Below are 57671 nucleotides of genomic sequence, written 5' to 3'. Positions count from 1 at the left end.
AATTTTTGTAAAAATTTATCCAATATATTTACTGATTTTTCATCTTTTATGGCTTTTATGAATTTATGAAAAAGAGCCTTTGGTTCTTCCTGAGATTCCGACATTCCATTCCTCTCCTAAATTTTTTGTTAGGTCGTATTTTAAATCATAAATACTAAAAATTAGCTTGTCCGTTTCATTGCAAGAATATCTTATTGTATCCTAAGCTAAGGGCACACATTAGTTGCTTCCCATATTTGATTATACTGTGTAAATTTACACAGACACTCTCGAAAATTTTATACAAAATTCACGCATGACTCGTGTAGAATTTCATAGAATTTGCGCGTCTAGCTCTCCTTCAAAAGCTTAGTTAGCGCCGTGCCGCTTTCGTCGTGTTTGCGGATATTTTTATAAATTTTATTGAAATAAATTTCTAAAAATTCCTGATCGTCGATTTTCTCTTCGCCCTTTTTCGGCACGATCTTTCGGTACTCGCCGCTGCTTTGCAGCTCGAATGCGAGCTCATTGTCGCTTAGCTGAAGCTTTAAAATTTCTTTGAGCTTATTTTGCAAATTTTCGTTGTAGATCGGGCTCATCAGCTCCAGCCTGCGTTCTAAATTTCGCGGCATCCAATCCGCGCTCGCGATGTATAGGCTGGGCTGCGCGTGCGCGAAGTAAAAAATTCTAGCGTGCTCCAGGTATTTGCCGACGATCGAGATCACGCGGATGTTTTCGCTAACGCCCTTAAGCGCCGGACGCAAGCAGCAGATGCCGCGCACGATGAGATCGATCTTTACGCCCGCGGCGCTTGCTTTATACAGCGCCTTGATCATATCGCCGTCAACAAGAGCGTTCATCTTGGCGATGATCCTGCCGGCAGAGCCTTTTTTCTCCTCGTTTTTTATCATCGCCAGGAGTCGCTCTTTGATCTGCATCGGCGACATAGCGAGGTTGTCAAGTTTGCGGTTTTTGTTGTAGCCCGAGAGGATGTGGAAGAAATTCGTCGTGTCCTTATCGAAGCGGTCGCCGCAGGTAAAAAAGCTCACATCGGTGTAAATTTTAGCGCTAGAGCCGTTGTAGTTGCCCGTGCCTAAGTGGATATAAAATTTTAACTTGCCTTCCTCTTTTTTGATGATCTGAGTTACCTTGGCGTGGACTTTAAAGCCCGTGATACCGTAGATGACGTGCGCGCCGGCGTCTTCGAGCGCCTTCGCCCAGTGCAGGTTATTTTCTTCATCAAACCTCGCCTTAAGCTCGACCATCACCGTCACCTGCTTGCCGTCGCTTGCGGCCTCGATCAGGCTCTGGACGATTGGGGAGTTTTTCTCCACGCGATACAGCGTCATACGGATCGAGATGACTTTCGGATCCTTTGCGGCCTCTTTGATGAGCTTTTGTACGGGATCAAAGCTCTCGTAAGGATGGATCAGCAGGATATCCTCCTTCTCCATCGCGCTCATAACGGAGGTGTTTTCGTTAAAGGGGGGCAGCGTCTTTGGCAGATACTGAGGATGGGCTAGAAAGGAAAAATCCTTATTGGAAGCGATCTCCCAAAGCCCGTCCAGCGTAAGCGGCACGGCGCATTCATATATATCTTTGTAAAAAATTTTAAGATGAGAATTTAGAAATTCCAGCAGTTCGGCATCGGCGTCCTTTTCGATCTGAAGCCGTACGAAAGCCCCCTTGCGGCGCAGCTTAAGCCCCGCTTCCAGGATCATCATAAAATCGTCCGCTTCCTCCTCCTCGATCACGATATCTGCGTTTCGCGTGACGCGGAAAGCTGCGGAGCTGATGAGCTTGTAGCCGGGGAAAATTTCCTCCGCGTGGCGCTTTACGATGGTGCCGATCGGCACGTAGGTATTTTGCGCCACCTGCACGAAGCGCGGGATCACGCGTGGAATTCTAATCATCCCGAAATGCACCGACTCGGGCGCGCCCTCGTCGCAGAGCTTGACTGCGAGGGAGAAGCTGAGATTGTTTAGATGTGGGAAAGGATGGGTCGCATCCACTGCGATCGGGACGATTACTGGCATTATCTGCGAGAAGAAAAACTCGTCCGCCACCGGCTTTAGCTCGGGCTGCAACTCGTCGTAGCTTTTGATAAAAAGCCCGTTTTTGCAAAGCTCTTTTTGGATGCCGAAATACTGCTGCTCAAGCTCGGTTTGTTCGTTTCTTAGATAGGAGCGGATTGCACGCAGCTGCTCAAGAGGCGTCATCTCATCGTCCCCGCTGGTTATAACGCCGGCAGTAAAAAGCTGCTTCAAGCCCGCCACGCGGATCATATAAAACTCGTCTAAATTAGTGCTGTAAATCGCTAGAAATTTTAATTTTTCAATTAGCGGAATATCCTTTTTGCATTGTTCTAGCACGCGTGTATTGAAGCGTAGCCAGCTTAGCTCGCGGTTTATAAAATTATTTTGTGTTTGCATAAAAACTCCTTTTTGAATATTAATTCTAAGATTATAGCCCAATTAAGATTAAATTTTAAAGTCCGAATTTCATGAGCTTGCAAGTGGGGTAATTTAGTATTTAAAATTCTGCCCTAATTCCCTATTTTTCCTAAATCCTTGCACATTTGCGTGTCACCATCCTCGCAACCTAGCTTTAAATATCGCCTCAAATATAAAATTTGCTCTTCCTCCTCCTCGCTCATATCGAGTACCCATTTGCACGCCTCCTTTACATTACCCCTGTCGCAAGCCTTCTTGCAAAAATTTTTGCCTTTATTTTTATCTACTTTAGCCCACAACAGCAGCCCGTAAGCGTAGCACGAAGGGTAATACTCTCCGTTGCAGCCGATTTCATAAAATTTCATAACCTCGTTTATATCTTTGTCCTCTTTGTTTAACGATGTGGCAAAGTGCCCGCATCCTGCGGGATTTCCTGCATCGCAGGATTTTTTAAAATACTCTTTTGCCGCAAGCTCATCCTTTTTTACGCCCTCGCCGTAAAAATATAAAAGCCCGTAATCGTCGCAAAATTTCGCGTCTAGCTCGCAAGCTCTTTCGTAATATGTCTTGATTTTCGCGTGTTTTTCGTCCAAAGAAGTAAGCGAATACGCTTGTCCCATAAAAATGCAGCCTTTGGCATATCCCAAACTGCATGATTTTTCAAAAAATTCCAATGCCAAACCATCGTTTTTTCGTGCGCAAGATCTATTATTTAGAATTAAAGCCGCCAAATAGCATGCTTCGCCGTCGCCGCTACTGCATTTCTTAAAATTTAAATCGTAAGTATCGCATGCAGGCACCCCTAGAGAATAAATTTCGCTTACGCTCTCAGCCTTTAAAAACAGAACCGACGCGAGTATAAAAAATAGCGCTTTCATGTTCGCTCCTACATACGATATAAATTTAAATCAGAAAGCGACGTAAATTTTATCTCTTTGCTAGCGGCTGCACTTTGATTACGCTCTGCCGCGGTTTGCGTTATTAAAGGCGCCAAAATTGCGGGATAAAATTCTTTCATTATCGCTCTTTGCACCTCTTTGGATTTGCCATCTTTTACTCCTTAGTTGAATTTGCGTCGTATTTATCGCTTATTTCCCAAAAGGCTTTTTTCGCGCACTTTACAGGATCGTGTTCCTCCTCATCTCGTAAGCAGTTTTCCAAAGCCACCTTCAGCGCGCAAGATTTTAGTTTAAATATTCTTTCTTTTTCTAGATGCTCTGAATATTTTTCGCAAGCTATAGCGTAGTTATGTGCCGCTCTTTTGACATTGCCTCTTATTGCAATATCATGTATACCGAGGTTAAAACAAGAGGCTGCAATACCTGCCTTACAAGATTTTTCTAAAGGCACAAAAGCCGCTTCACGCATACCGAGCTCTAAACCCATAACATAGCCCAAATCATCGCATTTTTCCATATTACCGCTATCGCATTTTTTAGATAAAATTTCTATTAGCTTAGTGCATGAGCTATATTTGCCGTTTCCTTTATTGCATTCATTATAAAGATTTTGTTCCTCTGCCGTAGATTTGGCTGATAATGGATACGACAATATCATAATCAATAAGAATAAAATACCGATACTTCTCATTTCAGCTCCTCTACAGTTCTTTTTAAAAGAGCCTTGCCCTTTATTATCGGATTGCATTCTTTATCTTCTAGGCAGCCCTTTAATTCCTCATTCATTCTACAAAAAAGCTCACTATTCTTCAGCTTGCTATCGCATACTTTTTCAAAACTCCTAATTGCTCTTTGTATATTGCCGTTAAATTCTATATCTTCCCAACCTAGCCCCATACAATATTCGATAAGGTTAGCATCGCACAGCTTAATCAGATATTTCATAGCTTCCTCTTCCCTAAACAAAGATTGTAAAAAATCACTCTGTATAGTACATGAGCGCATATCGCCGTTCTCGCACTCTTTAGATAAAATTTCAACGAGTTTATTACACGAACCGTATTTTCCGTCACCGTAATCGCAGGATTTAAAAAGCGTCCTTTGCTCTTCGTTATTAAAATCCTCTAACTTTATCAAGCTTGTCAAATGCGATTTTGCCGCAGCAGGGATGGCTGTTAATGCCGCTATAAACGTAAATAACGAAATTTTAAGATAGAATTTTTTCATTAGCACTCCTTATTTTAAGCGACGATTATATTTAAAAATTTTTAGCTGCTTCTTAAAATTTAAGAGGCGCGGCGGTGTGATAAGTGTGTCGTAATCCCACCGCCTGCACTTGGATTAAATTTTAAAATTCCGCCGTACGCTGCGCATATAAATTACGCAATCTGCTGCCAAATTTTACTCGCAACCGATTTAAATCGCGCAGGTGCGGCAAAGCAAGCAAAGCGGAATAGAATTTTATAAAATTCCTCACTCGCGGCGCTGTTTATTGCGCATCTGCTACGCTATTCGTTTTGTGTCGCTTCTTTTTATTGCCGCTAGTTTCGCTGCTGTTTCGCATCTGCCGAACTGCCTACCGAACCACCCATTTTGATGCACGACACTCGCGCCCTACTTCCCGTCTAAATTTAAAATTTCACTCGAAATTTCATCTATCGTCGCGTTGAAATCCTGCGCCAGCGCGCGCTTTAGTTCCTCTTTCGCCGCCATCATATCGCGCACGATCGCAGCTTCAAACTCCTCTCGGTTCAGCGCCTCGTCGCCCTTGGCAAACGCAAAATCCAGCCCAAACCACGTAGCCACGGCAAACGCAGGCACGCACACCACCGCGCCCGGACCGCACACGAGCCCCGCACTACCGCTTGTCGCGCTGGCGCCCGCCTTGGTAATGGTCTTCGCGCCCGTCTTGGCCGCAGTTTTAGCGAGGCTCTTGCTTATCAGCTTTGCGCCCAGCACGCCGCCCAGCGCCCCTAGCCCCGTCCCGCTCGCGCGATACGCCTTGCTTTTTAGGCTGAAGCTCTGCGTAACGTTGAGATCGACTTTCGCGCCGTATTTTTTGAGCGTAAAATTTAGCGAACTCTCATAATTCTTGACGTTTGCCGCAGCGATTCTAGCGATATTTTCGCCAAAATCTTTCGGGAAGCTTTCGCTCACGAAGAGCGCAAATTTCTCATTCAGATACGCCCCCGCGTCATCGTCCCACACGCCGTGCCACAGCACCAGATAATCGCTCAAAAACGAGTAATTGAAATCCGCCATTTTCTGCGCGCTAAGCCTCGCGCCCTCGTCGTAAACGGCGTCGATGTAGCTATTTAGCGCGGATGCGGCGTTTGCTTCCGCGGCGAAGCGCGTGGCGTTCAGCTCGCCTCTTAGAACGTCCGCCTCGCGCGCGCTTAAGATCAGCCGCTCGCCGCTTTGCAGCACGATCTGCACGCTCGTCTCAACCGCGCTTTTAGGATGTGCGCCCTCCGCTCCGCCGCCTGCCGCGCGCGTTTGCGCAGCGCAGATCAAACACAGCGTGATGTATGCAAGCGCAAATATCGTGCCGCTAAAGCGCCCTATTTTGGGCGCGGACGTGGCTCGCGGCATAAAAAGCACGAAGGCGCAAAGATGCAAAATCGCGCAGTAAAAGAGGAAATCTCCCGCGCAGATCAGAAACAAAAGAGCGATTTTTAGCGAGCTAGGGCTCTGCGACAGCGCCAGATCAAACAGCGCGTTTTTGTAAAATTTCAAAGCGTAAATTTCATTTAGCAGAGCGGATCTGAAGTGCGCTTGCGGCGCGGTAGATTTTAAAATTTCAAAAATTTCGGCTACCGATGCGGGGCTTGCCGCGGAATTTTTGACTGAACTGTCTGCGGCTATACTCGGCGCAGAGGGATTTTGGGCTAAATTTTGCGCTGCGATGGGGCTAGCCGTAGAATTTTTAGCGTTGATTTGCGATATAGCGACGGGAACTGCCTTAGAATTTTCAGCCGAGGCATGCACTGCTCTGACGGAGCCCGCTTTAAAATTTGCGGCCGAAGCGGTAGGATTTTTGGCAGCGCCCGGCGCGGGCTTGACGGTATTATCCGTCTCGGAATTTCGCACAACTATAGCGGCGTTGTTCGCAGCGGAATTTTTAGCGGATTTGGCGGCATTATCTGTTGCAAAATTTCCGACGGGCGCGGAAGCGTCGTTTGTCGCGAAATTTCCCATGGATGCGGCGGTGCTGGTGGGCGGAGTAAAATTTATCGCGGAATTTTTAGAGCGCGCGGTAGTATCTGCGCCGTCTGCAAACCGCAAATAGGCTAAATTTATAGCGAAATTTACCGCTACGGCGAGCGCGGCGAGCAGCAAAATGCTAAGTTTGAGCGATAAAATTCTGGGATTTTTAATCTCTTTTAGACTGAGCTTCAACACCGCCAGGCGCATCAGAGCAAGAGCTGCAGGCAGTGCCGCGAGCGTCACGAATAGCTCCGCGCCGCGCAGATCCGCTAGACCTAGCGCCAAAGTGGCGCTTAAAAGGATCGCGCCCGCGCAGGCAAAAACCCCGCTTATCAGCCTGCCTCTAAAAATTTTAATCAAAGTCCCGCCGCTGCGAAATAGCGCCGCGTTGGCGCGCTGCTTCGCCTCGTAAAAAAAGCTAAATAGCACCCGAAATAGCGCATAAGCCCAAAACGCCGCCAGCGCGCAAAAGCCCGCATCACTGAAATCCTGCGCGTAAAGCGCAAAGCAAAAAACGCTAACGATCAGCGCTAGCCTAAGCGCTATTTCACAGATCCAGCGGCGCGTCGTCGTCATCGAGCCTGTTTGCCTCATTGATCTTTGGAATGCCCATCTCTTCGATATTTAAAGGCGGCGCGGGTTTAAATTTCGCCTCGTCCTCTTCTTGCGCTTCAAAAGGCAGTTCATCGCCCTCGCCTCTTTCAAAATTTGGAACATCCATTCGCTGCGCACTCCCCGCGCTTTGCGATACGCCTTTTGCATCTTGCCGCGCGCCTTTTGTGCCCCGCGATGTGTCTTTTACGCCTCGTGGAGTACCCGCTAAATTTTTATGCGCATTTGTTTCGGGCGCGACGATGCCAGCTATTGCATCATCTAAATTTTGCTCCCCAAATTCTTGCTTCTGTGATACGTGCTGCGCCTCTGCCAGGTCATGCCCTGCGCTAAATTTAGACTCGCCGTCTATCTCCTCGCCGTCCTGCCCTCTGCTTTGGCCGAAGCTAGGCATCTCGTCAAAATCGATATTTACCCTGGAATTTCGAGCACCAGCAGAGCTTTCATTTAAGCTTACGCCACTATTTTGCGCTTCGTTAAAACTCTCCGCGCCGTTAAAGCTTTGCGCTAAATTCTGTTGCAAATTCTGCGCCGCATCGGGATGCTGCCCAACAAGCTCCTCAAAGCCCTGATCTTGCAGCTGCGAGACGTAGTCGAGATTGTCGTTTTCATTAAAGATCGCGCTCTCGCTAGGCTCGCCGCCGAAGCTCGTATCGACAAAGCGGGTAAATCTGCCCTGAAAGCCCACCTCGATCGTCCTGCCCGCCTCGCCCGAGCGGTTTTTGCCGACGATGATTTCGGCTTTTTCCTGATAGTCGTTGCGCCTAAACACGGGCTCGCCCGCGTCCTTGCCCTCGGCCTCCAGCCGCGAAATACGCTCGCGCTCCATCTGCTCTTTATAAACCTCGTCGCGATAGACGAAAAGTATGATGTCGGCGTCCTGCTCGATCGCGCCGCTTTCGCGCAGATCGCTTAACATCGGGCGTTTGTTCGAGCGCGCCTCAAGCGAGCGGTTTAGCTGCGATAGCGCGATGATCGGGATGTTTAGCTCGCGCGCCAAAAGCTTGAGCCCGCGCGAAATTTCGGCGATTTGCAGATGGCGCTCGGAGTAGTTGCTCGTGCTTGTCATAAGTCCGATATAATCGATCACGCAGAGCTCGATGTTGGCGTCTATGGATTTGAGTTTACGCAGCTGGGTGCGGACTTGGTGGATGTTCACGTAGCCGCTGTCATAGACGAAAAGCGGCATATTCAGCACCGCGTCGCAAGCGTCGTTGAAACGCGTCCAGTCGTCGTCGCTGAGCTTGGCGCTCATTATGTCGCTTAGTGGGATCGAGCTAAGAGCGCTTAGTATGCGATACATCAGCTGCACGGAGGGCATCTCGAGCGAGAAAAATACGACGCCCTTACCGCTTTGCAGCGTTTTCATCATCAAATTTAGCGCAAAAGCAGTCTTTCCCATACCGGGGCGGGCGGCAATGATGATAAGCTCGCCGGGCTTCAGCCCCTTCGTGCAGTCGTTTAGGAAGCGAAAGCCGGTATCCAGCCCCACGAGCTCCGAGCCAGCGAGCGCCTTTTGGCGTTTCAGCTCCTCTACCACGTCAGCGATGATCTCGTGCGATTTTTTGATGCCGCCGTGGCGCTCCTCGTCGATGAGCTCGTAAATTTTGGAGCTGATTTTATCGGCGGTGTCCTTGCTACGCACGGCTTCGTTTACCATCGAAGGGATCTCGTGCGCGACCTTGATTAGCGAGCGTTTGATCGATTTTTCGCGCAGCTCGAGCGCGTATTTTGGGGCATCGACCACGCCGCTGGTGGCTACAACCTCGGTAAATGCGCCATCGTCGTAGCGCTCGGCTAGCCATTTTTTAACGAAGCTCGGCGCGATCGGCTCGTTGTGCGAGGAGCATTTGACGATCGCCTCATAGATGTCGGCGTGCGGCTTATAGAAAAAATCGCCGACCGAAATTATCTCGCTCAGCTCGCCGTATGCGTCCTCGTTTTGCAAAAGCGAGCTTAAAATCGCGCGCTCCATATCCAGATCGTATAAATTTGCAGGCACATTCTGCTTCGTTGCCATCGCTTCCCCTCGTTTCGCGCGCTTTTGCGCGTCTAAATTTTAAGCTCTATAAAATCGTAAATTTAATCCGTAGCCCCGGTTCGGCGCTTTTGAAAACCGATGCGACTTTAAACGCTCGTCGCGATCTTGGAACTATCGCGGCTTTGAGCGCTTAGTGCTTCCGCAAAGCTTGCGAAGCTCGGAGCCTTGCAACCCAAAACCTCGCTAGATCAAACAGCTTGCGATCTTGAAAGCTCGAACGCTTTTGAAACTTAACGCTACCAAAAGCCGCGCAATTTTAAGCCGCTACGCTCTTATGCCGCATATACCGCGGCGACTTTAAGGCTACACCAAAGGCTACGGCAGCGGATTTAAAATTTTGAAATTTCATAGAGCTTGAAATTTCGCTAGGGCTTAGAATTTTTTAAAATTTTAAGCCCGCCCATTAAAATTTGGCGCCTCGAGCTCGGGCGCCAAATTTCATGCCCGCTCCGTAGCGAGTGAATGTTGCCAAATTTAAACCGAACATCGCGACTTGAAATTTCTCAAGCGCCTTAGATAACGAGCCGAAGCCGCGGCATCTAAATTTAACATTCGCCCGCTGTTTGCCTTGGAAGGACGTTTATCACGGCGGTCGAAAGCATTTGAATTTAACATTCGCCTGCTGTTTCGCAAAACAGCACGTCTATCGCGCTAAATCGCGCCGAATTTACGCGGCTCGTCTAAGCGCAGGAGCCCGCACGGTTGTCGTGAGCGTGAGCGCATTAAATTAACGCGGCTGGTCTTGAACGTAGAATTTTAAAATTCTACGCAGCCGAGCCCTACGGTTTAAAATTTTGCGCCTTAAAATTTCACACTGCAAATTCTGCGCTATAAAATTTCACTTCAAATCGCGAGATTGAAATTTTAAAACGAAATTTCAAGGCAAAATTTTGGAGCCGAAATTTTAGCCCAAATTTCAAAGCAAAACTTTAACTAAAAAATTCGCACGAAATTTCAGGGCTAAAATCTTAAATCCGAAATTTCAAATCAAAATTCCAAAGCGCATTTTCCAAAGACCAAAATTTAAAAACACCGCCTAAGGATGAAATTTTAAAATTTCAAGGCGCCGCCTCAAAGCGCAAATTTCAAAATCTCACACTAAAACGAGCCGCACCGATGAGCCCAAGCGCGCCTTAAAACGCCGAGCAAACTACAACTAACCCAAGCGCGCCAAAATTCAGAGCCGAGCCGCCCAAGAGCCACGAATCATAGCGACATTTAAGCTGCTAAGCGCCCCATAGCTCTCACGCTCCTTCGCGAGCCCGCACCTCGTCCTCGACCTCTTGCAAAAACCGCTCCACGAGCTTGCTCTCCTCGAGTTTGGCGACCACTTCGCCGTGGCGCATCACGATGCCGCGCCCGTTACCGAACGCGATCGCCACGTCCGCGCCCTTCGCCTCGCCGATCGCATTTACGACGCAGCCCATGACGCTGATATTTAGCGGCGTTTTGATATGCGCGGTTTTTTCTTCGACGATTTTGATCGCGCTTAGCAGATCGCTTTGCAAACGCCCGCAGGTAGGGCAAGAGATGATATTGACGCCGCTTTTTTGCACGCCCGCGTCCTGCAGGATCGCGCGCGCGACGCGGATCTCCTCCTCAAGCTCGCCCGTGATGCTCACGCGCATCGTATCGCCGATCCCCTCCATCAGAAGCGTACCAAGCGCGATCGCGCTCTTGATGCTCGCGTGAAATTTCGTCCCCGCCTCAGTCACGCCCAGATGAAAAGGATACTCGCATAGCGGGCGCAGCGCGCGATACGCAGCCACAGTACTCGGCGCGTCCGAAGTCTTAAGCGAGATCGCAATGTCGCTAAAGTCCTCATCTTCAAGCAGCGCGGCGTTATACAGCGCGCTTTGTACCATCGCCTCCACGCTGCGGCCGTATTTTTGCTCAAACTGCTCCTCCAAAGAGCCCAAATTTACGCCGATGCGGATAGGTAGGCTGCGAGCTTTACACGCGCGCACGACCTCTTTGATACGGTCCCTGCCGCCGATATTGCCGGGATTGATGCGGATAGCATCGACAAACTCCGCAACCTGTAGCGCTAAGCGAAAATTAAAATGAATGTCCGCTACGATGGGAAGCGGCGAGCTTCTTTTGATACGTGCGAGCGCATCCGCGTCCTGCTTATCGAGCACGGCACAGCGCACGATGTCGCAGCCGGCGAAATACAGGCGGTTAATCTGCTCTAGCGTGCCCTCCACGTCCTTGGTCTTAGAAAAGCTCATCGACTGCACGGAGATGGGCGCGCCGCCGCCGATTTTGACGGAGCCGACGGAGATTTGGCGGGTCGGATAGCGATTTTTCAAATTTAAGCCTTTAGAATTTTTTGCGCTATTTTATTCAAAACGGGGTTAAAATTTAATAATTCGCACTCGCCACCCGCCGTATAATTTCACCCGCTAAATTTTGCTTTCGCGCTTGCAAAAAATTTCATTTCGTCGCGAAATTTGAGCGAATAGAGTACTATAAAATTCCGCCATCCAATAAAATTCTAAAAATTCCTACGACAAATGAAACTCTACAAAATTTGATGGCAAGTAAAATTTAATAAACCACACAGCCAAGCAAAATGCCGCAAACTTGGCAGGCAAGCGAAGTCCTACAATGTAAAATTACGAAATTAAGCTTTTGAAATTTCGGCGAAATTTTAACCGCAGTATCGTCGCAGTGCCCGCTCGCGCAAAACTAGTGCAGTCTGGTTTATCCTAGCAGCGTGGCATGCAGCCGTGAAATTTCAAAGCGCATGGATGAAATATGAAAATTTTATTTTTAATTGCAGCAGTAGGGCATTTTTCGCACGGCGGCAAAGCTGAAAAAACGTCAGCCGTTCTTGTTTTTTGCAATGCAAGCGCCGTTCTTACAGAGGCAGCAAAATTAACCCGCCTACGCATATAAATTGCGCCGGCGTGCCGCCTAGGCTAGCGCACTAGCTCCATATTCACCTTGACCCTGCTCATCTTGTCCTGCAGCATATCCATCACCGACTCATTGCGCGACGAAGCGTCATCCGTCGGGGCTTCGTGCTGCTGCCACTTGCTTTTCGGCGCGGCGGGGCCCCACTGCGACGAAAATATTAGTCCGTGCTTTTTCTCAGTCTCAGGCGCAGGCTCATAAGGCTGTGGAGCGGGCTTCGCCCAACGCTCATCATAACGCATCGCAGCACCTTGTCCTAGCGCATTACTCCGCTCCGGCGAAGACATCTTACCAAGCGCGCTACCGCCAGAGCGCCCTATCACACGGCTAGAGCGAGCAGATGTGGGAAGATAGGGCACGCGGGCATTTTGACGAGCCGTATACTTCGTGGCGCTCGAATGAGATGCAGCTGTATGCCCCATAGCGCCAGAACGAGTTGCACTATAGACGCGGAGAGCTTGCGGCTGTGCAATTCGAGCCGTCGTTAATTTGCGAGCTCGTGCGTCTACGGTTTTGCCGGTCTGCTCATCCGCGCCTCCGTGAGTTTGCGCGCTTACGCTTCTCCGCATATCTGCGCCTCTGTAAGTTTGCTCCGTATCGCGGGCGTTTGGCACCTCATCCTCATAGATGCGGGTCTTTGGCAAACGCATCAGCGTCGCGACTAGGCTCTTGCTAGCTCCATTCTGACTGCCTGATTGACTAGCCGGGCGCCTAGGTGCTTTATTTCTCGCAGAATGCGATGCAAAATTTTGCCCGGGATTTTTAGTAAAATTTTTCGCACTTTTTTGCGTTAAATTTTTAGCGAAATTCCTAGACGCACGCGTATTTTTTGTGAGCTTGGAATTTGAAAGACTTTTAGCATTTGCAGGTTTTTTAGCATGCGGCTCGGTAGAGGATCTTGCCGCTATATTTTTACTCGAATGATCTTTGGCTCGCAAATTTTGAGATGAAATTTTAGATTTACGGTTTTGCAACGCGGCGGGCGATTTATGGTTTTGCTGCGCAGCAAAAACGCTAGAGAAGCTCGTCAAAATGAACGCAATTAAAAAAATACGAGCTAAATTTTTCATCGTTTTCCTTTCCATGGATTTTAGGCGAAATTTAGCAAAGCTTAGATTAAGCCGCGTTAAATTTAATGAGTGAGGCTATGAAATTTCAGCTCTAATTCCAAGCCGTATCGTCAAACAAAAAGCTAAGCTTTAAAAATTCCGCAGCTAGGATTCTGTTTGGCAATAGAATTTTATCACACTAAAAATATGACGCCACGAAAAAATTTTATCTTGTAAGCGTTTAGGTGAGATAGCTGAAAATTTTAAAGTTTTAGAATTCTGCGCTTAAATTTTGAGTGGCAAGTCAGAATTTAAGGAAAAAAGCAAGCTCAAATAAAGTTTTTAAATTTAAAGGATAATGCGGCAAAACCGTAAATTTGCGGTGAGATACGAAATTTATAAGATCATGCAGTGACTAAAAATCACACCGCTTAATCGCTAATTCATAATAAATCGCCGCGCCTTAGACATATCCAAAACGCGGCACATCTCATTTTACGGCGCATAGCAAAAATATCGCCGCGCATAAAGCATTTCGCGGCACTGTAAAAATCTCGCAGCGCCGTTTCAATGGCATGGGAGCGCCGAATGACGCTCCTATGGGGCTACATCATTCCGCCCATGCCGCCCATGCCGCCCATATCAGGCATTGGAGGCATTGCAGGTTTTTCCTCTTTGATCTCGCTAACGGTCGCTTCGGTCGTTAGAAGCAGGCTTGCGACGGAGACCGCGTTTTGAAGCGCAATACGCTCAACCTTGACTGGATCGATGATACCTGCCTCAAACATATTGACGTACTCGCCGTTTGCGGCGTTGAAGCCAAATTTTTTGTCTGAGCCCTGCTCGACCTTATTTGCTACGACACCCGCGTCAAATCCCGCATTCTCTGCGATCTGGCGAAGTGGAGCGAAAAGCGCGCGCTTAACGATGTCCGCACCGATAAGCTCGTCGCCGCTTAGAGCTAGCTTTACGCTAAGTCCAGCTCTGATTAGCGCAGCGCCGCCGCCGATTACGATACCCTCGTCTACGGCTGCTTTAGTTGCGTTTAGAGCGTCGTCCACGCGGTCTTTTTTCTCTTTCATCTCGGTTTCGGTCGCAGCGCCCACCTTGATAACCGCAACGCCACCGCTAAGCTTAGCCATGCGCTCTTGAAGCTTCTCTTTGTCGTAATCGCTCGTAGTCTCTGCAATTTGAGCTTTGATCTGCAAAACGCGCGCGTCGATATCTTTTTTCTTGCCTGCGCCGCCTACGATAGTGGTGTTATCTTTATCGATCACGATGCGCTCGGCTTGTCCGAGATCGGCCATAGAAGCGCTTTCTAGCGTTCTGCCAAGCTCCTCGCTGATAACGGTGCCGCCCGTTAAAATCGCGATATCTTCAAGCATCGCCTTTCTACGATCGCCAAATCCAGGGGCTTTGACCGCGGAGATGTTTAGCACGCCGCGAAGTTTATTTACGACTAAAGTCGCAAGCGCCTCGCCCTCGATATCCTCGGCGATGATTAGAAGCGGTTTGCCGCTTTTTTGAACCTGCTCCAAAACCGGAAGTAGGTCTTTTAAATTTGTAATTTTTTTGTCAAATAGAAGCACTAGCGGCGAGCTTAGCTCGACTAACATTTTCTCGGCATTTGTAATGAAATATGGGCTTAGATAGCCGCGGTCAAACTGCATTCCCTCGACTACGTTTAACTCATCGTTAATAGATTTTGCCTCTTCTACCGTGATAACGCCGTCCTTGCCGACTCTTTCCATAGCGTCTGCGATCAGATCGCCCACCGCGCTGTCGTTATTAGCAGAGATCGTAGCAACCTGAGCGATCTCTTTTTTGCCACTTACTTTTTTAGAGGATTTTTTTAGCTCCTCAATAACCGCAGCGCTAAATTTATCCATACCGCGCTTAACTTCGATCGGATTTGCGCCCGCAGTTACGTTGCGTAGGCCTTCTTTAAAGATCGCGTGAGCTAGCACGGTTGCTGTAGTAGTGCCGTCGCCTGCTTGATCGTTGGTTTTACTCGCTACTTCGCGCACCAAAGAAGCGCCCATATTCTCTAGCGTATCTTTTAGCTCAATCTCTTTAGCGACGGTTACGCCGTCTTTTGTGATCGCCGGAGCGCCGAAGCTCTTTTGGATTAAGACATTGCGACCGCGAGGTCCCATCGTAACTTTTACAGCGTCGTTTAACTTCCTAACGCCCGCGTAAAGCTTGTTTCTTGCGTCGTCTGAAAAAATAATCTCTTTTGCCATTTTCAATCCTTTTTATTTAATTATGCCTAAAACGTCTTCTAAATTTAAGATAAGAAATTTCTTATCATCTAAGCTAATCTCGCTGCCTGCGTATTTTGCAAACGCTACGGTATCGCCATTTTTGACACCTTCACATTCGCTGCCGACGGCTACGATTTTGCCGGTCGAAGGCTTCTCTTTTGAAGCATTGTCGGGGATGATGATGCCCGAAGCGGTCTTTTTTGTTTCCTCCTCGCGCTCTATTAGAACGCGCTTGCCAAGTGGTTGAAATTTCATTTCAGTCCTTTCTTTGATTTGTGATTTCTAAAATTGGCACTCAATGTGTTTGAGTGCTAAGATTATATGCAAAATTTAAAATCTTGTCAATAGTTTATGAAAAATTTTTATAAAACTTTAGTGATTTAAACTCAAGTATTGAGATTTCAAACGTTAAATTTTAAGGGCTATAATACCCTCAAATTTTAAATTTTTAAGGGGACGAAATGAAAATTTTCGGCATAATCGCAGGAATTTTAATCCTGCTTATAGTAGGCGCAGGCTGCCTATTTTTCAGCGATTTTGGCAACAATCTCACCAAGCCTTACGTAGAAAATTTGATCAAAGAAAAAAGCGGACTTGACGTGAAACTTGAGAAATTCGATCTAAATTTCGGCGATCTGGACATCAGCGCCAACGTAAATGACGCTGCGAGCGTAAACGTAAAGGGCAAATACTCGCTTTTTGCGCGCTCTTTCGATCTTAGCTACGACGCAAACGCGCACGATTTAGCCAAGCTCGGCATAAAAACGAGCGAAGGGCTGAGCCTTAAGGGGCAAATTTTGGGTGATCTTGACAAATTCGGCATCAACGGCAGCGGGCGGATTTTTGATAGCAACGTAAAATTTTTAGCAAATTTAAAAGACCTTAGTCCGCTTGATCTGCAAATCGACGCTAAAGCTCTAAACGTCGAAAAAGCCCTTGCCGTGGCCTCTCTGCCGATCTACGCTAAAGGAAATATCGACATTCTCTCGGACATCAAGGCCGGAAGCGGCGGCGCAGAGGGCAACGCGAGCGTCAAGAGTTCAAATTTGATCCTAAACGAATCTGCGTTTAAAGATATGAATATCTCCATCCCAAAGGGCGTGCAGATCACGCTAAACTCGGACATCACGGCGCAAAGTGATATCCTGCGAGCAGCAAGCAAGATCGATTCGACGCTAGGCAAGATCAGCGCCGAAAAGTCGGAATTTGATCTGAAAAACAAAACTTTAAATTCCGATTTTAATCTAAATTTACCCGATCTAGCGAAGCTCGAAAGCCTTATTGGGCGTAAAATTTCAGGCGACGTTAAAGCAAATGGAAATTTAAAGACCGATTTTTCTACGCTTGAGCTTTCAAACTCGCAAATTTCAGCGTTTAAAGACGCGCTTAAAGCGGATGCGGAGGCCAAATTTGACCTGAAAAACAAAAACGGCGAGCTGTCCGCAAAGCTAAACGCAAACGATCTGGCTGCGCTGCAAAACGTCCTGGGAGTGAAGCTGCAGGGCAAGGCAAACGGCGAGCTTAGCGCGGCTCTAGCGCAGAACGAACTTAAAAATCTAAGCTTAAATCTAAACGCGATGGGCGGCAACCTGAATGCGAGCGGAAATTTGAGCGATCTAAAGCTTAAGGCGAGTAATCTAAATCTAGCCGTCCTTTCGGCTCTGTTTTACGGCAACGCGATCGGAGAGGGCACGATAAACGGCGATGCGAAGTTAAGCTTAAAGGACGGCATTAACGGCACGGCGCAAATTTCGCTTGCTAACGGCGTGATTTTTAAGAAATTTTTAGACGGCGTGACGGGCAAGAACTTCCCGAACGATCTAAAAGCGGACGCGCAGGCGCAGACAAATATCAAAAACTCAGTCGCGACCTTTAGCGCAAGCGCAAACTCCGATCTGGCGCAGCTTCAGAGCTTAAACGGCACCTACGAGCTCAAAAACAAAGCGCTTAAGGCAAACTACGCGCTGCTGATCCCGAGTCTGCAGCGACTAGAATTTTTCTTAAATCGCAGACTAAACGGCAAGATTGCCGCGACCGGCGAGCTTTCGCATGACGGCAAGAGCCTGTTTGCGACCATAAATTCCAAAGTCGCGGGCGGCGAGCTAAACGGACAGATCGCGGGCGATGAAGCGAACTTCAAACTTCAAAATTTTATCGTAAAAGAGCTTACGACGCTTCTAAATATCGATCACGTTTACGACGGCACGGGTAATGCAAATCTTACGTATAATACAAACTCGCACAGCGGAAAATTCGACGCGATCATCAATAACGGTCGCCTTCCTAGCGGCGGATTGATCGATAAAATCGGCAAAATTTTAGGCCGCGATCTAGGCGGTGAGGTCTATAACGACGCCAAAGTAAACGGCACGATCAAGCAAAATTTGATAAATTTTAACGCCGATATGAGCGCGCAAAAAAGTAAGCTAAACGTAACGGGCGGCACGCTGGATAGCAAAACGGGCGCGATTTCGGTACCGGTTAAGGCAAACATCGAAAAAACCGATCTTGAAATAAACATCACCGGCACGATCAAAAATCCAAAATACGACGTGCGGTCGGACTACCTCAAGGGCAAGCTCGACAAGCAGATCGGCAAGGGTATCGACAAGCTTTTCGGCGTGAAAAAGGACGATAATAGCAGCAAAAACGACGCGAAAAAGGAAAAATCTGACGCGATTAAAGGGCTGATAAATGGGCTATTTTAGCCCATCCGCTCCCATTTGGCGCTTAAAATTTATGGATACTGCTAAACGAGCGCGAAATTTAAAATTTTAAAATTTTGAAACCTCGAGCAGTTTAAATTTTAAAATTTAGCGCTAGCCGGCGCAGACAAAGCTGCAAAATTTCAAAACTCGGCGCACGCTATTTATTTAAATTTTAAATCTCGTTTCGGTCTGTATTTTAATGACGCTCTGAATTTATCGCCGTAAGCCCCTATCCTGCTTGCGCCGCTGCTATCCGCAATGAAATGCACGCCGCAAGCCTAGCGCCTTTTAAAATGCTTCGTATCGATACTGCGCGCCGTGTTTTCAGGCTATCCGATGCTAATTAAAATTTCGCGGCGCAATGTTTATTGCAGTTGGCGCCATGCTTGATAAAATTTGCCCGCCATTATCGCAAGAAAAATGAGCGTCAAAGCTCCAAATATCGTAGCTGTAAATTTATCATCCGTCGTAGCGTATTTGTCATATCTGAATTTCATCAGATACTCGCGCTGCGGCGGGTCGACGCTCGCATTATAATCCAAAAATAAAACCTGATACGCCGTGCCGCGACCCTGAAACGGAAACGGACGGCTTTGATACCAAGCTTTAACTCGCTTGCCTTCCAGCCATTCGTATGCGATTAGCGAGATAGAAGGCTTGATATTTACGCCTTGCCACTCGTCCGCTCCTGAGCGCTTAAAATTAGCTTCAACAATTGCCGCATTGAGCAAAATTTTATTTTTATAAAAAGAGGTTAAGTTATCCGTATCGCCATTTAAAAAGACTTTGATAAATTTGCGCTCATCCGTAAAAATCTGCATATATTCGCGCCCATCATCGCTTCCGACATCCATGATTATTCCATTCGCGATTTTCAGATCATCTAAGCTTTTAGGATTCAAGCTAAAAAGAAATCCGTACCACATCGCCGCCAAATAAAATGCGATCATAAATAGATCGAACTTGCGATCTAAGTTATACCAAATTTCGCCGAGCTTCATCGATCATTACATTGTAAGTTTCGCTGCAAGATACGGAATTTCACGGCTTTTATGATCGCGAGCTATGCTGCATCGCAAGCGCCTCCATCGCCCCGACGGGCAGAAATAGCACTACGCCCACGATTACCACTGGTATAGCCACGATGATGCCTAGCGTATCCAACAGGGCGTTGCCCTCGCAGCGTTCGGGCCTAACCTCGATGTTTGCGGCTATCGGGGAGCGTAGCCTATCGCTTGGCTTCATTATTTCGCTCAGATTTTTGATTTGCACTACTCGCGCATCAAAGTTAAAAATAACCTCGATCTCGCCTTTTTTCTCATCGATTTCGATGCGATTTGCTAGAGCTTTGATTTTGGCGACATCTGCACCAGCTGCGGAATTCAAAAATGCGCTGAAGCTACCGCGCGCCTCGCCGTTTTTCGCATCCATCACTTCGATCCGCACAAACTCGCGCTTAAGCCCTTTGGCGTATCCGCCATCGTAAAATTCCGAGATATTCTTAAGCGACGAGCCGTTCGTTAGGACATAGCTGAGTTTCTCGCCTACGATGTATTCCTTGCCATCGTTTATGAAAAATGCCGTAATCTTTTCGGGCGTTTCGTTAGCCCCAGGCACTACGTTTTGTTTGCACTGGCATCCCACAAGCAGGACGGCTAGTAAAACAGCGATAAATTTTTTCATGATGATCCTTTAAAATTTTAAATTAGCGTATGAATTCCGCAGCCAAAGCTCTATCTTAAAAAATTTCAGCAGCGAAATTTTGCGCCGATACGATTTAGCCGTAGCCGGACTTAAATTTAGCCTCAAACGGGCTACTTCAGTGCCGCTTTGACCGCCTCGCTTAGCCGCTTGCCGTCCACGCTTGAGCCAAGCGCTTCCTTGGCAGTTTTCATCACGCGCCCCATATCCTTTGCGCCGCTCGCGCCGAGCTGCGCGATTAGCGAGCTAACTTGGGTTGCAAGCTCGGCATCGCTTAGCTGCGCGGGCAGATAGGACGCGATAATCTCGATCTCGCCCTGCTCTTTTTGCACCAGATCGTCGCGACCGCCCGCACGGTACTGCTCCACAGAGTCGTTTCGGCGCTTGATCTCGCTTTGAAGTATGCTAAAGACGCGCTCGTCGCTAAGGCTGATGCGCTCGTCCACCTCGACCTGCTTAAGCGCGGCGTTAAGCATCCTAAGGCTGTCTCTGCGGAAGTGATCGCCGCTTTTCATCGCCGTTTTAATGTCTTCTAAAATTTGCTCTCGCACACCCATTTTTCACTCCTTTAGATTGAAATTTCGGCGGTAATTGTAGCAAATTTAAAATTTGGCTCGGGTAAATTTAAGAGGATGAAATTTTAAAATTTTAAAGATTTAGCGCAATTTGCGGCTAAACTTAAAGCTCGCGCGGCTACCCTTTGCGGCAAAAAGCTCACGCATAAAAGGCTCTTGCAAAGCCTAGTAAAATTTAAAAGGCCCCGCGAGAAATAAAATTCCCGCGAGGCAAAGCAGGCGATAAAAGTTCGCGAAAACTCTATTTAGTGCGTGAGAATATCATTCGCACGATTTGAATCAAGAAGCACACGCTTCCAACCAAAAAGATCGTATCGCCGATGATGCGCGCCCAGCGGAGCCCATAGAGGCTATCTTTTTGCAAGAATTCCGCACTTCTTGCGTACCACATACCCACGTCGATCGCCGCAAACGCCTGCAAAATTCCAACCGGCAGAAGCGAAATCAGCACCATTAGAAGCAAACCTGCGTTAAGCGCCCAAAAGCCGATCTTCATAAGCGTATCGTCGAAGCTTTTTTGCCTGTAGATATACAGCGCCACGAGCCACACGAAGCCGAGCGCCAAAAAGCCGTATACGCCAAATAGCGCCGTATGAGCGTGCACTGCAGTGGTGTTTAAGCCCTGGATGTAAAATAGCGCAAGCGGCGGATTAATTAAAAAGCCGAAAACGCCCGCGCCCAGCATATTCCAAAATGCCACGGCGATGAAGCAGTAAAGCGGCCATTTTAAACGCTTAGCCCAATCCTGCGCGAATTGAAGCTTGTAATAATGAAACGCCTCCGAGCCCAAAAGTACCAAAGGCACGACCTCAAGCGCCGAGAAGCTCGCACCCACAGCCATTATCGGCGTAGTGGTACCCGCAAAATAGAGGTGGTGGAAGGTGCCAGGAATTCCGCCAATTAGGAAAATCGACGCGCTAGCAATCGAGGTGTAGGTGGCAAATTTCTTGCTTACTAAGCCCAAGGACGCGAACACGAACGCCAAAGACGCCGTCGCGAAAACCTCGAAAAATCCCTCGACCCAAAGGTGCACGACCCACCAGCGCCAATACTCCATCACAGGGATAGGCGAGCGCTGTCCGTAAAATAGTCCCGCACCGTAAAAAAGCCCCACGGCGATGACCGAAGCGGTAAAAATCGCCAATAAATTCTTATCGCCCTCGGCTCTAAAGCCCGCGATAAAGCCGCGAAGCACGAGTACCATCCAGATCACAAGACCCACGAACAGTATCAGCTGCCAAATTCTACCGAGGTCTAAATACTCGTATCCTTGATGTCCGATCCAGAAGCTGCTGCTTGGATCCATCTTGCCCGCAATCGCCATGTATTCGCCCGCGAAGCTGCCGACGACCAAGAAAAGAAGCGCGTAGAAAAGCACGTCCACGCCGAGCTTTTGAAATTTAGGATCCTTGCCGCCGTTGATGATCGGCGCTAGAAACAATCCTGCCGCCAAAAAGCCGGTAGCGATCCAGAAAATGGACGCCTGCACGTGCCAGGTGCGCGCTAGCGAGTAAGGGATATATTGCGAAATATCAAGCCCGAAAAAGGACTGACCCTCGATCGTATAGTGCGCAACAAAGCCGCCGATGAAGGCTTGAAATGCAAACAATGCAACCGCTACAAAAAGATACTTGCCGAGCGCCTTTTGCGACGGCGTAAGCGCTAAAGCGGCGATCGGATCGGCGTTTAGCTTTGCAGGAGCCTCGAAATCCTCGTCCTTTTTGCCGTAGAAATTTCCAAACCATACTAAAAGACCGATGCCGGTAAGCAAAATAACGAGGCTTGCGATCGTCCAAACGACGTTTTCCGTGGTAGGGACATTGTCTATCAGCGGCTCGTGCGGCCAGTTATTGGTATAGGTCGCCTCTCCGCTCGGACGATCCGTAGAAACGGCCCAAGCAGTCCAAAATATGAAATCCATAAGCTCGGCGCGATGCTGCTCATTTGCGAGCGTGTTTTCCTTCATCGCATAATCCTCGCGAAGCTTTTTAAAGCGCGGATCGTTTCCGAAAACGCCCATGTACTCGTCTTTTACGACCGCCATAGCTTTCAAGCGATCATTGCTTAGCTTGACAGTGCCGTCTTTTACGGTGTTGGTGCGATACTCAGCCTTGGTAAGAGCCTTGATCTGAGCCTTTTGCTCGTCGCTCAAAGCGTCAAATTTCGCTCCGAAGCGCTCCTGCGCCTTGATATCCATAAACGCAACCAGCTCCTTATGTAGCCAATCTGCGCTCCAATCGGGCGCCTGATACGCGCCGTGACCCCAGATTGAGCCTACCTGCATACCGCCGATGCTCTGCCAGGCCTCCTGCCCGCGGTAAATGCGCTCGGTGCTGATTAGCTCGTTGCCGCTAGCATCGGTAAATTTTACCACCGGCGGAGACTGCCTATACACCTCGCCGCCGTAAAAACCCAAGAAACTAAAGCCCACGATGAGTACCGCTACAAGTGTCATCCAGAGCTTTTTATATTCTGCCATTTTCACTCCTTTAACTGAAATTAGGAGTGAATTCTACCCATTTAAATTTCTATAAGCATTGAGGCTCGTCAATAAAAAGATAAAATTTATCTGCTTAAGCTGGAATTTATTAAAATATACTTGGAAGGAGTACGAAACGATTGAGAAAATATACGCATAAATGGCGTAAAGATACGGTAATTAAATAGCGCCGAATTAGTTGGTTTTAAATTTAAATAATCAAGCAGCATGGTAGCACGATGTGCGTGCAACTTAGAGGCAGAAAAAGATATGTAGCAGATAAATGAGAGGCGAGGAATTTTCCTCGCCTAATTTACTTAATTACTCCAGCCGCTTGCGTAAATCTGTGCGATCTGCTCATTAGAGCGAAATTTATCCTCACCGAAATTTACAAATCCTTTATCGCTCGCATAAGAATTTAGATCCTCGATGATCTTTGAAATTTTATCGCTAGTGATGTAATCTCCATCGCCAAGCTCTATTCTCTCTACCGCAGATTTAGAGCTGAACTGGTTTTCTATGGTTAGGCTTTTGCCTGCGTAACGCAATACTAAATCCTTGCCGAAAACCCCGCTTCTGCTAAATGAAATTTCATCCTTGCGAGCACCTTGTAGTTTTAGTACATCTCTGCCGCCGTCTTTTAAGCTTAAATACTCTTTATCTCTAATCACGACGCCGTCTAAACTCGCAGATACGATGTATGTATCATCGCCGTCCGAACCGATAAGCGTAGCGCGATTTGCAGTGGCTATCAGCGTATCGTTTCCCCTCTCACCGTTTGCTATATCGCCCTCCGCCGCAAAGATTACATCGTCACCCTTACCTGCATTGATATGGTTAAATTTACCAAGGCTAATGATGGTATCGTTTTGCTTCGAGCCGTTTAGGATGTTTTTATCACCGGATGAGACGATGGTGCCTGCCGTTTTCAAAGTAGCCGTCTTTTTGAACTGATACCATTTCTTGCTTGGAAGCGTCAGGTTAGAATTTGAGATATTTATCTCAGTGCCGCCGTCAAGAAGAATTTTTCTAAGTTTCATATCTTTTGAGACGAAATAATCCTTAAGCGTCGTGTTCGATCTACCGCCATTAATGATCAGATCATTACCCGATCTTGCAAATTTAAGATCCGCCGCCCTGCTTGTAGTCAAATTTAGCGTATCACTTGCCTTACCGTCGATTACTATATTTTCGCTTCCGTCATTTATATAGCCGAGGTTTTTAAATTTAAGCGTTTTGGTAACCGAGATGCTACCGTCGCTAACTTCGATTTTAAATTCCTCTTCGCCTGCGGATTTTGAATTATAAAGATAACTTCCGTCGGAATTTAGCTTTAAATTTTTACCGCCGCTAATAAGCTTAAATCGAAGCACATCGCCGTCTACATCGCTGGCTACGATCTTATCCGCGTAGCTGAAAGTATTTTTAAGAGTGACGATTTCATTAGGATCTTCTACGATAGGTGCATCATTTACCGGGTTAATTTTTAGAGCAATCTCTTTTTCGCAGCTTAGCCCAAATTCGTTCGTAACTCTGATTTTAAGACTTTGCTCGCCGTTAAAATTTAGCGCAGGTTTTACATGCAACATTCCATCATCGCCCAGCTCGGTGCTTAAATTCTCATTTGTAGTTAAAATTTCAAATTTTAACGCGCCGCCTATTTTGTTTTCCACTTCGAGCGCCTCAGCTAGGCTCGTATCCTCATCAAAGATAAATTTTTCGCTTTTTATGTCGGGAGCCGAAACTTTCACGTTAAATTTAATCTCGCTTTCATCAAAGCTACCCCGACCGTCGCTCACTCTAATTTTGACGCTATCCTCGCCGATAAATTTATCGTTTGGGGTGTATTCGTAGCTTCCGTATGCATTTATGCGGAATTTTCCGTTTTCTGCGTCTTTTAAAATTTCATAGCTAAGCTTATCGCCGTCAGGATCAATGGCTTCTAAAGCGGATACAAACTGTCTAACGTCGTTTAACTCGGCATTTACGAGCTTATCTTTAAATTTTACAGGATTATTTTGCGGAGGTTCCGCTTCGGATATCTCTTTAATAAACTTATCAAAATCATAAACCTTGCCGTCAAAATAAAATTTTTCTATCTTGCCTTCGGTGTAACCTTTTTTTATAGTTATGCCGCCTATAATTTCGGTTTTATTATATGGATTGTAGACCGAAATTTTCATATCGTCGCCCTCGCGCCTAAACTTTAGATCCTCAGGGCTTAAAAAGGCAAATCTTAACGCATCCGCTCCGCCGTCATCGTAGATGATGTCCTCACCATCGCCTAAATAGTATTCGTAGATATTCCTATCCTTCGATCCAATTAGCAGATCATTGCCGGCTCCGCCGTTAAGAATGTCTATACCGTTGCCGCTCATCAAGATGTCATTTCCTGCGCCGCCATAAATCTCGTCGTTAAAATCCGAACCCGCTACGAGGTCGTTGCCCTCTTTTGACGAGACGATAACACCCGAACGCTCTTTGCTATAATCAAAGGTCTCGCTAGTTTTATCGCCAAATACATGCTTGCCGATAACGCCCGTGATTTCGTTACCCGAAAGGCTAAATTTTATACCGGTTTTAGCCAGAAGTGACGAAATTTTATCATCGCTTAAATAACTCTTATTGAGCTTAAAAAGCGCGTAATTATAGTCTCTTTTTAACACCGATGCTAGCAGATTGATCGACAGAGCCGTTTCACTTGCATTCGCTTCACCGCTAATTATGCGAGCTAACTTTAAATTTAGAGCGTTAAACATAAGTGCGCAGCTTTTCGCATCCTCGCCAAAAAGTTTATTTGCTAAAATTTTACTGATAGAATCAAATTTTATATTCTCGTATTCTTTAAGCACCGCGGTAATTATATACGGATTCGCCCTTTGTTCTGCGCTAAGCCTTGCACCGCGGAAAGCCTCCACAACGGAGATTTTCTTTTCGGTTTCGTCGTCTAGATCGCTAAGGGCGATGCTTTGCTTTTTGCTCGTCTCAAACCACACGTCGCGTACTATGCCGCTACTGCCGTCGGTTCTTCTAAATTCCCCGCTTGCGGTTATTTTATTGCCGTTTTCGGTTTGAGTATCCTCCGTAGATTTTAAAGATATCGATGAAATTCCAAGCTCTTTTAGACCTTTTACTTCATCTTTCTCGCATTTGCCGTCTCCGTTGTCCTGCCAAAGAAGCAATTCGCCGAATCTCTCGTCTCTTTCGTCGATCACGCCGTTATTATCGCTATCGAAATCCTTTAGAGCCTGCACGCCGTCCTTTGCGTAAGTGCCGTTTTCAAGCTTGGAATTTGATCCGAAAAGCTCGAAAGAGTTATTGATAATCCCGTCTTTGTTGATATCTACGGCTAAAATTCCATCACCCTTTTCTATCCATGCGGTTTTATTTCTCCTGCCGTCATTTATATAATCAAAATATGCCTGCGAATTATCTAGCGGCGTAGATGTGATGCCATTGCCGTTAAGATCAAGCGCAACCGGCGGCAGCGATAAGTCCTGCGAGCCGAAATTATCGTTTAAAGCCCATTTGTCTAAAATTTTATCCATATCCGAGCTTAGCTCATCAAACGCTTTATCTACCACGCCCGCTCTGTACTCTTGCACGCTTTGTTTCAAACCATCATCGCCCGCCATAGCGTCGTTTAGCGATCTGACTTTACCGCTTCCCGCGAGGCTTGAAAGATCTCCCCCTTGCTCTGCGTCTTTTCTTTCGTAGATCGTATCCAAAGTATCCGATTTAAACCATCTGTTTTCAAAGCTAAGCTCACCATCGTTAGCACCTATTTTAGCTCCTCCCGAGCCTGTATAGCCGCTGCGTATATCAATGCGCTCGATGCCTGCATTAGATAGTGACTTTATGCCATTTTTAGGGGTTGGATTAGGAACGACCGGACCCGAGTGATCTTCATTGCCATGATCCGGCAAAATTTCGTTTTCTCCTATTTGTCTAAAGCATAGTCTTTTGAATCCTTTAGTTTCTCCATCTTGAGAAAAGGGGATAGCATTGCCAATAATTATATTATCATTTTCATGCCATATATCCTCTTTAGGATCTTGTACAGATATGCTGTCTATGCCTAATTCTTTTAATGTTTTTAATTCACTTCTTTGGCTTATTCCGTCGCCGTTATCCTGCCAAACTAGAATTTCATTAAATTTATCGTCCTTTTCATCCAAAATTCCGTTATTATCACTATCGAATTTCTTTAACACCGCAAGACCTCTATTTATATAATCATTATTTCCCCATCCTTCAAATTTTTCGCCTATTAGTTCAGTGGTAGGATCAATGTATCCATCTCTATTTAGATCCATAGCAAGTAGCCCGTCACCTCGCTCTATCCAACCGCTCCTTTTAATCTCGCCATTTATATTAAATTTAGGCGAGGAATCGTCGCTTGGCGAAATAGAAGTGATACCATTATTATTTAGATCAAGCACAAAGGCATTTAAGGAGTTATGAATTACCTTATTTTCTTGGGCGCGATTATATATTTCTTTGTCATCCCAATCGGTACCATCTTGGAATATAAGTTGTAATCTTGAACCTCCCTTGATATATATCTTATCACTTAGCTCATCAAAACTCTTACCTTCCTCTTTTAGCGCTATCTCATACGATATCCAATCAAATAAATCATGATTCTTTCTAATAATAATGTCATCAGTAGTAATGCCTTCTTTAAATTCTATACTTGTATAAGCATAACCACGCCAAGATCTCCATACCTTATGACCGATTATGATATCTTTTCCATCCCCTCTACCAAATTTGAAGACATTAAAGCTACTACTTCTAGAGTCACTTTTAAAATAATCGTCTCCCTTGCCTGCGTCTATAATATTATATCCGCTACCTACTGATATCATATCATCTCCATCTCCGGCACCAATTTCATAATCGCCGTCTCCACAAACTATAATATCATTACCATCTCCGGCGTTAATTTTGCGACTATCGTCTCCACAAACTATAAGATCACTTTTATCGGTACCGTTATATAAAAAATCGAGATTTAATCTATTGCCGTCAGATAAAACAATATTTTCTACAATACCCGTAGTTTGAGCTGGCTCAGAAATAGCTCGCTTACGTCTAGAATTGGTACCCGCGGATAGATAAGCCGCATTATTAGCGATATTATTGTTTTCGGAAGCAATTGCCTCTGATGTCGCTACCGGTGCATCGCCAGCAACGGCATAATCGACTCCAAAGTTTATAGTAATTACGTCCGTTATTTTACTTAAATCCTCATCCTTGGTAGCGATACCGTTTTTGACGTAAATTTTAATAGATTCATTCGTCTTTTCGATGATTAAATTCTCTCTACTGATTCCCTCGCCAAATTTTAAGGTATCTATGCCATTCCAATCATATATGTTGACCTTACCGCTTCCTCTTTCATAGGTATAAAGAGTGTTGCCTAGGGTATCGTATTCACTCTCTTTTAGATTCACCTCGCTCGAATATCTTATTCCATTCAAATCCCAAGGCGCAGCATCGGAAACCAAATTAATCGACCTAGGATCGCTATATTCGGGCTTTTGCTTATCTAAATTTAGCTCCTTTATATCCTTATAAAAGATAACCTCTTTTACTCTTTTTAGCCCTTGGTCTGTTTGCAGAGTAAGGTCTTTTGTTTTATCTCCCAAGAATGCTCTTGCCCTGTCGTCTCCATAGATGTATAAATTTATAGAGTTATCGTCATTATTTTTAACGTAGATGTAATCATAAATTTTGTCGCTTTTATCGATCTTCATATCATGATTTCTATCATATCCGCTAAGAAGGGTGTCGAGATAATTAAGAGATATGGATTTGATCGGGGAGTTGGCGTCGTTTATAGAGATCAGCTCGCCCTCATCTGTTTTAGCATTACGATTTTTATCTATCCAGATGCTTAGGCTGGAGTTGTCCTTGCTATCTATCACTCCATCTTTATTAGTATCAAAATCTCTAAGCAGAGATAAAGTATCCAGGGTGGTTTCCCCTTTGGAGTTTAAATATCTGTTGCCTATGATCTCACTGCCGTTATCAACTATGCCGTTACGATTTGTATCGTTTACCAGCACCCCCTCGTCTTGTCCGAACCAATCAAGCATCCTCTCTTTAAATCCGTCGGAATTCATATCGAAATAGAGTTTATTGCCGGATTTATCAGTATCGGTAGTACCCGATAAATTTAACGCAGCTCCGCTCTGCTTGGAATTTGCATTATTCGCATTTGAAGCAAAGCCCGCCTTGTTTTTGTCTTTATCACCGGAGCCTGAATTCTGCTCGGAGCGGTTAGGTACACACATACCGTCGGAGCAAGAGCCTGAATTATCATTTTCGTTCGCGGCTTGGGAATTTAATGGGTTAGAATTTGCGGGGGCGGTATTGTTTGCCGCCTGCGGTATTTTTGCTATCAGCATAGAGTTAAACTCCGGCTCGTCAGGGCACTCTACATAAGGGATGTCCGGGCTCGGCTGTTTGGAAGGAATCGAGATGCTAGGAACCGAGCCTATGCTCCAAGACGCACCTCCGCCGGCTCCACCTCCGCCGCCTCCACCAAATCCTCCACCTTCGCCGTATGAGGTAGAGCTAGGTAGATTAAAGCTTAGATCGAAATTCTTGTGAGTTGGTTGAGGGCATTTATCTTCTGGAAAGTCAATGATGGTACCTAAACCAGCAGCGAATTTAGTCACGTTTTCTACATCATATCCACTATAATATAAACTTTCTGCAACTAACAAAAATACTTCCTTGCCTTCTGTTTTACCGTCCCTTACAATTTTTACCTTTTGAGTGATGGAGGTAACCCCTGCGGATATTTTCGCAAAAATATAATTTTTCTTTTCTTCGCCTATTCTGCCATAGTCTTTCTCTTCTAATGCGCTTCCCTCTACAGTAAATAATCTTAAATTCAAATCCTTTTCCAATGCCTTGTCTATACTTACAGTAAATATAGCTTCTCCATCATTTTCTATAATACGCAAATTTGAAACGGTAAGATTTACCTTGTTAGGATCTTGTAAATAAGTTTGGACTTCATCGGAATGCAAATATTTAGCGTATTCAAGAAATTGAGCTTCTCTTACTTTCTGTTTATAGTCTTCATATGTTTCCATTCTGTCCAATTTCCAAGCTATAAGCGTTAAGATCATCCCTCCTATCGCGCAACCTACTCCCAAAGGAGTTGGAAGCACCCCTATTGCCAGTAATGCATCTGCGGCAGTAGCTGCCATAGATGAGGGGCGAACTGAACCATACTTTTTTATATCATCCTGCATTGTTTTGACATCCAGATCAAAACTAGCTGGGAGCGTAGCTAAACCGGCTCCCTTTACCTTTAATCCAGTAAAAAACGAAGTAATATCAATAACGGCCTTCTCTGCATTTGATTTGCTTCCATTATTTTCATCAAAATATTTTTCAGCATTTTTTACTGCGTCATAAAGAGTGCTTCCACCACCAACATATGAACCTACAGCGGGAGTATTCAAAATATCCTTTATTATATCTAATCCCACTGATGGATTAATGCTTGCCATAATTTTCTCCTTTAAATTTTGATATGGTATCTAGAATTATAAAAATTAAAACCATATGAGACATTGCTAGCATAAACCATTTCTTCGGTGTAATATAATATCCTCTATCCGCAAATCTCATAAAATATCTATTCCCTTTTATGCTTTCTCGTTCGCCTAAATTATCGTCTAAAATAAGAATTTGATAAGCCGTTTTCGTTTTAAACGGAAAGGGGAATTCAGAATACCAAATCCTAACTTTGCGATCTTGCAAAAGATCAAAACGTAGTATATTTCTTTGTTTGTCATATATATAAAATTCATCTATCCCTTTATAATTTAGTCCCAAGGAAACCTTCTCTACGGCTTTTCTTTCGCTATCATAAAATTGCAATAACCACCAGCTTCCTCCCCTTAACGCGGAATCGCTAGTAAAACCTGTTACTATGCCATCTGTGATTTTGAGATCACTTAAATTTTTTGGATTAGACAAAGCGACTATATAATACCATGCGTAAGCGACAAACATTAGGCAAAAGTAAATTTTTATCTTATTCCAAATGCTTAGCCATTCGTAAAAATTTTTAATTGTCCTCACATTAGTCTCTTTGTTTAAATATTTTTTATTTTACCGCTATATGACTTAAAAAGCATACAAAAATAAATTTTATTTAAGCCATTTAATTCAACTTCCGCTAATTTATATTCTATACTCCAAAACACTATAAAAAATTAATTCAAATTTAAAATGATCCGTCGCTGCTACTTTCGCGAGGTTTAGGAAGCGGCGAAATTTTAGTGTAATACTCGTCTTTGCCGTTATACTGGCGGCTAAAAACGCCGTCCGGGACGGTGAAGTTGCGCCTGGTTTGCGGATATTCTTTTAAATAGGCATCTAAAAATTTTGCAAACACCGGTGCTGCGGTACGTCCGCCGCCCTCGACCTTTCGCATAGGTTTATAATCGTCGTTGCCATACCAGATGATGATCTGCAAATCCGGCGTAAAGCCGCAAAACCATGCATCTATGCTATCATTTGAGGTGCCTGTTTTGCCCGCTATGTCGATGCCCTGCACGCGCGCGCGAGTACCGGTGCCACGCTGCACGATATTTTTTAATAGCGTAGTCATCAGATATGCCTGTTCAGGGCGCAGCACGCGGCGGCGCTCAGGCTCTATAAAGCGAGTTTTGCCGTCCTTATCGGTAATCGAAACGATAAATTTTGATTTTGCAGTAATCCCAAGCCCCGGGAACATCGAATACATCGTAGAGTATTCAAGCGGCGAAATTCCGTAGCTGCCGATAGCCACCGATAGAGCGGGCGGGACGTTTTTAAAGCCGAACTCGCCAAGCTTTTTTACCGCGCGATCAACGCCGATAGATTGCATCAGATTGATCGAGGCAAGGTTGCGCGAGCGAGTTAAAGCTTCTTTGATCGTGATGTAGCCGCTGTAAGTCTTGTCGTAATTTTTCGGCTTCCACGTTTTATCGCTGCCATCGTCGAATTCTCTAGCTATATCGGGAACTTCGGTCATCGTCGAGTAGCCCATATCAAGGGCGATTTGATAGACGAAAGGCTTGAAGCTGGAGCCGGTTTGGCGCTGGGATTGGCTAGCGCGATTGAAATTTGATTTCGCGTAATCCACGCCGCCTACTAAGGCTAAAATTTCGCCGTTTTGCGGATGCGTGACGACCATAGCGCCGTTTACGTTGCTTGCATTGGCGTCTTTGTTTCGCTTTAAAATTTCATTGTAGCCGAAAACTAATGCCTCTTGCGCCATCGCTTGCGCCTTTAGATCAAGGCTCGTATCTATGCGGTATCCGCCCGTGCGGACGTCCGGTAGAATTTTTTCCGCTTCTTTTATGATCTCATCTACGGCATACGGTGCTACGTTTTGCGTGAGCGTTTCGTTGTAGATCGTAGGCTGTTCGTTCATCGCAAGCTCATATTCGGTCTTATTTATCCAGCCGAGCTCATGCATCCTATAAATCACATTATTGGCGCGCGAAAGCGACAAATCAAGGTGCTTAGTAGGATCAAAGCTGCTAGGAGCTTTCGGCAAGCCCACTAAAATCGCGATCTCTTTAAGGCTTAAATCTTGCAAATCTTTTTTGAAATATCCCAAAGCCGCCGTGCGAATGCCGTAATATCCGTGCCCGAAATACACTTCGTTAAAGTAACGCTCTAGAATTTGTTCCTTGCTTAGGGCGTTTTCTATTTTAAGCGATAGGATCGCTTCTTTGATCTTGCGATCAAGCTTCTTTTCGCTCGAAAGAACTAAATTTCGCGTGATCTGCTGCGTAATCGTGGAAGCCCCTTCGACGAATTTCATCGCTTTGACGTCTTTAATAATCGCCCTAAAAATCGCCTCGACATTCACACCGCCGTGTTCGAAAAACGCCGTATCCTCGATAGCTACGAGCGCCTCGATCACGCGGCCTGGAATCTCGTCGAATTTTACGTAAATTCTATTTTGTTCATTGAAAACGTTGGCTATCAAATTACCGTTGCGATCATAAATTTTAGTCGTAAGCTCAGGATGATAATCGATGATCGAGTCCGATTCCAAGCGGATTTGCGAGTAAAAATACAAAAAAATTCCGCCTGCGGCAAACGCACAAACCGTAATAAAACTAAATAAAACTCTTACCATACAAACCTCTTTAAAATTTCCAGATCAAGCCCCATCGCCGTGAATTTTGACCCACGCGAGCTTTTAATATATTTTTCGTTAAAGCCTTCGATACTCATCGCACCCGCCTTGCCGCGCCAATCGCCGCTAGCGATATAGTCTTTCAAATCCGCTTCATTAAATTCCGCAAATTCAAAGCTTGCGACGCTAAGTGCCGAAAACTCTAGCGCCTTACTGCAAAAAATCATCGCAGTATAAACGGCGCAGCTGGCACCGCTTTGAGCTCGCAGCATTCTTAATGCGTCCGCTTCATCCCGCGCCTTGCCTAAAATTTTACCGCCAACAAGCACGGAGCTATCGGCAAACAGCACTCTATCATAATTTTTATAAATTTTAAAAAACTGCGTTTTCTTGGCTACAGCAACGCGGTAAGCATAGGTGTGTGCATCGTCCTTACTAATGCCGCTTTCGTCGAAATTAAAAGGAATTTGCGTAAATTCTACGCCGTTATCCTTTAGAATTTGCGCTCTAGTAGGCGAACTGGAAGCTAAATAAATCATCAAAACTCGCCCACCGTCACGCCTAGATAAACGCAAATCAGCGTAACTACGATATTTAACGGGATGAAATATTTAACGACGATGATTAAATGCTCATTCGCCTCAAGCTCATCGCCCTCATCCAAAGCTCGCTTCAAAGATGAAATTTTATAATGCATGTAGATAAAATTTAGTAGTATAAAGCTGGCGCCAGCCCACAACGTGGCAATCGCACCTTTTACCATAGGATCTGAAAATTTAAAACTTCCGCCGTCCGCAAGAAAAAATCCACTTACGCAAACGATCATCAAAAATAGCGCAAAGAACTGCTCATAGCGTTTCATATATCGCAAAATTTCTGTAAATTTTACATCCTTCGCATCTGCTTGGCTTTTACTGCTTAAATTCATAAAAATCCGCGCGATCAAAAATACGCAGATCTGCGCGCAGATCAAAAAAATCACGCTTAAAATGTGAATCAGCGGCAAAATTTGCGAGGCTTTGATGAAGCCGGTATCTATTTCGTTCAAATTTTACCTTTTGCGTAAGAGATCGCCTCTTTGATCGCTTCTTCGATTTTTAGCACGTCCTTGCCGCCTGCGGTAGCAAAATCATCGCGTCCGCCGCCGCCGCCACCTAAAATTTGCGCCGCGAGCTTAACCCACTCGCCCGCTTTAATAGGCGCGTTTTTAACGCCTGCTGCGATTGAAATTTTGCCGTCGGTGCCCACTTGCATCAGCATTATCGCCGCCTTTTCGTGGCTATTTTTAAACTCATCTATCATAGTTTTTATATCACCGCTTTCGACCGAGGATACGCAAAGTTTAGTATCACCGACATTTAGAAAAGCCAGTGCATGAGAACTGCTTGCATGCTTAATCTGATCTTTTAGCGATCTGATCTCATCTTTTAATTTCTCAATCGCGCGGAGAGGCTCAATCCCTTTTAGCTCCGCAGAAATTTCAGCAAGCTTAGCGCGATTTTGAAGCGCCAAATTTAAAGCGGCGCGCGAACAAACTGCCTCGATACGCCTAACACCCGCACTTACGCCGCTTTCTTTAACTATAAAAAACGGTCCTATCTCGCTTAAATTACTCACGTGAATTCCACCGCAAAGCTCCTTACTAATCTCTCCAAAGCTCACAACGCGCACTTTTGAGCCGTATTTTTCGCCAAAAAGCGCGATTGCACCGCTGTTTTTAGCGTCATCTATATCCATAATCTCAGTTTTTGCCGCACAGCCCTTGCAAACGGCGTTATTTACAAATTCCTCGATTTTAGCTAGCTCCTCGTCGCTAAGTGCCTTAGGATGCGAGAAGTCAAATCTTAAGCGGTCCGCTTCAACCAAGCTTCCTGCTTGAGCGATATGAGCCCCTAGCACCGCACGAAGCGCCGCGTGCAAAAGGTGCGTCGCGCTGTGATGACGTGCAATCTGTTCACGCTCCTCAGAAACCTTAAGCCCGACTATATCGCCGATTTTTAGGTTACGATTAAGGCGCAAGTGGGATAAATTTAGCCCATAAAATTTCTGCGTATCAAACACATCGGCTATGGACTCCACTTCGCCGCTATCGCCCGTTTGACCGCCGCTTTGTGCATAAAACGGAGTGACATCAAACATCGCCCAGCCGATATCGCCGGCTTTGAGCTCATCCACTTCCGCAAAATCCTCGTTAAGTAGTGCTAAAACCTTGCTCGTGCGGCTAAGCTCTTCGTAACCGCTAAATTTATTCTCGCCGAATTTCTCTAGCAGCGCCTTGAAATCGCCACGGACGTTTTTATCGCCGCTACCCTTCCATGCGGCTTTAGCTATCTGCCTTTGCTCGCTCATAAGCGCGTCAAATTTAGCCTCATCCACGCGCAAATTTTTCTCGCGCAGCATATCAGCGGTCAGATCGAGTGGAAAGCCGTAGGTATCGTATAGTTTAAACGCGACCTCGCCGCTAAAAATTTCTTTAGTGCGCGCAAGCTCCTCGTTAAAAAGCTCGATGCCGTTTGCCAAAGTGGCGAAAAACCGCTCCTCTTCGAGTTTAATCTGCTCCTTTACGGCTTGCTTTTTCTCGTTCAGATAGGCATAGTGCCCGCCCATCAGCTCGCATACTTTATCCACGAGGCGATACATAAAGGGCTCTTTTATACCTAGCAAATAGCCGTGGCGAACGGCACGGCGCAGAATTCTACGCAAAACATATCCCCTACCCTCGCGATTAAAATTTGTTCCCTGCGCTAGCAAAAACGTAACCGAGCGGATATGATCGGCGATGACGCGATAGCTCGCGCCGCTTTCATAAACGTAAGGTTTGCCGCAAAGCTTTGCAACCTCATCAATTAGCGGCATAAAAAGCGAGCTGTCATAGTTGCTAAACTTGCCTTCTTTAATCGCCGTGACGCGCTCAAGCCCCATGCCGGTGTCGATACTAGGCTTTGGAAGCGGGCTAAGCTTGCCGTCTTTGCTGCGCTCATACTGCATGAAAACCAAATTCCAGATCTCCAAAAAGCGGTCGCCGTCGCCGCCCATATAATCCTCGGGCGAGTGAAAATGCTCCTCACCCTGATCATAAAAAATTTCGCTGCACGGCCCGCAAGGTCCGGTATCGCCCATCGCCCAAAAGTTATCGTGATCGCCGAAGCGGTATATGCGCTCCTGCGCTATGTGGCGCGCCCAGAACCCGAACGCTTCGTCGTCCTTTTCGTGCACGGTGACGTAGAGTTTGTCTTTAGGAAGCTTTAAAATTTCAGTGATAAACTCCCACGCATAGGCAATCGCTTGCTCTTTAAAATACTCGCCGAAGCTGAAATTTCCAAGCATCTCAAAAAACGTATGGTGGCGCGCGGTGTAGCCGACGTTGTCTAGGTCGTTGTGCTTGCCGCCGGCGCGGATGCAGGTCTGACAGCTCGTGCGGATAGGCGGCGTCGGACGCGGAACAGCTCCTGTAAATATGCTTTTAAAGGGCACCATGCCCGCATTCGTAAAAAGCAAGCTATCATCATCGGGCACCAACGGCGCGCTGGGGATGATCTGATGGCCCTTGCTTGCAAAGAAATTTAAATATTCGCTTCTAATATCCATGATTTGTCCTATTTCAAGTTAAATTTTAAAGGCGCATTTTAGCTAAATTAGATTTTAAAAACTATAAAATTTTAACCATTCTTAGTTATAATGGCGCGAAAGATTAAATTTAGGGCATGGCGATGAAAAAAAAGATAGCGATCATAGGCATGGGCGAGCTTGGTCAAAAGCACTTCAGCGAGCTAAGAAGGAGCGATTATTTCGAGCTTGTAGCGCTTTATCATAAGGGCAGCAGTGAAAATTTCGGCCCGCGCTATCCGATCTTTGATAATCTAACCGATCTTTTTAACGTCGCCAAGCCCGATGCCGTAGTCATAACGGCTCCCCCGCCATCGCATAAAGAGCTGATTTTAAAATGCCTGCCGTTTACCAAAAATATCTTTGTAGAATCTCCGCTCGCACAAAGCCTAGCCGAAGCCAGAGAGATAAACTACGCAGTCACTACTAACGGTACGCGCCTAGCCGTAGGCTACTCCGACCGCTACAATCCCGTCATCGTATCCTTGCTACGCGAGCTTGCCAAGGGGGATAAAATTTTTTCGATGAGCTTTGTAAGCGGTTTTGCAAACGATGATAGAGCAGATATTGTCGCCAATGCCCTTTTTAGAGATATCGATCTTGTGCGGCTGCTTTCTCACAGCGAGATCGCCTGCATAGAACTTAGCAAAAATATCTCTAAAGAGCGCACTCTAGCCGCATGCGCGACGCTTCACACAAAAAGCGGCTGCTATTGCACGCTAATGCAGTCCAATCTCTATCCGATCAGACGCCACGGTATCGAGATTTGCACCGACAGCGGTGTGTATTTCGGCGATCTAATCTCAATAACTCTTTTTAAAATTACGCCTGACGGGCGCGTAAATCTGCGCGTCGATCGCGATGACTTTTCGCTGCGCCGCGAACACGAAGCATTTTGCGCGATGTGCGACAGCAGTACTAACGCAGGTCTTGCAAGCGTCGAGGATGCGATAAAAATCAGAGAAATCATCTCATGAAAAAAGCCCTAATTTTGCTCAACATGGGCGGTCCGAACAATCTGAGCGAGGTTGAAGTTTTTTTAAAAAATATGTTTAACGACCCCTTTATTTTGGGCGTTAAGAGCGATTTTTGGCGCAGCGTTTTAGCCGCGCTCATCGTAAAAAGCAGAACCGCATCGGCGCGCAGCAACTACGAAAAATTGGGCGGGCGCTCGCCGATATGCTCCATCACCGAAGCGCTTTGCGAGCGGGTAAATTTACTCGCGCGAGCAAAATTAGGCGCGGGATTAAAATTTGAAAATGCAGCGGATGCGGGCGCCGCGAATGAGCCGCCGCAAGACATTTCATTGCAGAGCAAGCCGCCGCAAGACGCCCCGACGCAGGGCAAGGCGCTGCAAAACGAGGCGCCGCGGGATAAAAAACCGATAGACGAGTTAATTTGCGATTATGCGATGAATTACACGCCGCCATTTGCGGAGGACGTGCTTAAAAAATATGCGGATTTTGATGAGATAATTTTGATGCCTTTGTATCCGCACTTCTCAAAAACTACGGTGCAATCGAGCCTGTGCTCTGCCGAGGCGGCACTTAAACAGCTCGGTATAAAAAATTATAAGATAGTTGATATTTTCTACGACAACGCCGCTTACAACGAAATTTTGCTAAATTTAATCGCAAGCTGCGTCGCAAAATTTAGCGCGGATGAAATTTCGCAAATTTCACTCATATTTTCTGCCCATTCGCTGCCGGTAAAAATGATCGCCGCGGGCGATCCTTACGAGGCGCAGGTAGAAGCACACGTGGAAATTTTAAAAGATCTGCTGGCTGCGCGCGGGATTAAATTTAAAGAGATCATTTTGGCGTATCAATCGCGCCTTGGCCCCGTGAAGTGGCTAGAGCCCAATGTCGCGGACGTTTTGCGAGATCTGCAGAGCAAAAAAGCGCTGATATTTCCGATCGCGTTTTGCGTGGATAACTCCGAGACCGATTTTGAGCTGGATATTTTTTATCGAGCCAGGGCGCGCGAGCTGGGTTATGAATACTACGAAGTGTGCAAATGCCCGAACTCCTGCGAGAATTTTGCAAAATTTATACTCGCGCAGGCGCTGTAAATTTACGAATTAAATTTAACTTTTCTATTCGAGCCTTTTATGTTTTTTTGCAGAATTTACAAGCCTAATGCAATGCCGATAAAATCGGCGAAATTTCATTTTTAAGCAATTAGAAAGAGCTTTAAATTTAATTATTTCGCAGCGGGTTGCGTAGCCGCTTACTGCTTTTGATCTTCCGCTTCCTTACTAAATAAGTTTCTTTTATATTCTTTATAGTCGTTAGTTAGCCTCTCGACTTCCTCTTTAGATATATGGAAGTTGGGATTTTTTATATTTCTTTCATCTGCCGTAAATTCTATCACGCGAACTTTTTTCCGCTCTACCGCAAATAGTATATACTCTTTGATATTTTTAAAGGTAGCGTTCTTGTCGGAACAATGTTTTTGTAAAAAAGCAAGTTCGAACCTAGCTTTAGTTGCTTTCTTATAATATTCGCTTTCTATATCATACCTATATTCTTTATAGCATTTATCATCATACATTCTTTTTAAAAATTCATCGTTTGGGATTCCGCCTATATCATATTGCAAAAGTAGATCTATCATAGCTCCGGGCTCGGGCACGTCTAACAGATCGCCATATACCGATTTATAAAGTCTAAACTCCTCTACCCCATACTCTTTATGAGTATTCTTTATGTTTCTATAGCTCGGTATCTCCTCTAGTTTATTTGAAACATAGACCTCTCCCATATTGAAAGTGGAGTAGGTATACGGTCTATAACCGCTCTCTAGCACCATTTTCATTATATCGTACATATTGTTTCTAACTAGGTGGCTGATAAAATAATATGGCTCGCCTCCGCCGCTAAAAAGAACCTCTTTCGTGCGGTAATGTATGATTGGCGTAGCGTTTTCGTCAAAGCTTATAGAATCTATCCAGTTTTCGACGTCCATAATGCCGTAGGTTTCCTGCACGATCTCTACTTCGTCAAACTTAACTCCGCTATCTAGTAAAAGCCCAACCGACTTAGTGGCGTTATTTTCCATAGCGTATGCCATAGGGGATAGCTCATAATTATCTTTCTTATGAGGATCGGCACCCATCTCTATCAGCTTTTTTGCTGTCTTTTCGTCATCGTAAAAGCTAGCGTACATCAAAGGGGTAACGCCGAAATGAAGAGGGGTATCTACGCTTATATTATTATCCTGCATAAATTTTAAAATTTTATCCGTATCTTTTGATTTTAAACTCCTGCGTAAAAGTTCCATCGTGGGGTTATCTCTAACCTCCTCTTCGTCTATATCCCAATATCTATAGCCAACTGCGTTTATCTCCTTTTGTGTTACGTATTTAGCTAGCTCGGAGTTAGGATCTACTTTGGTATTTGCAGTGACGGTATAGTGATGGGAGGTTGATTTAAATCTGCCGGTCTGAACTTTGAGCGCCAAGGCAAAAAGACCTATAAAAACAACTATATAAAATATACCTTTAAAGATGTTTTTTATGATTTTAAGCAAGGTCTTCAAAAAGGTCTTCAAATTTGATCCTTTAGCCTTAAAACACTAGCCTGTAAAGAGCTTTAGCTTTTAAGCAAAACCTAAAGCGACAACTCGTTTATTCCCCGAAAGTGCCGCGATTATATAACGATGAGGATTAACTTTCACTTATACCAAAAAATTTTATCTATTTTTGTAGCTTAGTATCGTGTTTGAGCTTCAAACTTAGAAAGCAAACTACATTAATAAAGTCTAAATTTAACCCCCAAGCTAAATTTCAGAGCTTTCCTTGCGCGCCTTTATAGACGTTTTTTACGTCGTAAACCAGCGAGCCTGCGTAATCAAGCTCGAAAAATTGCTTATGCGCCACGGCGATTACGACGCAGTCAAATTTGCGCAAGTCGGGCTTTTGCAGCAGATCAATGTCGTAATATCTCTTGGCGTCGGCGGCGCTCGCCCAAGGATCATAGACGCTTACCTCGCAGCCGAAATTTTTAAGCTCGCCTATCATATCCACAACGCGCGTATTGCGGGTGTCGGGGCAGTTTTCTTTAAACGTCAGCCCCAAGATCAAGACCTTCGCGCCCTTTACCTTTTCGTCGTATTTTATCATCATCTTAACGACCTCCGTAGCGACGTAGCTTCCCATATTATCGTTGATGCGGCGGCTTGAGAGGATGATTTCGGGGTGATAGCCCACCTCGGTCGCCTTCTGCGCCAGATAATACGGATCGATGCCGATGCAGTGTCCGCCCACGAGACCCGGACGGAAGCTTAAGAAATTCCACTTCGTAGCCGCCGCATCGATGACGTCGTTGGTGTTGATACCGAGCTTGCCGAACAAGATCGCAAGCTCGTTGATAAAGCCGATATTGATGTCGCGCTGGGTGTTTTCGATCACCTTCGCAGCCTCGGCGACCTTGATGCTGCTAGCGCGAAAGGTGCCGTTTTGCAGTATGCTAAGATAGACGCTATCTACGATGTCCAAAGCCTCCGCGGTGCTTGCCGAGACGATCTTTTTGATCTTCGTGACGGTGTGAATTTTATCGCCCGGATTGATACGCTCGGGCGAATACCCGCAGAAAAAATCGCGGTTAAATTTAAGCCCGCTTACGCGCTGCAACACTGGCACGCAGTCCTCCTCCGTAGCGCCCGGATAGACAGTGCTTTCATACACGACGATGTCGCCCTTTTTAAGCACGGCGCCGACGCTTTCGCTGGCCTTGAGTAGCGGCGTAAGATCTGGGCGATTTAGCCTATCTACGGGCGTCGGCACGCACACGATGTAAAAATTGCTCTGCCTCATATCATCTAGCTTCGCGCTAAATTTAAGCCCGTTTTGAATCGCTGCGGCAAGCTCCTCGTCGCTAAGCTCCAGCGTGCGGTCGTGCCCGCCGCGCAGCTCCTCTATGCGCTCCAGGCAGACGTCAAAGCCCACGACCTCGTGTTTTGCCGCAAACGCCGCCGCCAAAGGAAGCCCCACGTAGCCAAGTCCGATTATCGCTATTTTCATTTTTCCCTCATTTGCTTTCATATTTTCCTCTTTTCTTTGCGTTAAATTTCGCTCTCAAACTCGCTAAATTTCAGGGCTGCGCAGATACATGCGCGTCTTAAAATTTAAACATTGCAAGCTCGCTCGCCGTTTTACTTACGCTTATTTACACGGTGAAATTTAAAATTTCGCCTTGATACGGAATTTTACGCCGCGCCAAAATCCCGCGTCGCGATAGAATTTAATCTTCGTGCCGTTAAAATTTGCGCCACGAAATTCTATGCCACCAAAATTCCGCGCCGTGAAATTTCAACTGAAGCGACGCAGTAAAATTTCACGCTGTCAAATTCCGCGAATTTTCATCGCCGCAAAATTTTAAAAAACCTCGCGAAATTTAGCAAATTTAATCTTTAATTTCAACCGCCTCATCCTTGATCTCGACCTTTTGCGTGGCGTTTGCGTCGGCTGCGGGCTTTAGATAGCCCTCCTCTATCAAAATTCCTACCGCCCGCTTAAAGATCGGCAGCGCATTTTGAGCGGCGTAGTAGCTGCCCCTTTTAGGCTCGCGCACCAAAACGCCGATCGTGTAGCTGGTGTCCGCGTCGTTGGCAAAGCCGAAAAACGAGCTGTTATAGGCGCTCGAATAGCCGCCTCCCTTGGCGATGCGCGCAGTGCCCGTCTTGCCGCCGATTTGCAGCCCCGCTACTCGACCCTTGCGTCCCGTGCCGCTCTCGACCGTTTTGATTAAAATTCCTTTTATTACGTCAGCGGTAGGTTTAGAGATTACCTGGCGGGTTTCGCTTTCGTTGACGATGTAAGTTTTGCCATTATTTTCGAGATTTTCGACTAGGCGCGGGCTAATCATGACGCCGCCGTTGTTAAAGACGGTATAGGCATTGAGCATCTGAAGGAAGGTCATCTGCGCGCCGTAGCCGTAGCTGATCGTGGCTTTGTAAATTTTATTATTCAGGCTTTTGATGCTTGGGATATTTCCGCTTTGCTCATACGGCAGATCGATACCCGTTTTTTGCGACATACCGAAGTTCATCAGCCCGTCATAAATAGCCTGCCCCTCCAGCCGCTCTGAAATTTTAATCATTCCAATATTTGAGCTGTGGATGATGATCTCCTCGCCGCTCATCTGCTTTGCAGGATGCGTGTCGCGGATCGTGCGAGTACCAAGCTTATAGCTGCCGTTATAGGTGTTGATGATCTCTCCCGGTTTGACGGCTTTGGCATCATAGGCGATTGCGAAAATTATCGGCTTCATAATCGAGCCCACTTCGTAGGCGTATTCGCTCGCGGTAAAATTTAAATTCTTAAGATCGTTTTTCGTGATGTTTGAGGGGTCATAGCGGGCATTGGTCGCAAGGGATAAAATTTTGCCCGTTTTGGAGTTCATAATGCCCACCACGATTTCTCGCGCATCGTAATTATCAGCGCCCTCATCGCTTAGGCGCTCTATCTTTCTTTGCAGCGTTAGTGGCACGCTTAGACGGACGTTGTAGCCGTCGATCCTGCCCGTTTTTTTGCTGCTACGCTCTAGGATAATGTTGCCGCCGATATCGCGCGGGCCCACGATAAACTCATCTCTAACCGGCGCTAGATAATACTCATAGTACTTCTCGATCCCCTTAATTCCGCTAACCTTGGTGATACCATCAACCTCTTTTTTATTGATATAGCCGATTAACGGAGTTAGCGAATCGCCGACATTGTAACTGCGCTTCTCGCCGCTTTCGGTCACGCTCATGCGGATAGGCGGATTTAGCCTGCCGTTTGAGCCCATAAAGCTAACGAATACCTTTTTTAAATTTAGTTTATATGCAAGCTCTTTTAGATGCACGGCGGTTTTGGCGTCGATTTTATACGACAGCACGGTCGTGCCACCAGAGCCCTCGATCGCGCTTTTGACGCGCTTTTCACTATCGCCCGTGTAGATGCAATATAGCCGCACGAAAAGATCAAGCTTGTTTTTATCGATGCTGCGCGCATCGACGCTAACTTTGTAGAGTTTGACGGAATTTGCCGCGACGTAGTTATCTTTTGCGATTATCGCGCCGCGGATCGCGCTGTTGGTTTCATTGACATCCAGGCGCGGTAGCTTGCGCTCAGTGCTGCCCCAAAAATATAAAATCGCCAAAAATACGAAAAGCGCCGCCGGCACGAATATAAACATCACGATAATCATACCGACCGAGGAGCTTTTATCTCTTTGCCACATCTTATTTCTTTAAAATTCTAAATTCCGCGTATTTTTTACGCTGCTGCATCTCAAGCTTTGACTCAATGCTGCGCTCCGCGCGGAACTTTAAGATCCGCAAAGCGCTCAAAGCCGCTATCTTGCGCACTAAGCTCAGCAAATAGAGCGAGGAATTCTGCTCGCGGCATCTCTTTAGCGCCCATAAATTTCAGATGCTCGTTCATAATCTGACAATCGATTAGAAAGCCGAAATTTGCAAGCACCTCACAAAGCCTAATCAGCGCGACTTTCGAAGCGTTGCTCTTTAGGCTCAGCATGCTCTCGCCGCAAAACACACGCCCAAAAATTAGCCCGTATAGCCCACCCACAAGCTTGCCATCTTCGTATGTCTCGACGCTGTGAGCGTAGCCGTCTGCTGCCAAACGCGAGTAAGCCTGCACGATCTGCTCGCTGATCCACGTGCCGTCGCTCTCTTTTTTTCGCACGTTTTTACAGCGCTCGATGAAGCCCTTAAAATTTGCGTCAAATTTCACTTCATATCGCTTAAGATAGGGCTTAATGGACTTTTGCACGCGCACTTCGCGTGGATCAAGCACTGCGCGCGGATCGGGCGACCACCATAAAATCGGCTCATCCTCGTTAAACCACGGAAATATCCCTGCGCTATAAGCGCTAAGCAAGCAATCCTCGCTCAGATCGCCGCCACTCGCAAGCGGCGCAAAATCGGGCGCATCCATAGGATCTGGAAAATCGTAAAACCGAGCCATTATTTAACGACACTGCTTTGAGCTAGTGCAGGTTGCTTTTTTTCTATCTGCGGCAAAGGCGTAGAAGTAAAGCTAAAGCTTAGCTCGCCATCTTTTACGCTCACGCTAACTAAGCCGCCCTCTTGCAGCGCGCCAAAAAGCAGCTCACCGCTTATATGATCGCTTATCTGCGAGCTGATCTCGCGCTTTAAATTTCGCGCTCCAAACTCATCCGAATAGCCACGCGATATAATCAAATCTTTTGCTTCCTTGTTTAGACTAATCTTTACGTTTTTTAGCTGCGACTCCAGCTCGCCGATAGTTTTATCCACGATCTTTTCTAAAATTTCGCCGCTTAAGCGGTTAAAATTTATGATTTTATCGATACGATTGCGAAATTCCGGCGCAAAGAAGCTTCTTATGGCGCTATCTACTTTATAGCTCTCGTCCTTCGTAAATCCAACCTGCGGCGCTTCTTTCGTGCCTAAATTCGACGTCATTATTATGATCGTATTTTTAAAATCGGTCGTAACGCCGTTGTTATCGGTAAGACTTGCGTTATCGAAAATTCCTAAAAAAATATTCGTCATGCTAGGATGAGCTTTTTCTACCTCATCAAATAAAATGACGCTGTAGGGGTGCTTTTTGATATTATTCGTTAAAATTCCACCGTTTTCAAAGCCCACGTATCCGGGAGGCGCGCCGATGAGCCTAGAGACGCTGTGAGCTTCCATATATTCGCTCATATCATAGCGCTCAAAATGCACTCCAAGCTGCGTGGCTAAGACCTTGGCTAGCTCACTTTTGCCCACACCGCTGCTACCTGCAAACAAAAATACCCCGATCGGAGAGCTTGCGCCTCCAAGCCCGGCGTAAGAGCGCAGAAGCGCCTTGCAAAGACTGCTAACCGCTTCGTCTTGACCGAAAATTTCACGCTTGATATTAGCTTCCAGATTTTTTAGTACCTGTTTATTATCGACGCTACTGCTTAAATTTGCGATATTCGCGCTAATCGAAAGCGTATTTACTAAATCGTCCTTGCTGATTTCAAGCGGAGCTTCATGCGGCTTAAACGCAAAGCTCGCACCCACCTCGTCAATGAGATCAATGGCGCTGTCGGGAAGGAATTTATCGTTTTGATATTTTTTAGCAAGCGTTACGCTATCACGCAAAATTTCGTCGCTAAATTTCACGCCGTGAAATTCCTCATATTTTTTGGCTACGCCTTTTAAAATTTCGACGCTATCGTCAATGCTAGGCTCGCTCACGTCGATTTTGCAAAACCTGCGGCTAAGCGCTTTATCCTGCGAAAACGAGCGGTATTCGCCGTATGTAGTAGCGCCGATGACCGATAGCTCGCCGCTTGCAAGCGAAGGTTTTAGGATGTTTGACATATCAAGTTCGTTGCGATTGCCCGTGCCTGCACCAACGATCGTGTGAATTTCATCGATAAATAAAATCGCGTTTTGATTAGCGCTAAACTCGTCTATGAGATCTTTTAGTCTCTCTTCAAACTCCCCGCGCAGCGTAGTGCCTGCGATCAGCGCGCCAGCATCAAGGGCGTAAATTACCTTATTTTTTAGCTTCTCTGGCACTTCGCCACGGACGATTTTTAGCGCGATACCCTCGATGATCGCGGTTTTACCAACTCCCGCTTCGCCCACTAAGATCGGATTGTTTTTCTTGCGGCGACAGAGGGTTTGTAGCGTCTTTTCGATCTCTTTTTCGCGTCCGATGAGTGGATCGATCTTACCCTCAAGCGCGATTTTATTGAGGTTTGCTGTATAAAGTGAACTAGGCGAATCCTTTTTAATATCGCGCTCGTTTATGGCGTCCTTTTCGCCCTCAAACGCAGGCTCAAATTCCGTATTCTGCCACTGCCTACGGCTTTCGTCGTAATTCATCGCATGCGTGATATCATCGATATCGTATGAGTTTAGCTTAATCGCTGCGGCTTCGTCGCTAGAAACGACCTCGTCGCGGTGATCAAAAGCTGATTTGTACTTTCGCACGATGAGCTCAAAAATCGCGGCATTGATACCGTAGTGATTTAAAATTTTAGTGCAGTCGTTTTCCTTATCATTTAGAATTTTAAGCATAAAATCAAGCTCATTTTTAGGCTCTTTAGCGTTATTTAATTCAGTATAGAACTGCTTAAATTCTATCGTCTGCGCTGGAGCCTTGCCACTTGATTTAGGCATCATATCCAAAAGCCCGCCCAGATTATCCAAGATATTTAGATAGTTAATATCCGGAATTTCTTTGGCGATGAGCCCGTGAAAGGGCTTATTGTATTTAAAAATCGCATAAACTACGTGCGAAGTAGTGATATATTCGTCTTCGCCGTCGTTTGCGACGCTGATTGCTTGTTCAAAATGTTTGTTTAAAAAAAATCCTATCATTGCTTTCCTTTAAATTTAATCCTCTTCGATCTCACATCTAAGAGGGAATCCTGCGGCCTTTGCCGCTTGTAAAACCGCTTGTTGCTTGCACTCGGCTATCTCTTTAGGATACGCGCCGCAAACCGCGCGACCCTGCTTATGAACTTTCATCATTAAATCTACGGCGTCGTTAAAGTTTTTGGCGAAAATCTCCATCAAAATATAAACCACGAAATCCATCGTCGTCACGTCGTCGTTTAGCAAAATTACTTTATACGGACGAGGCACGAAAGATTTTGTTTTGGCGCGAGTGTGAATCTGCACGCCGGTTTTAGTTGCCATTTTTTATCCTGGCAATATCGCTTTTTATCACATCAGTATCGACCATGCCTAAGTAATACGGCTTGCCCCGCTCATCGCCTTCATTAATGTCGGTAAGCCTTTGATATTTTCCGTCTTTAAGTACTACCTTAAAAGGGATCGAAAGCGCGTGGCGATAACCGATGTCGCTTAAAATTTGACCCACTATGCGCTCGTTTTGTTTTGAATTGGAGATGAAATAATACGCATTAAACTTTTTCGTAAAATTTTCGATCACTTGCGCGTCCGTAATGTCCTCGAAATAAATCAAGCCGACCATTAGAAAATCCGCGGAATTTTTTAACTGAAAGTCCATCAGATGCGGCGCTTCGATGCGGCACGGCTGACAGTAAGTACCGAAAATATCAAACATTAAAATTTTATCGCTGTCCGCGAGCTTAAAGCCCTTTTCTGTCCGCTCAATCGTTACCTCGCCGCCTACGACGCTTTTAAGCGTAAGGCGCTCGCCCGTTTTAAACGGCGTAAAAGCTACCTCCTCGCCGCTTTCTCCACCAATACGCTCGCCATTTTTATCTTGCGCGGAATTTTTTGCCATCTGACTCTCGCTCGCGGTAGGATTCTCGCCGGCAGGGCCCGTCTTTTTCTGCGAATCATCTCTGCAGCCGCTTAAAACAAAAATCGCCAAACATAATAGTAAAAATTTCTTCATTGCATTTCCTTCGGGTTTAAATTTAAGCCCGCATTTTAACCAAAGTTTTGTGAATTTAAAATGAATGCTTGTCGTATCGCTTCATCGCGCTTTGCGCTTCGCGGTCGGCTTCCTTGCGCTTTAGCGATTCGCGCTTATCGTGCAAATTTTTGCCACTAGCCAAAGCGATACGCGCCTTTACGCGGTTTTTATCATTGAGATACAGCGACAAAACCACGATGATAAGGCCCTCTTTGCTAACCGCACCAAGCAGTTTGTCGATCTGCTTTCGGTGCATTAAAAGCTTTCGCGCCGCCCCCTCGTCTGGACGAAAATGCGCGTTGGTGCTTTCAAGATAGCTGATATGCGCGTTTAGCAAAAACAGCTCACCGCGAATCACGCGACAGAAGCTATCTTTGAGATTGCCCCTGCCCGCGCGCAGAGCTTTGACCTCGCTTCCCTTTAGCACGATGCCCGCTTCAAAGCTTTCAAGTATCGTAAAATCGTGAAATGCCTTGCGATTTTTACTCAGTTCTTTCATCTTTTTCCTTCTAAATTTAGTCCTAAGCTTAGCCCGTTTTTGCTTAAATTTAAAAGCGGGCGAGCGAATTTTAAATTTTATCTTTAAATTTAGCTTTTAAATTTTAACCGCGCGCCTTGGAATTCTTATTTTAAGAAAAACACGCTGCTACCGCTGCCGCTTAGAAACATATCGCGGTACCTATCCATCTGCGGATATAGCTTTATGCACGGCGCGAAAAGATCGTTTAGCTGAAAGCCGCCGTATCGCGCTAGCAGCTGCTCGCTGCTTAAACGCAACATCTCTTGCGCCTGCGCGGCATTTATGTTTTGCATAAAACTTGCGCGAAACTCGTTATAAACCGCGCCGGTGGAGCAAAAGATCGCGGGTGTTAAAATTTCGATCGCAGGCAGGCGGTCCTCGAAAGGCTCGATGATCTCGCCGATACCGCGCACGTTCGCAGCCTCAAGTCCGCTAACAAAAAACGCGACGTCCGCGCCGATATTTTGCGCGATCGCTATAAGCCGCTCGCGCGAAATTTTTAAATTTAATTCCTCGTTCGCAAGTCGCAAAAACGCCGCCGCATCGCTACTGCCGCCCCCAAGACCCGCGCCGATCGGAATATGCTTTTTAAGCACGATCTTGTGCGAGCCAAAAAACTCCGCAAGCTCGCGCGCAAAGCCCGCCTGCTCAAGCGCCGCCTTGGCTTTTAAAATTATATTGTCCGCGATCTGTGCGGAGTCACATTCAAGCACAAAGCCGCTCGCGCGCTCGAAGCCTATCTCATCAAACAGCTCCCTGCGCAGCACGAAGCGCGAGGCGATCTCGTGGTAGCCACCGCGCGTACCGACGACTTTTAAAAAAACATTGATCTTTGCATAAGCTTTCAAAATTTTACTCCTTCTGCGCCTTGGCGCGTTTGCGTTAAATTTAACCCGCGGCAAGCCCATCTAGCGCGATTAAAATTTTAAATCCGTGCGCAAGTTAAATTTCAGCCTGCGGCACGCCCTGTCCAGTGCGATCAAAATTCAAAACCGCGTTCCGTGAAGTGCGCGCCGCGGAATTTAACCCGCGATCGCGGCGCTCGATACGTAAATTTTATAAAGCGCGGAATTTTAAATCCGCAACGCGCGAGTTAAATTTCAACTCGCGGCGCAAATCTATCTTAGCGATTAAAATTCCAAGCCGGCAAAATTCTAGTCGCACCGCGCTAAGTCGCAAATTTAGCTTGGCGATACGCCGCCCGCTGCAAAATCAAACCCGTCGGCGCATACTACGAATTACCGCAAGCCGAAATTTCATTCGACAAAAGCTGCTTGCTGCGCCGCAATAAGCCCAAACCTGCGCGCTTTTTAAATCGTCAAATTTTAATCTCGCGGCGCTTCACCATCGCGCGGCACAAGTAAATTTAAACGCCGCTCCGCCGCATTTAAATTTGGGTTTCGAAATTTTATTCCTTTTTGCGAGCGGCTACCGTCCGCCGTGCGTTGAAATTTATACCGCTTAAGGCCGATTTACGATCCGTGCGCAACGAAAGAACGCAATCCCCGCCGCCGCTCGCGATAAAATTTAGCCGCACATGGCGGAGCGCTATGCTAGCAAATTTAAAACGCGCCGTATTTATGATCGTCGAAATTCAAGCTCGAACCGCCCGATCAAAATTCCGTCGCAGGCTAGAGGTGCTGATTAAAACGCGCCGACCGCGATCGGGACGTCATTCCAAAGATACCTCACCTCGCCCGCGCCAATCTCGATGATCGAGTAAAAATCGCCGCAGATAAGCAGGTAGCGCCCGTCCATGCGGCTCGCCAGATCCTTTGCGGCGAGCTTCTTGCCCAAGATCACGTCGCGCGCGTCGCCGTCGTAAAAGTTAGGCTTAAGATCCAAAAACTCGAGCGGATTTAGCGCCGCCTCGTCCGCAAAGCGCGGATCTTGCAGGTCAAAAACTCCCTCGCTCTCCCGCCTAAGCGCGCTAAGTGTACCGCAAACGCCTAGCTTTTCTGCTAAAATTTGCGCAAAAGAGCGCACGTAGCCGCCCTCGCTTAGTGCGACGCGAAAACTCACGAAGGGGTGAGCGTAGCTTAAAATTTCGGCATCAAAAACCCGCATCGAGCTCTCTTTTAGGCTCACCTCTTCGCCCGCGCGAGCGAGCTTGTATGCACGCACGCCGCCAATTTTCTTGGCGCTGAAAGCGGGCGGAATAAATTTTATCTCGCCGCGCATTTGCGCCACCGCAGCGTCTAAAATTTCACGCGAAAGCGGCGGGATTTGTTCCACGCGCCCTATGTTTTCGTTATCGCCGCTTGGGCTTTGTGCGCCCAACCACAGCGTCGCGGCGTAAACTTTTGGCTCCTTTTTTAAAAACCTAAAAAAGCGCGCGTATTGCCCGAAAGCCACGATCAGCGCGCCGCTCGCGAAAGGATCGAGCGTGCCGCTAAAGCCCGCCTTTTTCACGCCGTATTTACGCTTAAGAGTGCTTAAAAATTTATTGCTGCCGATGCCCGCGGGCTTGTCCGCCAAAAACAATCTATTCATAAGTGCCGATCTTTTCTACGAAATTTGACATTATCACGCGCGAAATTCCGCCGAAATTTATAGTGAGTCGATCGCCGTTTACCGCCGTAATCTGTCCGATGCCAAAGAGTTTGTGTTTGATAAGCTCGCCCTTGCTAAAGCCGCTACTTTGCTCGCGCGGCGGCTCTTTAGCCACCAAACCCGCCTCGGCTATAAACCTGCTCGCATCAAGCCTCTCGCGCTTGCCGCGATAAAAGCGGCTAGCAGCAAAGCTAAGCGTAAGCGTGCGCTTGGCGCGCGTAATCGCTACGTATGCGAGTCTGCGCTCCTCCTCGATATCATTGCTGTCGCCCAAAAGCGGGAAAAACCCCTCCTCCAGCCCGATTACGAAAAGATGCTCGAACTCAAGCCCCTTGCTTGCGTGCACGCTCATTATGTTTATCGCATCGCCAGATACGGCGTCTTGATCGCTAAGAAGGCTAAGCTCGTTTAAAAATTCCGCCAGATCAAAATCTGGCTTATTGCTAGCTTCGTCCTTTAGCATAGCCAAAAACTCGTCGATGTTCGCTACCCGATCGGCGCCGTCTGGAAGCGAGGCGTAGTAAGCCTTTAGCCCGAAAGCGGACTCCAAAGCGTCTATTTTTTTGATAGTATCGGCTAGCGCGGAGATAGAAGCGATGCCGCTTTTAAGCTCCGCTAGAGCCTGCGCCGCCTTGGCGCTAAGCCCCGCGTCCGGCTCGCTAAAAGCGTCAAATAGACTGATAAGTCGCAGGCGCGAAAGCTCCTCGAGCTTTGCCAGCGAGACCTTGCCGATGCCGCGTTTGGGCACGTTTATGATCCGCCTCATCGAAAAGTCGTCGTGCTCGTCGTTTACCAAGCGTAGATAGGCGATCGTGTCCTTGATCTCGGCTCGCTCGTAAAATTTCACGCCGCCTACCATTTTGTACGGGATTTTGGCGCGATTCAGCCCCTCTTCTAGCGCGCGCGAAAGAGCGTTTACTCGGTAAAGCACGGCGATTTGAGAGGGCGCTACGCCGCTTGAAAGCAGCTTTTTGATAGCTTCTGCGATCTTTGCCGCCTCGATACTCTCTTCGTCCGAGCGCAAAATTTCGATCTTTTCGCCGCCGCCGTTCATGCTAGTAAGGCTCTTGCCGAGGCGGTTTTTGTTGTGCGAAATGAGCTCGTTTGCGGCATTTAAAATTTCATCCGTGGAGCGGTAGTTCTGCTCGAGTTTAATAAATTTTACGTTTGAGAACTGATCTTTAAAATTTAGAATATTTTCTATCCGCGCGCCGCGCCAGCCGTAGATACTCTGATCGTCATCACCCACTACTACGAGGTTTTCGTGCGCGGTGCAGAGCTTTTGCAGCAGCTTGAATTGAATGTCGTTGGTGTCCTGATACTCATCGACCGTGATGTAGGCGTAACGGCGCGAAATTTCATCGCATAGCCGCTCATTCGCGCTTAAAATTTTATACGGCAAGATCAGCAGATCATCGAAATCCACCAGATTATTCGCCGCCAAATACGCCTCGTAGCGCTTATACACATCAGCGCAATGCGCGTAAAATCCGCTATACATCCTGCTTAGCTCGTCCTCTTCGCCCTTTAGAAGCTCGTCGATATCTTTGGGGGCGATTAGGGAATTTTTATAGGTTGAAATTTTGGCTGCTAATAGTGACGTGGGTAAATTTATCTCAAAGCCCTTGATGATCTTTTTCTTATCGTCAGTATCGATTACTTGGAAGTTTGCGCTACGCCCAAGCTCACTAATATGAAATTTTAAAAACAAAAGCCCAAATTTATGAAAGGTGCACAAAAGCGGCACGCTGCTTAAATTTAGCCCGCTTATCAGATTAAGCGCTCGCGAGCGCATCTCGGCGGCGGCTTTGTTCGTAAACGTAAGCGTGAGAGTATTTTCCGCAGGCACGCCGTTTGCGAGCAGATAGGCAAGGCGCGCGGTGATCGTTTTAGTTTTGCCACTGCCTGCACCCGCTAAGATTAACATCGCTCCGTCAACGTGGCTCGCAGCCTCGCGCTGAGCGGGATTAAGACCTTCTAAAATATCGCTCATTTTGAAAAAATTTTACGCGATTTTTCGCGCTTAAGCCACTCGGACTCGGGACGAGAAAAATTTACCGCGATGGGCTTGCCGTCCACGACGATCTGCAAAACCGCGTAAAACGGCACGCTAAGCGTGCTTGCAAAATCCTGCGGCCCAAAGCCCGCCTCGAAAACCAGCTCATCCTTGCTAAGATGCGCGCTAGAAAGCGTGTATTCCTCCAACTGCAAAAAGATCGCGGGCATTTTGAAGCTTTTTAAAATTTCCTCCGGCAGCGGCGGGTCAAATTTTATCTGATCCGTCCTCGCAACGATGCCAAATCCATATCCAAGAGCTAAAACGTAATCCAAAACCGCGCCTATATTTGCGCTGCTCGCAGCGATAAATTTATCGTCTTTTAAAATTTTATCTATCATCCTAACCCCTCACAAACTCATCTACAAGCGCCGCAACCTGCTCTATACCGATGCGCCAAAACTCGCTTTTATTGATATCAAAGCCGAATTTTGCCACTAGCTTTTGCGGCTCGTCGCTGCCGCCCGAGCTTAAAAACTCGGTGTAAATTTGAACGAAATTTTCGAGCCTGCCGCTTTTATACAACCCGTAAAGCGCAAGCACCAAAAGCTGCGCGTAGGCGTAGGAGTAGCAGTAAAACGGCGAGTGGATGAAGTGCGGGATGTAGCTCCACCAGCTTTTGTAATGATCCTGCAAGATTAGCTCGCCCGCAAACATCTTGCGCGACTCCTCCATCCAAAGCTCGTCTATTTGCCCCGTGCTTAGCTCATCCGCGCTTGCATGCACGCGCCGCTCAAAGGTCGTAAATCCGATCTGGCGGTAAAGCGTCGCGAAGATATCCTCGATCTTTGCCGCAAGCATCGCTTTTAGCGCGGTCTTATCGCTTGCGGTCTGCGAGAGCGTATCCGTATCGCGTGCTGCGTATTCGCACGAACCCGCAAAGCTTTGCGAAGCGGCGCGTTTTACGGCGTGTTCGTTTGGAATTTCACCGCCCTGGGCCTCTTGCCAAGCATCACGTTTAAAATTTTGCGAGCCGTTTAAATTTGAAAAATTTTCGCGCATATAATCAAACACCAGCATCTCGCAAAACACCGACGCAGTCTCTGCCGTCGTTAGCGGCGTAAAGGAGTTAAAATAGCCAACGCCGTAGCTTAGATACTGATGTATCGCGTGCCCCAGCTCGTGCGCGAGAGTAAATACGTCGCGGCGCTTGCGCGTGAAATTTAAAAGCACGAATGGGTGCGTATCGCGCGAGCCCGAATGAGAAAACGCGCCGCTTTGCTTATTTTGCGCGGGCATCGCATCGATCCAGTTTTGCTCAAACGCCGTCTGTGCGATATGCTTAAATTTCGGGCTAAATTTTTCAAACGCCGCTAGCACGATCTGCTTAGCCTGCTCGAAGCTAAACTCGCTCTCATCGCCGCCGAGCGGAGCGTATCTGTCGTAATCATACAGCGCGTCGTAGCCTAAAATTTCGCGCTTTTTAGCGTAAAATTTGCCGACCAGAGCGAAGCTTCGCTCCGTCTCTGCGATCAGCGCATCGACGCTTGCGATGTTTATCTGATTTTCCTCATGCATCACCGCCTCGGCTTTATCGTAGCCGCGCAGCTCGCAGCGAATTTTAAGATCGGTTTTGATCATATTGTAGATGTAGCCAAGCAGGTGGGAGTTCTGCTGCAGCACCGCGCTTAGCGAGGCTGCGGCGTCCTTTCGCACCTCGCGATCAGGGCTATGAAGCAGACTTAAAATTTCCTCTTCGCCGAGCTTTTGCCCGCGAAAATCAAAGCTCATCCGCGCCATGCTTTCGTCAAAAAGCCGCGAAAACGCCTCGCCGCTCACGGGAGAAGTTTTTAAAAGCACGCTTTCTTGCGGCAGGCTTAGCTGATGGGCCTTGCGCTGCTTAAGCAGGCTCAAATAATATCTGAATCTCCCGCTCCCTGCGATAAATTCGTCCTGTTTTGCGCCGTCAAGCTCGTTAAACTCGAGCTCGAAAAAAAGCAGGCTCTGCGAAATGTCGTTGCAAGCCTGCTCCGTCTTGGCCTGCTGAGCACCTAAGCTCGTATCTAGCGCGAATCTTAGATGCGCAAAGCTCATTATCTTGCCGATCTGCTCGCTGATGCTCTCATAAAGCTCAAGCGCGCCTAAAAACTCCTCCGCGCTAAGAGCGTGCAACCCGTCTTTAAATTTAGCTTCAAAATTCCGAGCCTGCGCAGCCGCGCTATCTATCGCGCCGCCGAATTCCGCTTCGTTTGCAAACAGCTCGCCTAAATTCCAATTCATCGATTTCCTTTTAAAATTTTTGGATAATTTTATCAAAAAAGAATAAGTAAAATTTTAAAAACCGCGAGATCCGCCGCCCTAGCGGAAATCGCGGTAAAATTTTAAGGTGAGTTATTTTTGCATACTTTGCGACGCGATCGCCGTAAAAATTACGTCGGTGGAGCTATTGATCGCGGTTTCTACTGAGTCTTGGATCACGCCGATGATAAAGCCGATCGCAACTACCTGCATTGCGATGTCGTTTGAGATATTAAAGAGCGAGCACGCAAGCGGTATCAGCATCAATGAGCCGCCTGGCACGCCGCTAGCGCCGCACGCACCGACCGCCGAGACCACGCAAAGCAGCAGCGCCGTCCAAAAATCAGGGCGCACGCCGAGCGTATGAGCCGCAGCAAGCGCTAAGATCGCGATTACCACCGCAGCGCCCGCCATATTTATCGTAGCTCCCAAAGGGATCGAGATCGAGCTTAGCTCGTCGCTGATGCCGAGCTTTTTGCATAAATTTAAATTTACCGGGATATTCGCCGCCGAGCTGCGGGTAAAAAACGCTGTGAGGCCGCTTTCGCGTAGGCAGGTAAATACGAGCGGATATGGATTTTTCTTAATCACCACAAAGACGATGAGCGGATTTACCACGAGGGCTACGAACGCCATCGCGCCTACGAGCACGACTACGATTCGCGCATATCCAAGCAGCGCGTCAACGCCGGTTTGATACACGGTAGAAGCTACTAGACCGAAAATTCCAAACGGCGCGAGCTGGATTACGAACTGCACGATTTTGGTTACCGCTTCGCTCAGATCGGTAAAAATTTTCTTTGTTTCATTAGTGCAAAATTTAAGCGCGACGCCAAGACCTATCGCCCAAGTTAAAATTCCTACGTAATTTCCGTGCGCGATAGCGTTTAGCGGATTATCTACGACCTTAAAAAGCAGATCTTTTAGCACGATCCAAACGCTCGCAGGGACCGCATTTTCTGCCGCGCCGACATTGCTTAGAGCAAGCTGCGTCGGAAATAAAAAGCTGGCTGCTACCCCCACGCACGAGGCTAAAAAGGTGCCTACAATATATAGAACAACCACGCGTTTTAAGCCGCTTGCACTGCCGTATTGTTTATTTACGATCGAGCTTAAGATCAAGATAAAAACTAAAATCGGAGCTACCGCCTTAAGGGCGCCTACGAATAAATTTCCTAAAATTTCCGCGAAGTTTACCAAGCTTATCAAAAGCGGAGTATGCTCGGCCGTAACGCTGCCCGCCGAGGAACGCGCAGCAAAGCCCAAAATAGCGCCTATTATCAAGCCGGTAACTATACGCAGCACCAGATTTTTATCTTTGTAGCTGGCTACTAATTTTTGAATCGAACTCATTTTTTACCTTTCAATCAAAACGTCGTTTGAAATATATCGAAATTTTATTTAAGCACATTTAAATTTAGGCAAAATTCCGCAATTTTTAGTTAATCTTAAAACCTCGTTAGATAAAATGCCCCGAAATTTTAATCAGGAGCAGATATGTATCTATTCACAAGCGAAGTAGTAAGCCCCGGACATCCGGATAAGTGCGCCGATATCATCGCAGATAGCATCGTGGATGAAATTTTAAAACAAGATCCCAACGGACGCGTCGCGGCGGAGGTTTTCATCGCAGGCAAACACGTAGTAATCGGCGGCGAAGTAAACGCCAAGGTCGATTTTACCCACGACGATTATCGCCACATCGTAAAGGGTGCGCTTGGCGAGATCGGCTACAACGACAACCCCTACTTCACGCGCGCACAGTGCTTGCACCCACAGGATCTGCAAGTGGACGTATTTTTAAACCAGCAAAGCCCCGACATCAACCAAGGCGTCGATCAAGAGGGCGGCGAGATCGGAGCGGGAGATCAGGGCATAATGTTCGGCTTCGCAAGCTGCGAAACGAAAAATTTTATGCCGGCGGCGATTACCTACGCAAGAGCGCTTTGCGATCACGTTTATGCCTACGCAAAATCCCATCCTAACGAGCTTGGCGTCGATATTAAGACGCAGGTTAGCGTCGATTACGGCACGAAGAGCAATTTTGAGGAGTGCAAGCCGCAAAGCATCCATACGATCGTGGTTTCCGCGCCATGCGTCGAGAGTATGAGCATCGAGCGCGTCCGAGATCTGATCGGAAATTTGATCGATTCGGCGGGGCTTCCGAAGGAGCTTTACGACAAAAGCAAGACTATCATCTACATCAACCCGACCGGCCGCTACGTAAATCACAGCTCGCTTCACGACAGCGGCCTAACGGG

Annotated in this window: 40 protein-coding genes (1 of these 40 running past the window's edge); 5 read left to right on the top strand and 35 right to left on the bottom strand. The window is 46.7% G+C overall.

Annotated features, from left to right (window positions below):
- From Q0144_RS03855 to ispG, 8 genes are all read right to left on the bottom strand, one after another.
- On the bottom strand, positions 1-104 hold the beginning of the coding sequence (locus Q0144_RS03855; RefSeq protein ID WP_298061892.1) for a hypothetical protein. 1042 nt of this gene lie to the left of the window's left edge; only the first 104 of its 1146 coding nucleotides appear in the window; it begins with the start codon at positions 102-104; the stop codon falls past the left edge of the window.
- Positions 105-329: 225 nt separating this feature from the next.
- Positions 330-2411 carry an RNA degradosome polyphosphate kinase gene (locus tag Q0144_RS03850; RefSeq protein ID WP_298061890.1) on the bottom strand — a complete coding sequence of 694 codons (2082 nt, stop codon included), beginning with the start codon at positions 2409-2411 and terminating at the stop codon, positions 330-332.
- A 113-nt stretch (positions 2412-2524) separates the two neighbouring features.
- A complete protein-coding gene (locus tag Q0144_RS03845; protein WP_298061889.1) occupies positions 2525-3310 on the bottom strand; it encodes a hypothetical protein in 786 nt (261 codons plus the stop codon).
- Between the two features lie 175 nt (positions 3311-3485).
- The gene (locus tag Q0144_RS03840; RefSeq protein ID WP_298061887.1) at positions 3486-4022 is read right to left on the bottom strand and encodes a hypothetical protein; all 537 of its coding nucleotides are present in this window, start codon (positions 4020-4022) and stop codon (positions 3486-3488) included.
- Entirely contained in the window at positions 4019-4558 is a 540-nt protein-coding gene (locus tag Q0144_RS03835; protein WP_298061886.1) for a hypothetical protein, read from the bottom strand. Before Q0144_RS03835 ends, Q0144_RS03840 begins: the two co-directional genes overlap by 4 nt.
- Positions 4559-4945: 387 nt before the next feature.
- Positions 4946-7114 (bottom strand): hypothetical protein, encoded by a 2169-nt coding sequence (locus tag Q0144_RS03830; RefSeq protein WP_298061884.1) that lies wholly within the window; start codon positions 7112-7114, stop codon positions 4946-4948.
- Positions 7086-9170, bottom strand: coding sequence for a replicative DNA helicase (locus Q0144_RS03825; RefSeq protein WP_298061882.1), 2085 nt, complete (start codon positions 9168-9170; stop codon positions 7086-7088). Before Q0144_RS03825 ends, Q0144_RS03830 begins: the two co-directional genes overlap by 29 nt.
- A gap of 1265 nt (positions 9171-10435) precedes the next feature.
- Entirely contained in the window at positions 10436-11503 is a 1068-nt protein-coding gene (gene ispG, locus Q0144_RS03820) for a flavodoxin-dependent (E)-4-hydroxy-3-methylbut-2-enyl-diphosphate synthase (protein WP_298061880.1), read from the bottom strand.
- A gap of 448 nt (positions 11504-11951) precedes the next feature.
- On the opposite strand from ispG, the gene Q0144_RS03815 reads away from it, so the two are divergent.
- Positions 11952-12092, top strand: coding sequence for a hypothetical protein (locus tag Q0144_RS03815; protein ID WP_298061878.1), 141 nt, complete (start codon positions 11952-11954; stop codon positions 12090-12092).
- Between the two features lie 23 nt (positions 12093-12115).
- On the opposite strand, the gene Q0144_RS03810 is transcribed toward Q0144_RS03815, so the two are convergent.
- The 3 genes from Q0144_RS03810 to groES form a co-directional block, all read right to left on the bottom strand.
- Positions 12116-13180 (bottom strand): hypothetical protein, encoded by a 1065-nt coding sequence (locus tag Q0144_RS03810; protein WP_298061876.1) that lies wholly within the window; start codon positions 13178-13180, stop codon positions 12116-12118.
- A 584-nt stretch (positions 13181-13764) separates the two neighbouring features.
- On the bottom strand, positions 13765-15402 hold the full coding sequence (groL, locus tag Q0144_RS03805) for a chaperonin GroEL (RefSeq protein WP_005871709.1): 1638 nt from the start codon (positions 15400-15402) through the stop codon (positions 13765-13767).
- Positions 15403-15414: 12 nt separating this feature from the next.
- Positions 15415-15678 carry a co-chaperone GroES gene (groES, locus tag Q0144_RS03800; RefSeq protein ID WP_295151472.1) on the bottom strand — a complete coding sequence of 88 codons (264 nt, stop codon included), beginning with the start codon at positions 15676-15678 and terminating at the stop codon, positions 15415-15417.
- A gap of 206 nt (positions 15679-15884) precedes the next feature.
- On the opposite strand from groES, the gene Q0144_RS03795 reads away from it, so the two are divergent.
- The gene (locus Q0144_RS03795; protein ID WP_298061872.1) at positions 15885-18131 is read left to right on the top strand and encodes a hypothetical protein; all 2247 of its coding nucleotides are present in this window, start codon (positions 15885-15887) and stop codon (positions 18129-18131) included.
- A 365-nt stretch (positions 18132-18496) separates the two neighbouring features.
- Here the strand turns inward: Q0144_RS03795 and Q0144_RS03790 are convergent, their stop codons facing one another.
- The 10 genes from Q0144_RS03790 to alaS all read right to left on the bottom strand — a co-directional run bounded on the left by Q0144_RS03790 (position 18497) and on the right by alaS (position 36642).
- A complete protein-coding gene (locus Q0144_RS03790) occupies positions 18497-19132 on the bottom strand; it encodes a hypothetical protein (RefSeq protein ID WP_298061870.1) in 636 nt (211 codons plus the stop codon).
- 49 nt (positions 19133-19181) lie between these two features.
- Positions 19182-19814 carry a hypothetical protein gene (locus Q0144_RS03785; RefSeq protein ID WP_298061867.1) on the bottom strand — a complete coding sequence of 211 codons (633 nt, stop codon included), beginning with the start codon at positions 19812-19814 and terminating at the stop codon, positions 19182-19184.
- A 131-nt stretch (positions 19815-19945) separates the two neighbouring features.
- Complete coding sequence (locus Q0144_RS03780; protein WP_298061865.1) at positions 19946-20389, bottom strand: GatB/YqeY domain-containing protein; 444 nt, start codon at positions 20387-20389, stop codon at positions 19946-19948.
- A gap of 259 nt (positions 20390-20648) precedes the next feature.
- On the bottom strand, positions 20649-22886 hold the full coding sequence (locus tag Q0144_RS03775; protein WP_298061863.1) for a nitric-oxide reductase large subunit: 2238 nt from the start codon (positions 22884-22886) through the stop codon (positions 20649-20651).
- 317 nt (positions 22887-23203) lie between these two features.
- Entirely contained in the window at positions 23204-30421 is a 7218-nt protein-coding gene (locus Q0144_RS03770) for an Ig-like domain-containing protein (RefSeq protein WP_298061861.1), read from the bottom strand.
- Complete coding sequence (locus tag Q0144_RS03765) at positions 30408-30998, bottom strand: hypothetical protein (protein ID WP_298041095.1); 591 nt, start codon at positions 30996-30998, stop codon at positions 30408-30410. The genes Q0144_RS03770 and Q0144_RS03765 overlap by 14 nt, the downstream gene beginning before the upstream one ends.
- Before the next feature lie 145 nt (positions 30999-31143).
- Positions 31144-33054, bottom strand: coding sequence for a PBP1A family penicillin-binding protein (locus tag Q0144_RS03760; protein WP_298061859.1), 1911 nt, complete (start codon positions 33052-33054; stop codon positions 31144-31146).
- Positions 33048-33593, bottom strand: coding sequence for a septum formation inhibitor Maf (maf, locus tag Q0144_RS03755; RefSeq protein ID WP_298061857.1), 546 nt, complete (start codon positions 33591-33593; stop codon positions 33048-33050). The genes Q0144_RS03760 and maf overlap by 7 nt, the downstream gene beginning before the upstream one ends.
- Positions 33593-34102, bottom strand: a complete 510-nt coding sequence (locus Q0144_RS03750; protein WP_298061855.1) for a hypothetical protein — start codon at positions 34100-34102, stop codon at positions 33593-33595. Before Q0144_RS03750 ends, maf begins: the two co-directional genes overlap by 1 nt.
- Positions 34099-36642, bottom strand: coding sequence for an alanine--tRNA ligase (alaS, locus tag Q0144_RS03745; protein ID WP_298061853.1), 2544 nt, complete (start codon positions 36640-36642; stop codon positions 34099-34101). Before alaS ends, Q0144_RS03750 begins: the two co-directional genes overlap by 4 nt.
- Positions 36643-36764: 122 nt before the next feature.
- Here alaS and Q0144_RS03740 point away from each other — a divergent pair, with 122 nt between their 5' ends.
- Positions 36765-37637: a Gfo/Idh/MocA family oxidoreductase gene (locus Q0144_RS03740; protein ID WP_040304050.1), complete on the top strand. Its 873-nt coding sequence runs from the start codon at positions 36765-36767 to the stop codon at positions 37635-37637.
- Positions 37634-38731, top strand: coding sequence for a ferrochelatase (gene hemH / locus Q0144_RS03735; protein ID WP_298061852.1), 1098 nt, complete (start codon positions 37634-37636; stop codon positions 38729-38731). Before Q0144_RS03740 ends, hemH begins: the two co-directional genes overlap by 4 nt.
- Positions 38732-38889: 158 nt before the next feature.
- On the opposite strand, the gene Q0144_RS03730 is transcribed toward hemH, so the two are convergent.
- From Q0144_RS03730 to sstT, 14 genes are all read right to left on the bottom strand, one after another.
- On the bottom strand, positions 38890-40212 hold the full coding sequence (locus tag Q0144_RS03730) for an ankyrin repeat domain-containing protein (RefSeq protein ID WP_298061850.1): 1323 nt from the start codon (positions 40210-40212) through the stop codon (positions 38890-38892).
- A 235-nt stretch (positions 40213-40447) separates the two neighbouring features.
- A complete protein-coding gene (locus tag Q0144_RS03725) occupies positions 40448-41683 on the bottom strand; it encodes a nucleotide sugar dehydrogenase (RefSeq protein WP_298061848.1) in 1236 nt (411 codons plus the stop codon).
- A 382-nt stretch (positions 41684-42065) separates the two neighbouring features.
- Complete coding sequence (locus tag Q0144_RS03720; protein ID WP_297949209.1) at positions 42066-43886, bottom strand: penicillin-binding protein 2; 1821 nt, start codon at positions 43884-43886, stop codon at positions 42066-42068.
- 62 nt (positions 43887-43948) lie between these two features.
- Complete coding sequence (gene aat, locus Q0144_RS03715) at positions 43949-44632, bottom strand: leucyl/phenylalanyl-tRNA--protein transferase (protein WP_298061846.1); 684 nt, start codon at positions 44630-44632, stop codon at positions 43949-43951.
- On the bottom strand, positions 44632-47013 hold the full coding sequence (locus Q0144_RS03710; protein WP_298061845.1) for an AAA family ATPase: 2382 nt from the start codon (positions 47011-47013) through the stop codon (positions 44632-44634). The genes aat and Q0144_RS03710 overlap by 1 nt, the downstream gene beginning before the upstream one ends.
- Before the next feature lie 15 nt (positions 47014-47028).
- Positions 47029-47334, bottom strand: a complete 306-nt coding sequence (locus Q0144_RS03705) for an ATP-dependent Clp protease adaptor ClpS (RefSeq protein ID WP_291936640.1) — start codon at positions 47332-47334, stop codon at positions 47029-47031.
- Positions 47324-48022 carry a TlpA family protein disulfide reductase gene (locus Q0144_RS03700; RefSeq protein ID WP_298061843.1) on the bottom strand — a complete coding sequence of 233 codons (699 nt, stop codon included), beginning with the start codon at positions 48020-48022 and terminating at the stop codon, positions 47324-47326. The genes Q0144_RS03705 and Q0144_RS03700 overlap by 11 nt, the downstream gene beginning before the upstream one ends.
- A 55-nt stretch (positions 48023-48077) precedes the next feature.
- Positions 48078-48542, bottom strand: coding sequence for an SsrA-binding protein SmpB (gene smpB, locus Q0144_RS03695; protein ID WP_298061841.1), 465 nt, complete (start codon positions 48540-48542; stop codon positions 48078-48080).
- Positions 48543-48667: 125 nt separating this feature from the next.
- Positions 48668-49411, bottom strand: coding sequence for a 4-(cytidine 5'-diphospho)-2-C-methyl-D-erythritol kinase (locus Q0144_RS03690; protein ID WP_298061839.1), 744 nt, complete (start codon positions 49409-49411; stop codon positions 48668-48670).
- 796 nt (positions 49412-50207) lie between these two features.
- A complete protein-coding gene (truB, locus tag Q0144_RS03685; protein WP_298061837.1) occupies positions 50208-51056 on the bottom strand; it encodes a tRNA pseudouridine(55) synthase TruB in 849 nt (282 codons plus the stop codon).
- Entirely contained in the window at positions 51049-53109 is a 2061-nt protein-coding gene (locus Q0144_RS03680; RefSeq protein ID WP_298061835.1) for a UvrD-helicase domain-containing protein, read from the bottom strand. The genes truB and Q0144_RS03680 overlap by 8 nt, the downstream gene beginning before the upstream one ends.
- On the bottom strand, positions 53106-53513 hold the full coding sequence (locus Q0144_RS03675; protein ID WP_297960736.1) for a hypothetical protein: 408 nt from the start codon (positions 53511-53513) through the stop codon (positions 53106-53108). The genes Q0144_RS03680 and Q0144_RS03675 overlap by 4 nt, the downstream gene beginning before the upstream one ends.
- 1 nt (position 53514) lies before the next feature.
- On the bottom strand, positions 53515-55392 hold the full coding sequence (locus tag Q0144_RS03670; protein ID WP_298061832.1) for a M3 family oligoendopeptidase: 1878 nt from the start codon (positions 55390-55392) through the stop codon (positions 53515-53517).
- A 111-nt stretch (positions 55393-55503) separates the two neighbouring features.
- A complete protein-coding gene (gene sstT, locus Q0144_RS03665; protein ID WP_298061830.1) occupies positions 55504-56763 on the bottom strand; it encodes a serine/threonine transporter SstT in 1260 nt (419 codons plus the stop codon).
- A gap of 144 nt (positions 56764-56907) precedes the next feature.
- On the opposite strand from sstT, the gene Q0144_RS03660 reads away from it, so the two are divergent.
- On the top strand, positions 56908-57671 hold a 764-nt coding region (locus Q0144_RS03660), incomplete at its 3' end, for an S-adenosylmethionine synthetase N-terminal domain-containing protein (protein ID WP_298061826.1).

It is taken from the genome of uncultured Campylobacter sp., assembly GCF_938045345.1.
GTDB lineage: Bacteria > Campylobacterota > Campylobacteria > Campylobacterales > Campylobacteraceae > Campylobacter_B.
The sequence above is the reverse complement of the archived record's forward strand: the minus strand, read 5'-3'. Positions and strand labels throughout refer to the sequence as shown.

Excerpts from the sequence above, each read along its gene's own strand:
- Q0144_RS03780 (WP_298061865.1), bottom strand. The coding sequence starts at position 20,389 with ATGGGTGTGCGAGAGCAAATTTTAGAAGACATTAAAACGGCGATGAAA.
- Q0144_RS03700 (WP_298061843.1), bottom strand. The coding sequence starts at position 48,022 with ATGAAGAAATTTTTACTATTATGTTTGGCGATTTTTGTTTTAAGCGGC.
- Q0144_RS03830 (WP_298061884.1), bottom strand. The coding sequence starts at position 7,114 with ATGACGACGACGCGCCGCTGGATCTGTGAAATAGCGCTTAGGCTAGCG.
- Q0144_RS03760 (WP_298061859.1), bottom strand. The coding sequence starts at position 33,054 with ATGGTAAGAGTTTTATTTAGTTTTATTACGGTTTGTGCGTTTGCCGCA.
- Q0144_RS03770 (WP_298061861.1), bottom strand. The coding sequence starts at position 30,421 with ATGGCAAGCATTAATCCATCAGTGGGATTAGATATAATAAAGGATATT.
- Q0144_RS03835 (WP_298061886.1), bottom strand. The coding sequence starts at position 4,558 with ATGAAAAAATTCTATCTTAAAATTTCGTTATTTACGTTTATAGCGGCA.
- Q0144_RS03670 (WP_298061832.1), bottom strand. The coding sequence starts at position 55,392 with ATGAATTGGAATTTAGGCGAGCTGTTTGCAAACGAAGCGGAATTCGGC.
- hemH (WP_298061852.1), top strand. The coding sequence starts at position 37,634 with ATGAAAAAAGCCCTAATTTTGCTCAACATGGGCGGTCCGAACAATCTG.
- Q0144_RS03795 (WP_298061872.1), top strand. The coding sequence starts at position 15,885 with ATGAAAATTTTCGGCATAATCGCAGGAATTTTAATCCTGCTTATAGTA.
- Q0144_RS03740 (WP_040304050.1), top strand. The coding sequence starts at position 36,765 with ATGAAAAAAAAGATAGCGATCATAGGCATGGGCGAGCTTGGTCAAAAG.
- Q0144_RS03785 (WP_298061867.1), bottom strand. The coding sequence starts at position 19,814 with ATGAAAAAATTTATCGCTGTTTTACTAGCCGTCCTGCTTGTGGGATGC.
- groES (WP_295151472.1), bottom strand. The coding sequence starts at position 15,678 with ATGAAATTTCAACCACTTGGCAAGCGCGTTCTAATAGAGCGCGAGGAG.
- maf (WP_298061857.1), bottom strand. The coding sequence starts at position 33,593 with ATGATTTATTTAGCTTCCAGTTCGCCTACTAGAGCGCAAATTCTAAAG.
- Q0144_RS03675 (WP_297960736.1), bottom strand. The coding sequence starts at position 53,513 with ATGATAGATAAAATTTTAAAAGACGATAAATTTATCGCTGCGAGCAGC.
- groL (WP_005871709.1), bottom strand. The coding sequence starts at position 15,402 with ATGGCAAAAGAGATTATTTTTTCAGACGACGCAAGAAACAAGCTTTAC.
- Q0144_RS03845 (WP_298061889.1), bottom strand. The coding sequence starts at position 3,310 with ATGAAAGCGCTATTTTTTATACTCGCGTCGGTTCTGTTTTTAAAGGCT.
- Q0144_RS03815 (WP_298061878.1), top strand. The coding sequence starts at position 11,952 with ATGAAAATTTTATTTTTAATTGCAGCAGTAGGGCATTTTTCGCACGGC.
- Q0144_RS03680 (WP_298061835.1), bottom strand. The coding sequence starts at position 53,109 with ATGAGCGATATTTTAGAAGGTCTTAATCCCGCTCAGCGCGAGGCTGCG.
- truB (WP_298061837.1), bottom strand. The coding sequence starts at position 51,056 with ATGAATAGATTGTTTTTGGCGGACAAGCCCGCGGGCATCGGCAGCAAT.
- Q0144_RS03775 (WP_298061863.1), bottom strand. The coding sequence starts at position 22,886 with ATGGCAGAATATAAAAAGCTCTGGATGACACTTGTAGCGGTACTCATC.
- Q0144_RS03810 (WP_298061876.1), bottom strand. The coding sequence starts at position 13,180 with ATGAAAAATTTAGCTCGTATTTTTTTAATTGCGTTCATTTTGACGAGC.
- alaS (WP_298061853.1), bottom strand. The coding sequence starts at position 36,642 with ATGGATATTAGAAGCGAATATTTAAATTTCTTTGCAAGCAAGGGCCAT.
- Q0144_RS03725 (WP_298061848.1), bottom strand. The coding sequence starts at position 41,683 with ATGAAAATAGCGATAATCGGACTTGGCTACGTGGGGCTTCCTTTGGCG.
- Q0144_RS03720 (WP_297949209.1), bottom strand. The coding sequence starts at position 43,886 with ATGTGGCAAAGAGATAAAAGCTCCTCGGTCGGTATGATTATCGTGATG.
- Q0144_RS03705 (WP_291936640.1), bottom strand. The coding sequence starts at position 47,334 with ATGGCAACTAAAACCGGCGTGCAGATTCACACTCGCGCCAAAACAAAA.
- sstT (WP_298061830.1), bottom strand. The coding sequence starts at position 56,763 with ATGAGTTCGATTCAAAAATTAGTAGCCAGCTACAAAGATAAAAATCTG.
- Q0144_RS03840 (WP_298061887.1), bottom strand. The coding sequence starts at position 4,022 with ATGAGAAGTATCGGTATTTTATTCTTATTGATTATGATATTGTCGTAT.
- aat (WP_298061846.1), bottom strand. The coding sequence starts at position 44,632 with ATGGCTCGGTTTTACGATTTTCCAGATCCTATGGATGCGCCCGATTTT.
- smpB (WP_298061841.1), bottom strand. The coding sequence starts at position 48,542 with ATGAAAGAACTGAGTAAAAATCGCAAGGCATTTCACGATTTTACGATA.
- Q0144_RS03850 (WP_298061890.1), bottom strand. The coding sequence starts at position 2,411 with ATGCAAACACAAAATAATTTTATAAACCGCGAGCTAAGCTGGCTACGC.
- Q0144_RS03790 (WP_298061870.1), bottom strand. The coding sequence starts at position 19,132 with ATGAAGCTCGGCGAAATTTGGTATAACTTAGATCGCAAGTTCGATCTA.
- Q0144_RS03710 (WP_298061845.1), bottom strand. The coding sequence starts at position 47,013 with ATGATAGGATTTTTTTTAAACAAACATTTTGAACAAGCAATCAGCGTC.
- Q0144_RS03825 (WP_298061882.1), bottom strand. The coding sequence starts at position 9,170 with ATGGCAACGAAGCAGAATGTGCCTGCAAATTTATACGATCTGGATATG.